The sequence below is a fragment of the Flavobacterium collinsii genome, assembly GCF_902804485.1.
Taxonomy (GTDB): Bacteria; Bacteroidota; Bacteroidia; order Flavobacteriales; family Flavobacteriaceae; genus Flavobacterium; species Flavobacterium collinsii.
The window spans coordinates 115,343-157,484 of the sequence record NZ_CADCST010000078.1 but is presented as its reverse complement, the minus strand read 5'-3'; the positions used below and the strand labels follow the sequence as shown (position 1 = coordinate 157,484).

The 42,142-nt window shown below is 35.1% G+C and carries 45 protein-coding genes and 1 tRNA gene (1 of these 46 only partly in view); 24 read left to right on the top strand and 22 right to left on the bottom strand.

Annotated elements, in window-relative coordinates; genetic code table 11:
• From FLA105534_RS10305 to FLA105534_RS10290, 4 genes are all read right to left on the bottom strand, one after another.
• The coding region (locus FLA105534_RS10305; protein ID WP_262888444.1) for a tyrosine-type recombinase/integrase at positions 1-813 on the bottom strand (813 nt) is incomplete at its 3' end.
• Between the two features lie 544 nt (positions 814-1,357).
• The gene (locus tag FLA105534_RS10300; protein WP_173966037.1) at positions 1,358-3,853 is read right to left on the bottom strand and encodes a TonB-dependent receptor; all 2,496 of its coding nucleotides are present in this window, start codon (positions 3,851-3,853) and stop codon (positions 1,358-1,360) included.
• Positions 3,843-4,799: a FecR family protein gene (locus tag FLA105534_RS10295; protein WP_173966036.1), complete on the bottom strand. Its 957-nt coding sequence runs from the start codon at positions 4,797-4,799 to the stop codon at positions 3,843-3,845. The genes FLA105534_RS10300 and FLA105534_RS10295 overlap by 11 nt, the downstream gene beginning before the upstream one ends.
• 2 nt (positions 4,800-4,801) lie before the next feature.
• Positions 4,802-5,383, bottom strand: a complete 582-nt coding sequence (locus tag FLA105534_RS10290; protein WP_173966035.1) for an RNA polymerase sigma-70 factor — start codon at positions 5,381-5,383, stop codon at positions 4,802-4,804.
• A gap of 138 nt (positions 5,384-5,521) precedes the next feature.
• Here FLA105534_RS10290 and FLA105534_RS10285 point away from each other — a divergent pair, with 138 nt between their 5' ends.
• Positions 5,522-6,112, top strand: coding sequence for an outer membrane beta-barrel protein (locus FLA105534_RS10285; protein WP_173966034.1), 591 nt, complete (start codon positions 5,522-5,524; stop codon positions 6,110-6,112).
• A gap of 745 nt (positions 6,113-6,857) precedes the next feature.
• Positions 6,858-7,070 carry a hypothetical protein gene (locus tag FLA105534_RS10280; RefSeq protein ID WP_173966033.1) on the top strand — a complete coding sequence of 71 codons (213 nt, stop codon included), beginning with the start codon at positions 6,858-6,860 and terminating at the stop codon, positions 7,068-7,070.
• A 33-nt stretch (positions 7,071-7,103) separates the two neighbouring features.
• Here FLA105534_RS10280 and FLA105534_RS10275 read toward each other — a convergent pair whose 3' ends face one another.
• The gene (locus FLA105534_RS10275) at positions 7,104-7,694 is read right to left on the bottom strand and encodes a riboflavin synthase (protein ID WP_173966032.1); all 591 of its coding nucleotides are present in this window, start codon (positions 7,692-7,694) and stop codon (positions 7,104-7,106) included.
• Between the two features lie 57 nt (positions 7,695-7,751).
• On the opposite strand from FLA105534_RS10275, the gene pdxA reads away from it, so the two are divergent.
• The 12 genes from pdxA to FLA105534_RS10215 all read left to right on the top strand — a co-directional run bounded on the left by pdxA (position 7,752) and on the right by FLA105534_RS10215 (position 16,203).
• Positions 7,752-8,801: a 4-hydroxythreonine-4-phosphate dehydrogenase PdxA gene (pdxA, locus tag FLA105534_RS10270; RefSeq protein ID WP_173966031.1), complete on the top strand. Its 1,050-nt coding sequence runs from the start codon at positions 7,752-7,754 to the stop codon at positions 8,799-8,801.
• Between the two features lie 106 nt (positions 8,802-8,907).
• On the top strand, positions 8,908-9,459 hold the full coding sequence (locus FLA105534_RS10265) for a YceD family protein (protein WP_173966030.1): 552 nt from the start codon (positions 8,908-8,910) through the stop codon (positions 9,457-9,459).
• 9 nt (positions 9,460-9,468) lie between these two features.
• Positions 9,469-9,663: a 50S ribosomal protein L32 gene (gene rpmF, locus FLA105534_RS10260; protein WP_007137315.1), complete on the top strand. Its 195-nt coding sequence runs from the start codon at positions 9,469-9,471 to the stop codon at positions 9,661-9,663.
• Between the two features lie 173 nt (positions 9,664-9,836).
• A complete protein-coding gene (locus FLA105534_RS10255) occupies positions 9,837-10,835 on the top strand; it encodes a beta-ketoacyl-ACP synthase III (protein ID WP_173966029.1) in 999 nt (332 codons plus the stop codon).
• Positions 10,836-10,858: 23 nt separating this feature from the next.
• Entirely contained in the window at positions 10,859-11,347 is a 489-nt protein-coding gene (gene accB / locus FLA105534_RS10250; RefSeq protein WP_173966028.1) for an acetyl-CoA carboxylase biotin carboxyl carrier protein, read from the top strand.
• A 107-nt stretch (positions 11,348-11,454) separates the two neighbouring features.
• Complete coding sequence (gene accC, locus FLA105534_RS10245; RefSeq protein ID WP_173966027.1) at positions 11,455-12,804, top strand: acetyl-CoA carboxylase biotin carboxylase subunit; 1,350 nt, start codon at positions 11,455-11,457, stop codon at positions 12,802-12,804.
• Positions 12,805-13,099: 295 nt separating this feature from the next.
• Positions 13,100-13,396, top strand: a complete 297-nt coding sequence (locus FLA105534_RS10240) for a hypothetical protein (protein ID WP_173966026.1) — start codon at positions 13,100-13,102, stop codon at positions 13,394-13,396.
• Between the two features lie 73 nt (positions 13,397-13,469).
• Positions 13,470-13,766 carry a hypothetical protein gene (locus FLA105534_RS10235; protein WP_173966025.1) on the top strand — a complete coding sequence of 99 codons (297 nt, stop codon included), beginning with the start codon at positions 13,470-13,472 and terminating at the stop codon, positions 13,764-13,766.
• A gap of 29 nt (positions 13,767-13,795) precedes the next feature.
• Positions 13,796-14,086, top strand: coding sequence for a hypothetical protein (locus FLA105534_RS10230; RefSeq protein WP_173966024.1), 291 nt, complete (start codon positions 13,796-13,798; stop codon positions 14,084-14,086).
• 29 nt (positions 14,087-14,115) lie between these two features.
• Positions 14,116-14,412, top strand: a complete 297-nt coding sequence (locus FLA105534_RS10225; protein ID WP_173966023.1) for a PepSY-like domain-containing protein — start codon at positions 14,116-14,118, stop codon at positions 14,410-14,412.
• Positions 14,413-14,428: 16 nt separating this feature from the next.
• On the top strand, positions 14,429-14,725 hold the full coding sequence (locus FLA105534_RS10220; protein ID WP_173966022.1) for a hypothetical protein: 297 nt from the start codon (positions 14,429-14,431) through the stop codon (positions 14,723-14,725).
• Between the two features lie 128 nt (positions 14,726-14,853).
• Positions 14,854-16,203, top strand: coding sequence for a sigma-54-dependent transcriptional regulator (locus FLA105534_RS10215; RefSeq protein ID WP_173966021.1), 1,350 nt, complete (start codon positions 14,854-14,856; stop codon positions 16,201-16,203).
• Here the strand turns inward: FLA105534_RS10215 and FLA105534_RS10210 are convergent.
• Both FLA105534_RS10210 and FLA105534_RS10205 read right to left on the bottom strand, forming a co-directional pair.
• A complete protein-coding gene (locus tag FLA105534_RS10210) occupies positions 16,200-18,641 on the bottom strand; it encodes an ATP-binding protein (RefSeq protein WP_173966020.1) in 2,442 nt (813 codons plus the stop codon). The two genes, FLA105534_RS10215 and FLA105534_RS10210, sit on opposite strands and share 4 nt — an antisense overlap.
• 177 nt (positions 18,642-18,818) lie before the next feature.
• Positions 18,819-20,720: a S9 family peptidase gene (locus FLA105534_RS10205; protein WP_173966019.1), complete on the bottom strand. Its 1,902-nt coding sequence runs from the start codon at positions 20,718-20,720 to the stop codon at positions 18,819-18,821.
• A 321-nt stretch (positions 20,721-21,041) separates the two neighbouring features.
• Here FLA105534_RS10205 and FLA105534_RS10200 point away from each other — a divergent pair, with 321 nt between their 5' ends.
• From FLA105534_RS10200 to FLA105534_RS10190, 3 genes are read left to right on the top strand one after another with little or no spacing between them, the layout of a single operon-like run.
• On the top strand, positions 21,042-22,154 hold the full coding sequence (locus FLA105534_RS10200; protein WP_173966039.1) for an NAD(P)/FAD-dependent oxidoreductase: 1,113 nt from the start codon (positions 21,042-21,044) through the stop codon (positions 22,152-22,154).
• Positions 22,154-22,924 carry a monofunctional biosynthetic peptidoglycan transglycosylase gene (gene mtgA / locus FLA105534_RS10195; protein ID WP_173966018.1) on the top strand — a complete coding sequence of 257 codons (771 nt, stop codon included), beginning with the start codon at positions 22,154-22,156 and terminating at the stop codon, positions 22,922-22,924. Before FLA105534_RS10200 ends, mtgA begins: the two co-directional genes overlap by 1 nt.
• The gene (locus FLA105534_RS10190; protein WP_173966017.1) at positions 22,914-23,870 is read left to right on the top strand and encodes a lipid A deacylase LpxR family protein; all 957 of its coding nucleotides are present in this window, start codon (positions 22,914-22,916) and stop codon (positions 23,868-23,870) included. Before mtgA ends, FLA105534_RS10190 begins: the two co-directional genes overlap by 11 nt.
• 115 nt (positions 23,871-23,985) lie before the next feature.
• Here FLA105534_RS10190 and FLA105534_RS10185 read toward each other — a convergent pair whose 3' ends face one another.
• Positions 23,986-24,366 carry a hypothetical protein gene (locus FLA105534_RS10185; protein ID WP_173966016.1) on the bottom strand — a complete coding sequence of 127 codons (381 nt, stop codon included), beginning with the start codon at positions 24,364-24,366 and terminating at the stop codon, positions 23,986-23,988.
• A 274-nt stretch (positions 24,367-24,640) separates the two neighbouring features.
• Here FLA105534_RS10185 and FLA105534_RS10180 point away from each other — a divergent pair, with 274 nt between their 5' ends.
• Entirely contained in the window at positions 24,641-24,817 is a 177-nt protein-coding gene (locus FLA105534_RS10180) for a hypothetical protein (protein WP_173966015.1), read from the top strand.
• A 58-nt stretch (positions 24,818-24,875) separates the two neighbouring features.
• Here the strand turns inward: FLA105534_RS10180 and FLA105534_RS10175 are convergent.
• A tRNA-Ala gene (locus FLA105534_RS10175) sits at positions 24,876-24,949 on the bottom strand.
• A gap of 107 nt (positions 24,950-25,056) precedes the next feature.
• Here FLA105534_RS10175 and FLA105534_RS10170 point away from each other — a divergent pair.
• The 4 genes from FLA105534_RS10170 (at position 25,057) to FLA105534_RS10155 (ending at position 27,495) form a co-directional block, all read left to right on the top strand.
• The gene (locus tag FLA105534_RS10170; RefSeq protein ID WP_173966014.1) at positions 25,057-25,821 is read left to right on the top strand and encodes an enoyl-CoA hydratase/isomerase family protein; all 765 of its coding nucleotides are present in this window, start codon (positions 25,057-25,059) and stop codon (positions 25,819-25,821) included.
• Between the two features lie 180 nt (positions 25,822-26,001).
• Positions 26,002-26,178 (top strand): hypothetical protein, encoded by a 177-nt coding sequence (locus FLA105534_RS10165; protein ID WP_173966013.1) that lies wholly within the window; start codon positions 26,002-26,004, stop codon positions 26,176-26,178.
• Between the two features lie 31 nt (positions 26,179-26,209).
• Positions 26,210-26,662 carry a 6-pyruvoyl trahydropterin synthase family protein gene (locus tag FLA105534_RS10160; RefSeq protein WP_173966012.1) on the top strand — a complete coding sequence of 151 codons (453 nt, stop codon included), beginning with the start codon at positions 26,210-26,212 and terminating at the stop codon, positions 26,660-26,662.
• A 92-nt stretch (positions 26,663-26,754) separates the two neighbouring features.
• On the top strand, positions 26,755-27,495 hold the full coding sequence (locus tag FLA105534_RS10155; RefSeq protein WP_173966011.1) for a UDP-2,3-diacylglucosamine diphosphatase: 741 nt from the start codon (positions 26,755-26,757) through the stop codon (positions 27,493-27,495).
• Between the two features lie 3 nt (positions 27,496-27,498).
• Here the strand turns inward: FLA105534_RS10155 and FLA105534_RS10150 are convergent, their stop codons facing one another.
• The 8 genes from FLA105534_RS10150 to FLA105534_RS10115 all read right to left on the bottom strand — a co-directional run bounded on the left by FLA105534_RS10150 (position 27,499) and on the right by FLA105534_RS10115 (position 35,669).
• Positions 27,499-28,713, bottom strand: coding sequence for a cytochrome c3 family protein (locus FLA105534_RS10150; RefSeq protein WP_173966010.1), 1,215 nt, complete (start codon positions 28,711-28,713; stop codon positions 27,499-27,501).
• Between the two features lie 83 nt (positions 28,714-28,796).
• Positions 28,797-29,153: a hypothetical protein gene (locus FLA105534_RS10145; RefSeq protein ID WP_173966009.1), complete on the bottom strand. Its 357-nt coding sequence runs from the start codon at positions 29,151-29,153 to the stop codon at positions 28,797-28,799.
• A gap of 122 nt (positions 29,154-29,275) precedes the next feature.
• Positions 29,276-30,190 carry an alpha/beta hydrolase gene (locus tag FLA105534_RS10140; protein WP_173966008.1) on the bottom strand — a complete coding sequence of 305 codons (915 nt, stop codon included), beginning with the start codon at positions 30,188-30,190 and terminating at the stop codon, positions 29,276-29,278.
• Complete coding sequence (locus FLA105534_RS10135) at positions 30,190-31,470, bottom strand: MFS transporter (protein WP_173966007.1); 1,281 nt, start codon at positions 31,468-31,470, stop codon at positions 30,190-30,192. Before FLA105534_RS10135 ends, FLA105534_RS10140 begins: the two co-directional genes overlap by 1 nt.
• On the bottom strand, positions 31,460-33,160 hold the full coding sequence (gene recJ / locus FLA105534_RS10130; RefSeq protein ID WP_173966006.1) for a single-stranded-DNA-specific exonuclease RecJ: 1,701 nt from the start codon (positions 33,158-33,160) through the stop codon (positions 31,460-31,462). The genes FLA105534_RS10135 and recJ overlap by 11 nt, the downstream gene beginning before the upstream one ends.
• 67 nt (positions 33,161-33,227) lie before the next feature.
• On the bottom strand, positions 33,228-33,572 hold the full coding sequence (locus tag FLA105534_RS10125; protein ID WP_089077214.1) for a HopJ type III effector protein: 345 nt from the start codon (positions 33,570-33,572) through the stop codon (positions 33,228-33,230).
• Between the two features lie 104 nt (positions 33,573-33,676).
• Positions 33,677-34,408, bottom strand: a complete 732-nt coding sequence (gene rsmI, locus FLA105534_RS10120) for a 16S rRNA (cytidine(1402)-2'-O)-methyltransferase (protein ID WP_173966005.1) — start codon at positions 34,406-34,408, stop codon at positions 33,677-33,679.
• Positions 34,409-34,535: 127 nt separating this feature from the next.
• Entirely contained in the window at positions 34,536-35,669 is a 1,134-nt protein-coding gene (locus tag FLA105534_RS10115) for a hypothetical protein (RefSeq protein WP_173966004.1), read from the bottom strand.
• Between the two features lie 236 nt (positions 35,670-35,905).
• Between FLA105534_RS10115 and FLA105534_RS10110 the strand changes: the two genes are divergently transcribed.
• Both FLA105534_RS10110 and FLA105534_RS10105 read left to right on the top strand, forming a co-directional pair.
• Positions 35,906-36,496 carry a thymidine kinase gene (locus tag FLA105534_RS10110; protein WP_099712721.1) on the top strand — a complete coding sequence of 197 codons (591 nt, stop codon included), beginning with the start codon at positions 35,906-35,908 and terminating at the stop codon, positions 36,494-36,496.
• A gap of 33 nt (positions 36,497-36,529) precedes the next feature.
• On the top strand, positions 36,530-36,958 hold the full coding sequence (locus tag FLA105534_RS10105; RefSeq protein ID WP_173966003.1) for a hypothetical protein: 429 nt from the start codon (positions 36,530-36,532) through the stop codon (positions 36,956-36,958).
• A gap of 115 nt (positions 36,959-37,073) precedes the next feature.
• Here FLA105534_RS10105 and rpoN read toward each other — a convergent pair whose 3' ends face one another.
• The 5 genes from rpoN to FLA105534_RS10080 all read right to left on the bottom strand — a co-directional run.
• Positions 37,074-38,534 (bottom strand): RNA polymerase factor sigma-54, encoded by a 1,461-nt coding sequence (gene rpoN, locus FLA105534_RS10100; protein ID WP_173966002.1) that lies wholly within the window; start codon positions 38,532-38,534, stop codon positions 37,074-37,076.
• A 94-nt stretch (positions 38,535-38,628) separates the two neighbouring features.
• Complete coding sequence (locus tag FLA105534_RS10095; RefSeq protein WP_173966001.1) at positions 38,629-39,024, bottom strand: GxxExxY protein; 396 nt, start codon at positions 39,022-39,024, stop codon at positions 38,629-38,631.
• A gap of 245 nt (positions 39,025-39,269) precedes the next feature.
• Positions 39,270-40,718, bottom strand: coding sequence for an asparagine--tRNA ligase (gene asnS, locus FLA105534_RS10090; protein ID WP_173966000.1), 1,449 nt, complete (start codon positions 40,716-40,718; stop codon positions 39,270-39,272).
• A gap of 281 nt (positions 40,719-40,999) precedes the next feature.
• The gene (locus FLA105534_RS10085) at positions 41,000-41,848 is read right to left on the bottom strand and encodes a tetratricopeptide repeat protein (protein WP_173965999.1); all 849 of its coding nucleotides are present in this window, start codon (positions 41,846-41,848) and stop codon (positions 41,000-41,002) included.
• A 38-nt stretch (positions 41,849-41,886) separates the two neighbouring features.
• Positions 41,887-42,142, bottom strand: the 3' end of a protein-coding gene (locus FLA105534_RS10080; RefSeq protein WP_173965998.1) for an efflux RND transporter permease subunit. It continues 2,111 nt past the right edge of the window; 256 of the gene's 2,367 nt are visible here — the last part of the coding sequence; its start codon lies beyond the right edge, outside the window; the stop codon is at positions 41,887-41,889.

Sequence of the window (42,142 nt, the reverse complement as noted above, 5' to 3'; positions counted from 1 at the left end):
CTTTAGAATCGTGGCAAATGAATGCCTTGCGCAATAGTAGGTGATTTTCTTTTGAATGTCTAAATCGGTAATAATTTTTTTAAGAGGTGTGTTTATATGAATTTTGAGATATTTTCTTTTTCTATTATTTATATAAATTTTGGAGTTCTGATTATTATGAACGATATTAAACAAATAGATTGAATCGACTGGTGAAGTATATTCTTCAATTTTCTGTTTCCAGAAATTATTTATGTTAAAATTTACTATTACCTCGATTTTACTTCTTTTATAGGTAATTGTTTCTTTGTATAAATCTGTTTTTTTTAATTGCATTAAATCAATGAAATTAATTCCTCTCCCATAAAAACTTAGCAAAAACATATCTCTTGCAATAATGTCATTTTTTTTTAGCAATTGTGCATTTTTCAATAATTCAAGTTCTTTTTCAGATAAATATTCTTTTTTACCGCTTTCTTTAATTTTTGATACTTTAAATTTATCAAAAGGATATATTGTTGCAGGAATGATTTCACGTTTAATAGCTTTGTTGAAAACGGCTCTTAAAGTACGAATTCTTATTCCAATTGTGCTTTGGCTGTTGTTCTTACCATTTAAAAATGATTGATATTTATAGATTGAGTCTACTGATAAATCTCTAAAAGTGATTTCTGTTCTATTGAAAAACAATTGAATCGATTTTAAGGTTTCCTTTTCAATATTGCTGGTTGACAGTTTTCCTGCATTTTTAATTTCTTCGATTAAACTTTCGTGAAAAGTAGTATAGCTTACTGGTTGCTGTTTTCCTGAATCTTTTTTGAATTTTGTTACAATGTCTTGTAAGGTGAATGGAGTATCATCTAATTCAAATTCGTGAATAATATTGTTGATATGACCCGAATATTTTTCAATCAGATCATTAATTTGCTTGTATTCTTTGTGTGATTTTTTAAGGGGTTCTGTTTCAAATGACCAATCTTCATGCTTGCATTTTTTTTTTGATTGATAAACTCGTATTTATTCTGTCTTTGATTAATACAAGATTGATAAAATACTCACCTTGTACATTTGGTGTTGCTTTTAGTGTAAATTTGTATGATACCATTATTAGAAATATTAGTTATAGTTTTGACGAATATTTGACGAACAAAAAAATACAATTAAAATAAGAAATAATGATTTATTATTATTATTTAAATTTATAACTTGTTGATAATTAGGTGTTGTAATGAAAAATAGGCTATGATAAAATTAATTAAACCTGACTCATAATCAGGTGGTCCCTGGTTCGAGCCCAGGTGGGACCACTACTAGAATAAAGCCTTTACAGCGATGTAGAGGCTTTTTTTTGTGCCTTGTTTTTCAGAGATTCCGGAAATTAGTTTAATTTTTCTTTACCCGTTCCAAAAGTATAAGTATATCCAACGTAAGGAAAATATTTAAACATTCTGACCTGTTCTAAATTAAAGGTGTCATTACTTAAACTGGTTTCAATGATAAACGGTGGAGATTGTCCTACGAGATTGTTAACTCCAAAATACAATCTGGTTTGGTTGCCGGATTTCGTTTTTTTTGTTCTTGAAACGCCAACATCTACATTGTAATTTCTCGGTAAACGGTAGTTGTTAGGTCTTGATATTTCATTGCTTTGGTTTGAATCTACTGGGTACGAGTCTTTTTTATTGCTATAGGAAAAAGAATCTGGTGCCGAGATTAAAACACCCGAACTATAATTAAACATAGTGGATAGGACCCAGGATTGATTAATATTCCAGGTAACAGCTCCTTTTATTTGATGGGTAATATCGTTTGGAGAATTAAACGTCTGACCATTATTTATTGTGGGGAATCGCAATGTCGATTTGCTCAGGGTATACGATGCCTGTACATCAAACTTTTTGAACTGCTTAGAAAATTCAAGTTCCAAGCCTCTTGAATTGCCAAACCCGATTAGAGGGGATTGTATTTTGTCCTGATATGAAACATCATAAAGGGGTTGATACATTAAAATATTGGATACTTTTTTTTCGTAAAACTGTAATCTGATGTATCCTTTGTTTAAAGTTTTTTCATAGCCTGCTTCATAAATAAAAGCCTTTTCCGGAGGTAACTGATCTGTACTTGGCATGCGTAAATCTGAGGGTAAGGCATAGGTGTTCTGGGCAATTTGATGATAAAACTGTTCCATTATGGCATAGGAGGCAAAAAGACTATTAGAAGTGTTGTATTTGTAGACCAAACTGGTACGGGGCTGAAAAGAATTATAAACCTTGTTTTTAGTTAAAAAAGTTGCATAATGAAGACCCGCTTTTATTCGAACTTTATCAGACAGCGTTATATCATTGTCCCAATAGGTTTTGAAATGTAATGACTTTATCAATTGATCACGGTCAATAGTGTTATTAGAAAAATTAGTCATATTTATTCGTAAGCCTATCGCACTATTTAGGAATGACGACCAATGGTAATTCAGGTTGTTTTCGATACCTATATCTGTAATACGAAACTTTCTGGTTCCATCCTCATCTGCATTGGCAAACTGATTATTATAGTTGCTTAGCAGTAGAACCGAATTCTGAAACAGTCTGGGATTATATACCCTGTTCCAGCGCAAAGAAAGTGTCCTGTTGGTCCAGGTAAGCTGAGGTGCTTCGGAAGAAAAGAAATTTACACGAATAAGATCTCCGCCGGTATAGGCACCAAGGTAGAGTCTGTTGGACGAGTCAATAAAATAGTTAATTTTAAAATAGGCATCATACATCCGGTATTTAAAATTAATATCCTGATCAAAAATCGCTTTGGTCAAAGCATCAATCCAGCTTCTTCTCGCACTGATCATAAAGGACATCTTGTCTTTTATGATAGGGCCCTCAATCATTGCAGAGCCCGTTAGCAAACCAATATTAGCAGCCCCATGGTAGGACTGCATGTCGCCATCTTTTGTTTTAACATCTATGACCGAGGATAGCCTTCCTTCGTAACGAGCCGGAAAGCCGCCTTTGTAAAAACTTATTTGTTTGATGGCCTGCGAATCGAAAATAGATAACAAACTCGTAAAATGATTGTAGTTGTAAATAGGAACACCATCTAATAAAACCAGATTCTGGTCAGTTGAGCCTCCTCTTACATTTAAAGAAGTGCCGTAGGTGCCTGGTTTTAAGGTAAGAAGTTTTAACGGGTCTGATTGCCCCATTAGAAAGGGAAGAGCGTTAACGTGCTGCGTATCGATTATGCTGGAAATCTCATTTAAAGGTTTTTTGGATGACTTAACTTTAACCGGAGCAAGGGATAGTCCCATTTCAAGATTGAAGTTTTTTTTAATGGTTTTGTTTACCAGTATCGTATCTGTTTGTGAAGTAAAACCGGTATAACTCGCATTTATGATGTACTTGTTTTCGGGTAATGTTAGCGTATAGTAGCCATAATCATTACAATTAACAGCAATGTTTGTGTTTAAAACTCGTACGGTAGCGTAGGGTAGTGCTTCTTTACTGTCGCCTGCATAAACAAACCCACTAATAGTAAATGGGTCAGGAGCTCGTGAAACCGTGTAGATAATTATTTTATTATCTTTCTCAAGAAATTTTACTGATTCTGTTTCAAAAAGAAGATGTAGAAGCGTTTTTAATTTATAAGTTCCTTTGTCGATCTTTATCTTTTTACCAAGATTGAGTTTGTTATTGCTTAGGGATAAATTTGCGCCTTGTGCTATTATGGTGGAAATATAAGCTCCGATACTATCATTTTCTATTTGAATAGTGATCTTTTTTTCCAGTAAGCTTGTTTTTTGTGCTTGTACAGATCCGGCACAAAAGAAAAGTACAAAATAGACTGAAGTTGTTAACCAGTTATTTATGGGAGAATTACTTTTCACACGATATGTTTTTCACCCAAATAGTATTGCCTTTTTGTGTATAACTAAGCCCAAACAATAAACGGAATTCTTCCAATATTTCTTTTATAGATTCGTTCTTGAAATTTGTGGTAACGGTGCAGGAATCAGAGATTTTGCCTTCTACCTGTATTTTAATATGATAACAATTTTCAATATCCTCAAAGGCTTTTTGAAGTGGAGTATTTTCGAAAGAAAGAGACTTTGTTTTCCAGGAGAGTAAGTTTTTATCTTCATTTTCACTTTTAATTAATCTGCTGGAAGCGTAACGAACTGCTTGCTTTTTCTCCAAAACGACTGTTTGACTGGTAGGAGTGGCGGTAACTTTGACTTTTCCTGTAATCACTGCTACCGATTTCTCTTTTTCTGTTGTTTTTACAACAAAAGAGGTTCCTAAAACTTTTACGGCTAGTGTGCCTGTATTTACAGAAAAAGGCCTACTCTCGTCGTGTTTTACTTCAAAGAAAGCTTCCCCATTTAAGCTGACAGTACGGTTGTTCCATAGAAATCTTCTATAGGTGATACTCGAGTTGTCGTTCAAAGTAACCAAAGAACCATCGCTCAATTCGATACTTTTTATCTGTCCATTAGCTGTCTGGATAGTTATCTCGGCATTCGCATACAAGAAAGCGAACGTACTTATTAAAATGAAAACGGCTGCAACTGCTGTTGCATATAGGTATTTTTTGTACAACTGAAATACGGTTGGCTTCGTGGATGATAAATTTGGTGCTATGCGGTTCCAGGCATTAGCTGTTTCAAACAACTGAGGGGAGTCTAATGGCTGACTTTCTGCAAAAAAAATCTTAAGCGAGAGGTATTCATCAGGATTGTTTTTTATCCAATTCATTAACACAGCTTCTTCCTCAGGTTTCGTTTCTCCTGAAAAATGCTTTGCTAGTAATACATTAATATCTTGGTTGTCCATGGTTAAACCTCTTTTAAATAAAACACAAATTCTTTTAAAACCCCCACTATGTAATGACTAAAATACCATATTTTAAAGAAAGCAATTAGGTTGGGATGTTGTTTGACAAACTCCCGTATATGTTTGATGGCTTTGCCCATCTGATTTTCTACTGTTTTTACTGATATTTCTAATTTCTCTGCAATTTGTTTATAGCTTAATTTTTCAATACGACTTAGTTTGAAAATTTCAAGACATTTTGGTGGAATTCCATTAAATGCTTGTTCTATAAGCTGGTTAGCATCTGATAAGGGGTTTGTTTCGGGAATTTCTTCGGCAATATCGGCAGACATTTCGTCAATGTCAAACATATAGATTTTTTTTCTCAGAATAGATATGCACCGATTCTTAACTGCTATATACAGATAATATTTAAGGCTCTTTTCAGATAGTAAATCCTTGCGGGTTTCCCATATTTTAATCATCAGTTCCTGCACCACATCTTCACTTTCGTCTCTATCCTGAAGGTATTTATAGGCATGATTGCATAAGGGCTGATAAAGCTCGCTGAACAATTGTTTAAAATGCTTTAGGTCCTCATTCATATCATAAAAAGTAGGGAGATTTTAAATTTTTATTGCAGCGTATAGGGGTATTTTGATTTTTGGCGTATTAGTAATAAGGCAGTGTAAGATATTCTTGCCACAAATTTAAATTTATTAACTATAAAGTAATTAAAACAAATGAAAAAGTCAATTATTGTATGCGTAATTTTTTTAACATTCGGTACAACTGTAGTAAAAGCACAAGAAACCGGTAAACATGAAGTAAATCTAACCTATAGCGATGGTATACCAATGACTTTTGTAGATGGTTTTTCAGATGCATTATCTTCCGCAATTCTGGGACAAAAACTAAATTCTAAGACAACATCTTCTGGGAATTTTGGCTTGGGTTATAGAAATCAAATCACCGAACGAATAAGAGTAGGTGGTGATATCGCTTTTCAGCAGGAACAAACCGAGCAAACCGATAAAAATAACAAATTTATTGGTAAGAGAACCAATCGCTATTTAATGGTAATGCCAACGTTGTCGTTTAGTTACATAAAAACAGATTGGTTGGATTTTTATGGCTCAGCTGCTGCAGGTGTTGTTCTGGAAAAATATACACAAACAGAGCCTAATAGAGCTGCCGTTAAAGACAATGCTGCTGATTTTGCTTTTCAGGTTAATCCTGCAGGTATACGTGTAGGTAAAAAACTTGGTGTGTTTGCAGAAGTCGGATTCGGATATAGAGGAATTGTAAGTGCAGGCCTAAACTATAAATTTTAAGTAATAATTTATTAGACTAAGAAAATAGATTGTTTGCAACATTCATAAATGGCTAAATAGTTTAAATATTTAGCCATTTACTTTTTAAAGAAAAATGGATCAGGTTAATAAGGTAAGATTGCTCAAAAAAAACAAATTGTACATAAATATGGGCAAGTAGAAGTATTGCCAATGGTTTCAACCATCGGGAACAAAAAGTGAACGCAATGTATAATTACAAGACAAATCCGGTGATTGAAACCATGCGTAACAATTTGCGTTAATTGCCTTTTCAATGTAAGAAAAAGTAGAATATCTGGAAAAAGCACAAAAAGATAAATAACGTTTAATCAATTTAGAAAAAACCGTTTCGCAATCCGAAACGGTTTTTTTTGCTTTAAGTTATTTTGGAGCGATAGAGGTTTTATTTGAAGTAATAGATTGTGAATCATTCAGATGGATTTTGTACTCTCAGGTGTTAAGGTTAGGTTTATTGTTGAAATCGAAGTTTGGATTTGTAGAAAGAAAAATCTAAACCACAAAAATATACGTAAGTACCGGTGAGAATTAATGTTTTCGGGGGTTTTTCCTGTGTCAGGATAAGTGTATTATTTTTGTTTTTCTTTTTTTGTTTTAAATCTTGTGTTTTTGCAAAAAACTTATACATTTGCCGAATAATTCGTTGTAAGCCCCTGTTTTTGTGCGAATTATATTAAAATAGATAAATTTAACAACCTACCGTGCTGTGTTGCAGCATGTTGAAATTATGAAGATAATCAAGACTGTTTTTTTTACATTTTGCCTGACTTTACTATCTGGTTTTAGTGCTTTGGCACAATTCATACCGCCGCCACCAGATGATGGGAATGATCCGGACATAGTACCAATAGATGATCACTTACTTTTTTTGGCAATATTTGCTGTTGTTTTAGGAATTACAATGATATATAGAAATAAAATAAAAAAAGCTTCAATGTAAATTGAAGCTTTTTTTATGAACAGGTTTTAATACTTACTTGTTTATTGCGTAAAGTCTTGAGATGTATTTTCCAACAACATCAAATTCAAGGTTTATTTTGGTTCCAACTTTGAAATTTTTAAAATTGGTGTGCTCAAAAGTATACGGAATAATCGAAACGCTAAATTCGTTTGTTTTTGAGTTTACAACCGTCAAACTCACTCCGTTAACCGTAATAGAGCCTTTTTCGATGGTAATATTGCTGAGGTTTTTGTCGTATTCAAAAGTGTAATTCCAGCTTCCGTGTGCTTCTTCAATTTTGATACAGGTTCCGGTTTGGTCAACGTGTCCCTGTACGATGTGTCCGTCCAGACGATCGCCAAGCTTCATTCCTCTTTCCAGATTTACAATATCGCCTTCTTCCCAGTCACCGATATTTGTTTTTAAAATAGTCTCATCGATAGCGGTTACAGTATAAAATGAATCTTTTATGGCTACGACTGTAAGGCAGATTCCGTTATGGGAAACGCTTTGGTCAATTTTTAATTCATTTGTAATAGATGAGTCAACTGTGATGTGAAGATTGTTTTGATCTTTTTTTATTTCGTGAATCCTTCCTAGGGTTTCTATAATTCCTGTGAACATTGTTGTTTTATTTTACTAAATTTGCACATCAAAATTAGTAATAAATAACCTGAGCTCATGAATAAAAAAGCAGAAAATATAATTGTTGGAATTTCAATTGGAGATTTAAACGGTATTGGAAGCGAAGTTATATTGAAAACATTCGAAGATTCCCGCATGTTGGAGATGTGTACGCCGGTTATTTTTGCAAACGCCAAAATACTTTCTTTTGTTAAGAAGAGTTTTACATCCTCAGTTCAGTTTCATGGTGTAGACAAGTTAGAGCAGGTTTTGCCTGGAAAAGTCAATGTTTTTAATCTTTGGAAAGAAGGGGTTGATATTAACTTGGGGAAAAACGATGAAAAAATTGGCGAATATGCTATTAAATCATTTGTTGCAGCGACCAAAGCTTTAAAAGAAGGTTTGATTGATGTTTTGGTAACGGCGCCAATTAATAAATACAATATTCAGTCAGAAGAATTTAAATTTCCGGGACATACAGATTATTTAGATCAGGAGTTGGAAGGAAATGCTTTGATGATGATGGTTCAGGATAATTTGCGAGTAGGTTTGCTAACGGATCATGTACCGTTGAGTCAAGTTTCTTCGCATTTGACAGAAGAGTTGATCGTTAGAAAAATTGAAACGATCAGAAAGTCTCTGATTCAGGATTTTAGTATTGTGAAGCCAAAGATAGCGGTTTTAGGATTGAATCCGCATAGTGGTGATGGTGGAGTGATTGGTAAAGAAGAAGATTTGATTTTGAAACCAACGCTAAAGAAGATTTTTGAAAAAGGTACGATGGTTTTTGGTCCATTTTCGGCAGATGGTTTTTTTGGAAGCGGTCAGTATGAAAAGTACGATGCAATTGTAGCGACTTATCACGATCAGGGATTGATTCCGTTTAAAACATTATCGTTTGGAAAAGGGGTGAATTATACAGCAGGTTTAAATAGGGTGAGAACCTCGCCAGATCACGGTACGGCTTATGATATTGCTGGAAAAGACATGGCTGATTTCAACTCGTTTAAAGAAGCGGTTTATCTTGCATTAGATATTTTTCGCTCGCGTAATCAGTATGAGGAGATTACTGAAAAACCTCTCAAAATAAAAGAAAAACAGTTATAAACAAAAAAAGGTGAATAAGATTATTAGTTTTATAATAATTTTATATCTTTGCACCCCAATTCAGGTATCTGAGTTTTAGATACTGATTGGTCAAATTGATGTTGAAATGAGCAAAACAAAAGATTTTTTAATTCCTTTCATAGGATTAAAACTAGGAAAACACCATTTTGAGTATCAAATAAGTAACACGTTCTTTGCGAACTTTGATTACGATGAATTTCAAAGTTCAGATATCAAAGTAGGTTTAGTTTTAGATAAGAAAAGCAACATGTTAGAGTTGGAATTCAAACACAAAGGGACCGTAAATGTGCCATGTGATCTAACAAGCGAAGATTTTGATTTGCCATTAAAGGGTAAAATGAAATTAATTGTTCGTTTTGGAGATGAATTCAATAACGATAATGAAGAGCTTCTAATCTTGCCGCATGGAGAGCATGAAATAGATGTAGCACAATACATTTATGAAATGATTGCACTTTCGGTACCGCTAAAACGAGTTCATCCAGGAGTAAAAGACGGAAGTTTGCAAACTGACGCCTTGAAGAAACTAAATGAATTGACAGTAAAAGAAGTAAAAGAAGAAAAAGAAGAGAGTAAAAAAGAAGAAGATATTGACCCGCGTTGGGACAAATTAAAGCAACTATTAACGGATAAATAATATAGTAAAATGGCACATCCTAAGAGAAAAATCTCGAAAACAAGAAGAGATAAGAGAAGAACACATTATAAAGCTACTGTAGCTCAAATCGCTACATGTCCTATTACTGGAGAAGCACATTTATACCACAGAGCTTACTGGCATGAAGGTAAAATGTATTACAGAGGGCAAGTTGTTATCGATAAATCTGTAGCGGTTGCTTAATACGTTTTTGTAAATGATACTGGAACTCTCACATAGTGAGAGTTTTTTTTGTTGGTTATAATTTTCTTTTTTTAAGAAAATATCTACAAATTAATTTCGTTTTTTTTTGTAATTTTCAAGTCTTTTAAAAATTTTTCAAATACACTGTATTTGAAACGAAATAATAGAATATAATGAATAAAATCACAGCCGCAATTACCGCTGTTGGAGCTTACGTTCCCGACTTTGTACTTTCGAACAAGGTATTGGAAACGATGGTCGAAACTAATGACGAATGGATTACTACTCGTACCGGAATTAAAGAGAGAAGGATTTTAAAAGATGCTGATAAAGGAACATCGTTTCTTGCTATAAAAGCAGCACAGGATTTAATAGCAAAAGCTAATATCGATCCGTTAGAGATTGATATGATTATAATGGCAACAGCTACAGCAGATATGCCAGTAGCCTCTACCGGAGTTTATGTTGCAACAGAAATTGGAGCTACCAATGCATTTGCTTACGATTTGCAAGCGGCATGTTCAAGTTTCTTATACGGAATGTCAACTGCTGCAGCTTATGTGCAGTCAGGAAGATACAAAAAAGTATTATTAATTGGTGCCGATAAAATGTCGTCAATTGTAGATTATACAGACAGAGCAACTTGTATTATTTTTGGTGACGGAGCGGGAGCCGTTTTATTCGAACCCAATTATGAAGGCTTAGGCTTACAAGATGAATACTTAAGAAGCGACGGTGTAGGACGCGATTTTCTTAAAATTTCTGCCGGAGGTTCTCTAACACCAACTACAGAAGAGACCGTAAAAAATAAACAGCACAATATTATTCAGGACGGAAAAACCGTTTTTAAATATGCTGTAACAAATATGGCCGATGCCAGCGAATTGATTTTGCAAAGAAACAATCTTACCAATCAAGACGTGAACTGGTTAGTACCACATCAGGCAAACAAACGTATCATCGATGCTACTGCAAGCAGAATGAATCTTGAAGAATCAAAAGTATTGATGAACATTGAAAGATATGGTAATACCACTTCAGCTACATTACCATTAGTATTAAGCGACTTTGAACACTTGCTTAAAAAAGGAGATAATATTATTTTTGCTGCGTTTGGTGGAGGATTCACTTGGGGATCTATTTACCTAAAATGGGCATACGATAAAAAATAAATCAAAACTAAAAACGAATCATTATGGATTTAAAAGAAATTCAAAACCTAATCAAATTTGTAGCAAATTCGGGAGTTGCAGAAGTAAAGTTGGAAATGGATGACGTGAAAATCACGATCAGAACAACTTTAGAAACAAATGTAACTGAAGCTACTTACGTACAACAATTGCCAGCTCAGGCTGCATTGCCACAAGCAGTTGCTCCTCAACAAACAGCTCCGGTAGTTGTAAATGTAAATGCAGAGGCGCCTGCTGCTGTTGAAGATTCTAAATTCATTACTATTAAATCTCCAATTATTGGAACTTTTTACAGAAAACCATCTCCAGACAAACCAGTATTTACTGAGGTTGGAAGCACTATCGCAAAAGGTGATGTTCTTTGTGTAATTGAAGCAATGAAATTATTCAATGAAATCGAATCAGAAGTTTCAGGTAAAATTGTAAAAATTCTTGTTGACGATATGTCTCCTGTAGAATTTGACCAACCTTTATTCTTAGTTGATCCATCATAAATAAATTTAGATTTTAGATTTTAGATTTTAGATTGATCTGACAGAATTAATACAGACATCTAAAATTATCTAATGATCAAATTGTCTAATTATCTAATTAAAATAAGATGTTTAAAAAAATATTAATTGCAAATAGAGGAGAAATTGCACTTCGTGTAATTCGTACATGTAAAGAAATGGGAATCAAAACTGTAGCAGTTTACTCTACAGCCGATGCAGAAAGTTTACATGTTAAGTTTGCTGATGAAGCGGTTTGTATTGGTCCCCCTCCAAGTAACTTATCGTATTTGAAAATGTCAAATATTATTGCTGCTGCCGAAATTACTAACGCAGACGCAATACATCCAGGATATGGTTTTCTTTCTGAGAATGCTAAATTCTCAAAAATTTGTCAGGAACACGGAATCAAATTTATTGGTGCAGCTCCTGAAATGATTGATAGAATGGGAGATAAAGCTTCTGCTAAAGCGACAATGAAAGCTGCAGGAGTTCCATGTGTACCAGGTTCTGACGGATTATTAGAATCTTTCGAACAAACACAAAAGTTAGCTAAAGAATTTGGTTACCCGGTAATGCTTAAGGCTACTGCTGGTGGTGGTGGAAAAGGAATGCGTGCTGTATGGAAAGAAGATGAATTATTGAAAGCATGGGAAAGTGCACGTCAGGAAGCTGCTGCTGCATTTGGGAATGACGGAATGTACATGGAGAAACTTATCGAAGAGCCACGTCATATCGAAATTCAGGTTGTTGGAGATTCATACGGAAAAGCATGTCACCTTTCTGAAAGAGACTGTTCGGTACAACGTCGTCACCAAAAACTAACCGAAGAAACACCTTCACCATTCATGACAGACGAATTGCGTACAGCAATGGGAGAAGCTGCTGTAAAAGCGGCAGAATTCATTAAGTACGAAGGAGCTGGAACAGTAGAGTTTTTAGTGGATAAACACAGAAACTTCTATTTCATGGAAATGAATACCCGTATTCAGGTAGAGCACCCAATTACAGAACAAGTAATTGACTACGATTTAATTCGTGAGCAAATTATGGTAGCGGCAGGAATTCCAATTTCAGGAAAAAACTACTTACCGGAATTACATGCTATCGAATGTCGTATTAATGCCGAAGATCCTTATAATGATTTTCGTCCTTCACCAGGGAAAATTACTACACTTCACATGCCAGGAGGACACGGAGTACGTTTAGATACTCACGTTTATTCTGGATATACAATTCCGCCAAACTATGATTCGATGATTGCTAAGTTAATTACAACTGCACAATCTCGTGAAGAAGCAATAAGCAAAATGCGAAGAGCTTTGGATGAATTTGTTATCGAAGGAATCAAAACCACAATACCATTCCATAGACAATTAATGGATGACCCAAGATATATTGCAGGAGATTATACTACTGCTTTTATGGATACATTTAAAATGAAACCTATAGAGGAATAAAACTGAAGGCTGTCGATTTCGACGGCCTTTTTTATTTTACCAAATGGTAAGCCCGATAGGTTTTAAGAATCTATCGGGCTTGTTTTTTAGTGAAGTAAACACTTCTGGTGTGTATTTTTTATACATGTTTTGCCCGAGTTACACACTTTTTGTAAATCTGAAATTCTGGCACAAATGGTTTAATCCCTTTAAAAATAAGGATTTAAGCGAATGTAGATACAACGTTTTCGTTACGGCATAATAATTTCATTATCTAAAGCGTAAACAACTATTAATAATTTAAAATATACACATTATGAAAAATTTATTTCTATCAGCCGCAATTGTTTTAGGAGGTTTAACATCATTCGCATCAAACGCTCCAATAGCAAGCACTATCGTTAAGACGGTTTCTGTTGCAGACGAATATACAGAAATCAAATTAGAAGAATTACCTGCTCCGATTACAGAGGCTTTGAAAAAAGCATATCCAAGTGCAGTAGTTACAAAAGCGTATAAAAACGAAAAATCAGAGTACAAACTAGACGTTACAGTAGGAGAGAAGGTAGGTAATCTTTTTGCTAATGCAGATGGAACCTGGATCAAAAAATAATTTAAAAAAGCTCTTATGTTTATTCGAGTTAAGAATACCAAAATAAAATTAAGAGTACTAAAATATACACACTATGAAAAATTTATTTCTATCAGCCGCAATCGTTTTGGGAGGTTTAACATCATTTGCTTCAACTTCACCAATATCAAATACAATCGTAAAAACAGTAGTTATCCAGGATGAGTACACTGAAATTAAAGTAGAAGAAGTTCCTGCTGCTGTAATTGAAGCTCTTAAAAAAGCGTATCCGGATGCAATACTTTCAAAAGCATACAAAAACGCAAAAACAGAGTATAAACTTGATGTTACTGTAGGTGACAAAGTAGGCTCTCTTTATGCAAATGCAGGCGGAAGCTGGATCAAAAAATAATTAATAAAGAACCATAAAAAAGGATCATTATGAAAAAGTTAATCTTATCGGCGGCTATCTTATTAGGTGGTTTGTCAATGCAGGCAGGAAATGTAACTGCGAAAAGTTCAATAGTACAAACTGCAAGCGTTCAGGACGAATATAAAGAAGTTGATGCAGTTCCGGCTGCAATTAAAACTGCTTTAGACAATGCTTATCCGGGTGTGAAACTGGATAAGGCCTATGTAAATGCAAAGAAAGAGTATAAAATAGAAATAACCGTTAGAGGTGAAAAATCTGTAGTTTATACAGATGCTTCGGGAAACATTCTTAAAAAATAACTATTAGTAACCCATAAAAACCATTTATTATGAAAAAGTTAATCTTATCAGCAGCAATTGTTCTGGGAGGTTTGTCAGTTCAGGCAGCAAGTCCGGTAATGCAAACATTAGGTGTTCAATCTGTAATTGTTCAGGATGAATACAAAGAGATTGGTGTAGATGCAGTTCCTGCAGCAGTAAAATCAACAATCGAAAAATCTTTTCCAAATACGAAACTTGAAAAAGCGTATAAAAACGAAAAAGACGAGTACAAACTGGAGATCTCAACCGGAGATAAAAAGTACACTGTATTTACAGATGCTTCCGGGAACATCCTTAAAAAATAATTAAAAAGAAAGCACTATGAAAAAGTTAATCTTATCAGCAGCAATAGTTTTAGGTAGTATGTCAATTTATGCTTATAAAGTGACCACTCCAAAATTAGAAAAAATAACTGTTTCTGTTCAGACAGAATATACAGAAGTTAGTGCAGATGCTGTACCTGCCGCTGTAAAAACAGCATTGCAAACCGCTTATCCGGGTGCTAAACTGGTGAAGGCAGCAGTAAACGAGAAAAAAGAATACAAACTTGAGATATCAGTTGGTGACCAAAAGGCTACTGTTTTTTCAGATGTCAATGGCAACTGGTTGAAGATATAATTAGGTGAATTTAGATTTATGTTTTTGGTGAAAAAGAGATTGCGATAAGCAATCTCTTTTTTTTTACATAATTTTGTGAAAAGACAATTTTATTAGTATTATTTTAGCAAAAAAGTCCTCAAAAGCAAATGCCAAAGATATTACTGATAGAAGATGATATTTCGTTCTGTAAATTATTAGAAAAATTTCTAATCAAAAAAGCGTACGATGTAACTATTGCTTTTTCGGCTGCCGAAGCCAGAATTGCGATCAAAAAAGAATCTTTCGATTTGATTTTAACAGACCTTCGTTTGCCTGATTCTGATGGTATTGGACTAATGTCAGAAATCAAAACTACTTATCCTCAAATTCCTGTAATTTTAATGACAGGCTATTCTGATGTTAATACCGCTGTTAAAGCCATAAAAAATGGCGCAGCCGATTATATTTCAAAACCCTTCAATCCCGATGAAGTTTTATTGGTGATTACAAATGCTTTAAAAACTTCGGAAACCGAAACAGAAGAAGTTCCTGTGAAGGAGAAGAAAGCAGTGAAAAAACAAATTTCTAGTGAAAACGAATTTGTAAAAGGAATTTCTGTCGCTTCAAAAAAACTGCTGGATCATATTCAATTGGTAAGCCCAACAGATATGTCGGTTTTAATTATAGGAGAAAGCGGAACAGGAAAAGAAATCATTGCTAAAAGTATTCACCAGCAAAGTTTGAGAAAAAACAATAATTTTATTGCGGTCGATTGCGGAGCCATACCAAAAGAACTGGCGGCAAGTGAATTTTTCGGACATTTAAAAGGATCTTTTACCGGAGCAATCAGCGATAAAATGGGTTATTTTGAAGCGGCCAATGGCGGAACTCTTTTTCTGGATGAAATAGGGAATCTGTCTTATGAAAACCAAATTCAATTGTTGCGTGCGCTTCAGGAACGAAAAATTAAGCCCGTTGGAAGTAATAAAGAAATAAACGTCGATATACGCATTATTACTGCTACAAACGAAGATTTGCGAGAAGCGGTAAAAAACGGCGATTTTAGAGAAGATTTATACCATAGAATCAACGAGTTTTCGATATTGTCCCCATCTTTAAAAGAGAGAGACGAAGATTTGATGGTATTTGCTGATTATTTTCTGGAAAAAGCAAATCAACAGCTGAATAAAGAGGTTATTGGTTTTTCGCCGGAAGTCGTTGCCATTTTTCAGAATTACAATTGGCCCGGAAATTTACGCGAATTACAAAATTGTGTCAAACGTTCGACATTGCTGTCTAAAGGTGAATTTATCGAAAGTGATGTGTTGCCTGTAGAGTTTTTCCAAATACAGAAAGAGGCGAACTCAGGAGGGAGTTTTTCGTTATCTGAAAATGAAAAAGAAGCCATCATTCAGGCACTGTCAAAAGCACAGAATAATAAATCTGAGGCGGCTAAATTGCTTAAAATTACGAGAAAAACGCTTTATAATAAATTAAAGCACTATAACATCGATTAAACTATTTCCTGACGTAAGGCATTAAAAAGCAGATCTGTTTTTGATTTCAAAGTATTAAAAATGCCTTTTGCCTCCGAAATGTCAAGATTCTTGCTTTCCAGAACCCTTAAAATTTCGCCTATTTCGCGTGTTTGAATTTGTTTGAACATAGGAGCCATTCGATGTGCAATCGAGTTAATTTCGTCCGTATTTTTTTCTTCAATAGCATTTTCTAAAGCGTTCAGATTTTGAGAACTATTTTCGATAAACGCTTTGAGAATTTCTTTGAGTGCTTCTTCATCATTGCCTAAAAACTCTTTTAGGGTGTCAAGAGCATACAATTCTGAAGTAATAGTCTCTTCGCTCTTGTTGATATCTGCATTTGGTAATGTGTCGTGTTCCAGAATAAGATGAATCGTCTCCAGTAGTATTTTAGGTGAATATGGTTTTTGAATTACCGTAGTAAAACCAGCTTCGGTGTAAATCGTAGCATCCAGATCAGTTCTTCCGGTTAAAGCAATTACAGGTTGGTTTTTAAAAGTCGGGTAACCGCTATTTTTTAGTTTTTCCAAGAACATAAAACCGTCCATCTCTGGCATTTGTATGTCGGTGATGATAAAATCGAAAGGGGTGCTCTCAATTGCTTCTAAAGCTTTTTGGGCGCTGTTAAAAGAAAACACCTGGTGTTTTTCCTGTCTTAAAACACCACTCGTTAAGTTCAGAAGATTGATGTCGTCGTCAAGAACAATAAACGTCTGTTTTTGGGTGTCCAGGATAATGGGTTGTTTTTCGTCGATAACCGTGTTTTGACTGGCATCGAATAATAAAGGAAGCTGAATTTGAAAAGTACTTCCTTTTCCAAAAGTGCTTTCAAGGTTTAAGGTTCCGCCCAAAATCGAAATTATTTTCTGACAGATGGATAATCCTAAACCGGTTCCGCCATATTTTTTTTCGATATTTTCATTTGCTTGTGCAAATTCTTCAAAAACTAATTTCTGATTTCCCTTTTCGATGCCAATTCCTGAATCCTGAATTGAAACAATAAAAAAGTCATTATTTTCTGTAACGTATACACTGATTTTTATAAAACCTTCTTCGGTGAATTTATAAGCATTTCCGATAATATTACTTAAAATTTGCTTTAACCTGAAAGGATCACCTACAATACGGCTATTTAGTTTGTCGTCGATATTGATAATAAGATCGATGTTTTTCTGCTTGTATACGGTTTGGATACTTTTGGCGACTTCATCTATTATTTCCGGTAATAGAAATGGTACTTTTTCAATCGTAATTTTTCCGGCTTCAATCTGAGAAAAATCCAATAAGTCCTGAACCAGTTGCGTAATGTATTCAGAAGAATTTTTAATGTTTTTGATGAAATAAGACTGCTTGGTGTTCACGTCAGAATTCCCCAGAAGTTCCGAATATCCTACGATCGTACTCAAAGGTGTCTTTAAATCGTGACTCACCGTAGAAATAAGTTGTTCACGGCTTTTCAGCAAGTTTTTTGTTTTAAAATTCGCAATCTCCAGCTTCTTTTTATAAACCTGCGATTTAGAATAATCGCTTACAATTAAAATCGAGAAAAACAGAGTCAAGACCAAACCAATAATGGCTGAAGCTGTTACAATTTCATTCACTTTTTTAAGTGACTTTTCTTTTAAAGAGTTGTTTTTTATCGAATTGATGATGATTTCCCTTTCGATAATCCGAAGTACTTTTCGGAGCTGATCTGAAATGGCAATTTCATTCTTTAATAACTTATTTTCTTCGAAATTCAGCGATTCTTTTTTCTTTTCGGCTTTCAGTTTTACATTGCTTAGCAGTTTTTTCGAATTGGCAAGAATGGAATCCGAGGCTTGTTTGCTTAAGGTGTTGGTACTATCATCGGGAATATTCTGATTGAGATAATCCACGTATTTTTGAAGTACATTTCGTTGGTAACTGCCTAACTGATTTGGGTTTTTATTGAAATCCTGAAGTTCTAATTTTCGGAGTTTAAACTCCATTTTGGTAATTTCATCGATTGCCGTATTAACTGAAACTTCATCGTCGGCTTTATTTTTTATGGTTTTTAATTGTCTGATGTTTTTTGTCTTTTCTGACAATAAATAGGTAACGCTATCTAATAGTGTTTTTTGATATTGTGTAGTAACGATCTGTTTTAAGGTATCGATTCTGGACTTCAAAGAGTCGGTTTCGGTAAGGTAGCTTTTGAAATCTTCCTCCGAATTGGTTTGAATAGTTTTCCTTGCTAAACTTTCGGTTTTGTAAACATTCGAAAACAGCTTGCTTACTTTTAGGATCTTGGTTTTTTCAAAAGCAATTTTATTTTCCAGTTTGTTGTAAACCACATTTTCAGCATACAAGAACCATCCCACGGTAACAACCAATCCCAGTAAAGCAATATAACTGAAGAGTACTTTTATCGGCATGTAACTTTTTTTACTCTCCATTTGGTAATGTTATAAGTTTTAGGAAGTTTATTGGGGAAACAACCGCAATTTATTTAAAATTTCGGTTTTATAAATATAAAATAATGCTAATGTTTTTATATAATTAAAAGATTTGAAAAACAAAATAGCCGCAGATTTTATCACCTGCGGCTATTTTTTTATTTTAAGTATTTCAATTTAAAGTGTCTCGTTCAGCCATTTAAAAAATTCACCTTGCCAAACCTGAGCATTTTGTGGATGTAAAACCCAGTGATTTTCATCAGGGAAATACACAAATCTACTTTTGATCCCTCTTAATTGAGCGGCCTGAAAAGCTTCTTGTCCTTGTCCGATTGGCACACGGAAATCTTTTCCACCCTGGAAAATTAAAATAGGTTTGTTCCAGTTTTGAACCAAAGTTGCAGGGTTAAAGACAGTATAAGATTTTTGAGCTGCAGCATTGTCTTTCTCCCAATAAGGGCCGCCAAAATCCCAGTTGTTAAAGAAAACCTCTTCGGTAGTTCCTAACATACTTACGGTATTGAAAACACCGTCGTGAGCGATAAAAGTTTTGAAACGGTTTTTGTGGATTCCTGCTAAATAAAACACAGAATATCCTCCGTAGCTTGCGCCTACACATCCTAAACGGGATTTGTCTACATAATTTTCTTTAGAGACATCATCGATTGCCGAAAGGTAGTCATCCATAACCTGTCCACCCCAATCTTTACTAATCTGCTCGTTCCATTCAACACCATGACCCGGCATTCCGCGACGGTTTGGTGCAACCACCACATAACCTTTTGCTGCCATTAAGGAGAAATTCCAACGGAAAGAATACGATTGTGTCAAGGCGCTTTGAGGCCCTCCCTGGCAGAACAATAAAGTTGGGTATTTTTTCGTAGCATCAAAATTTGGAGGTAAAATTACCCAAACCAACATTTTTTTACCATCTGTAGTAGTTACATAACGTTTTTCTGTTTTGCTAAGTGCTAATGTTTTGTAAGTTTCTGTATTTACATTTGAGATTTGTTTCCATGTATTTTTCTTTAGGTTAAAAGAATAAATTTCCGGAGCGTGATTCATATCGTTTCTGGTTACGATGATATCATCACCTGCAAAACCTACTAAGTCATTCACATCAAAATCTCCATTAGTCAATTGACGAACCTGAATTGCAATTTTGGTTAATCCCGGGAAATTAACAGAAAAAAGCTGTTTTGTACCATCAACCGGAGCTACGAAAAACACGGTTTTACCGTCTTTACTCCAGATGAAATTGTCTACAGTCCCATCCCAGTTTGCTGTAAGGTTTGTTTTGATACCTTTAAATTCAACAATAAGATCGTTTTTATCGGCTTCGTAACCGTCACGTTTCATTTGCAGCCACGTTAGATTTCCTGTTGGAGAAAACTGTGGAGCTGTATCATAACCTAAATTACCTTCGGTTCTGTTTATCGTTTTCTGAGTCTCTAAGTTGTATTCGTAAATATCCGTATTAGTAGAAATTGCATATTGAGTTCCTGCTTTTTTCTTGCATACATATAAGATGCTTTTTCCGTCAGGAGACCAGATGTAATCTTCGTCACCACCAAAAGGTTTTTGCGGAGAATCAAAGTTTTCACCTTTCAGGATGTCAATTCCGGCTGCACCTTCTTTGTTTTCTTTGTAAAAAACGTGGTTGAATTTGCCTTCATTCCAGGTATCCCAATGACGATAGTCCAATCCGTCATAAATCTGAGCATCTGATTTATCCAGTTTTGGATAAAAATCTTTACCTAAAACTTTTTCTAATTTTACCTCCTCGTTGTACACTAAAAATTTTCCGTCAGGCGAAACGTTTTTGTCGGCCAAGACTTCTTTGGTGTCTTTGATTTCGGTAGCATTTCCACCATTTACAGGAATGATGTAAAATTTTGAAGACGATTTGTTTTCTTCAATAGAAGGTGTCGAAACCTTAAAAACAACATTTTTTGCATCTTTCGAAAGTCCAAGTGCGCTTACTCGTCCTAATTTCCATAACAATTCCGGAGACATTACATTCTGTCCGATAGCGTTTAAACTCATCATTATTAAGGTTGTAAATAATACTTTTTTCATAATAAAATTCTAATTTTTCGTGGGCTAAAAATACAACAATTAAATTCCAAATTAGCTAAATTCCAAATTCCAAAAATTGTTAAAGTTTATGGTGTTGAGTTTTAAACTTTGGAGTTGATTTTATAGGCTACGAATTCACAAATTATTTTTTGATAATCTTTAAGAATAAAAATTCGTGAATTCGTGGCAAAAAAAAACTTTATAACAGCTCTTGTAGTTTGGAATTTAACGAGTTGGAATTTTAAAAATATAAATTTCTATCTTAAATTTATTTCCTAAATTGGAATTTGGATTTTAACTAATTGAAATTTATTATTAATGATGGAACTAAGTTATTGGGAGCTTAAAAATTGGTTTACAAATGTTGATTATACTATTGTTGGAAGTGGAATTGTAGGCTTACATGCTGCATTACGCTTACGCGAAAGGTTTCCGACAGCTAAAATTCTGATATTAGAAAAAGGAATGCTGCCTCAGGGCGCAAGTACCAAAAATGCCGGTTTTGCCTGTTTTGGAAGTCTCTCCGAAATTATGGAAGATCTCAAAACACATTCAGAAGAAGAGGTGATTCAGCTTATCGAAAAAAGATGGAAAGGTCTGCAGTTACTGCGGAAAAGACTCGGTGATGCCGCAATAGACTTTAAGCCTTATGGGGGATATGAACTGTTTTTAAAAGAGGATGATCTTAATTTTGAAGCCTGTATTTCGAGACTGTCTTTTGTCAACGAAATTTTAAAGCCACTTTTCAAAGCTGATGTTTTTACTAAAGAAACGGATCGGTTTGGGTTTGGGAATATTCAGAACGATTTAATTTTTAATCCGTTTGAAGCACAAATAGATACCGGAAATATGATGCAGGAACTGTTGCGACAAGCTGTTTCTGAGAATATATTGATCTTAAACCAGCAAACTCTTACCGCTTATTCTGATTTGGGAAATCAGGTTGAAGTTGTACTGGAGAATTTTAGTTTTAAATCCCAAAAAGTACTTTTTGCAACCAACGGTTTTGCAAATAAGCTAACAAAAGGTGCGGTAAAACCTGCCAGAGCACAAGTTTTAATTACGGAACCCATTGCAAACTTAGGAATAAAAGGTACTTTTCATCTGGATCGCGGGTATTATTATTTCAGAAATATTGGTGACCGGATTCTGCTGGGAGGAGGACGAAATCTCGATTTTGAAACCGAAACAACAACAGAATTTGGCCAAACTAAAATTGTACAAAATAAATTGGAAGATTTACTTAAAAATGTAATTTTACCGAATCAGGATTTCCAGATAGCCCATCGTTGGAGCGGAATCATGGGAATTGGAAATAGTAAAAACCCTGTTGTTACTCAATTGTCTGAAAACGTGTTTTGTGGCGTTCGATTAGGCGGAATGGGAGTAGCAATTGGAAGCTTAATAGGAACAGAATTAGCAGATTTAATATAATGGCAGCAACCAAAAAACCGTTACCAAAAAAAACAAACACAACTAAACCAAAGCCGGGAGCTAAAAAAGGCAATCGAACTTTTGGTGAAAAAGTAAAATGGTTTTTCATCAAATTATTTTTATGGTTCTTCGGAATCTCAATTGCCTCAGTGGTATTTTTTAAATATGTGCCCGTGCCTTTTACGCCATTAATGATCATTCGTGCGATCGAGAACAAAATGGCAGGTAAAGAAGTTTATTTTGATCATGACTGGGAGCCGATCGATAAGATCTCAATGAATCTGCAAAAAGCAGTGATAGCCAGTGAAGACGGAACGTTTTTAAAGCATAATGGTTTTGATTTCAAAGCACTGCAAAAAGCCTATAAAAGTAATGAACGCGGACGCAGAATTCGTGGAGGAAGTACCATCTCACAGCAAACTGCCAAGAATGTATTTTTATGGCAGGGCAAAAGTTATCTGCGTAAAGGACTGGAAGCTTATTTTACCGTTTTGATTGAATTGATCTGGGGTAAGGAACGTATTATGGAAGTGTACCTGAACAGCATCGAAATGGGGGATGGAGTCTACGGAGCTTATGCTGCTACCGAGCATTGGTACCGTCGCGACGCTTCGAGTCTAACGCCTATGCAGGCTGCAGGAATTGCAGCAATATTGCCAAATCCAAGAAAGTTTAAAGCAACAGGATCTTCCAGTTATATCAACCGAAGAAAAGAACGAATTGTTCGTGAAATGCGTTCGGTTGGGAAAATAAATTACAATGCGAACTAAAAAAGCCTTTTTTTTATACGGGTTGTTGATAACAGCTTTGACTTTTGGACAGACAAAAACCACAGAAATTGGGTTAATTACAGATAACGATTTATACACTTCGTCTAAAAACGATATGTATTACACCAATGGAATTGAGCTTTTCTATCGTTTTTTATCGAAAAACAACAACGAAAAAATAAGTAAAAAAATTACCGAGTTTCGTATTGGACAGTATATTTATAATCCGAGATTTATAAACGAGGCGGCGGTAACCATTAATGATCGCCCTTTTACCGGTTATCTTTTTGCTGAAGCAGGGCGAAGTTTTTTCTATAAAAGCGAATCGGTTTTAAAAACAGATTTTCAGCTCGGTTTTATGGGGCCTAATGCCATGGGAAGAGAAACTCAGGAAAGTTTCCATCATCTTATTGGGTACAAAACGGTGTATGGTTGGGAAAACCAGCTGCACAACACATTCGCTATTCAGGCGCATGTAATGTATTCGAAGAAATTATTTCTTTCGAAGCACAATAATTTTATCGATCTTCACTTTCAGTCGGAAGCAAATGTAGGGACTATTTTTACAGGTGTTTCAACAGGATTGCTGACTAGAATTGGTTTCAAAAAATTACTTCCAATTTATGATTCTAATATGCATGACGCTTCTGTAAGCGATGTACCGCAATATGATGTTCGCGAATTTTATTTCTATGCGATGCCAAGTGTCAATTACCAGTTTTATGATGCTACAATCGAAGGCAGTATGTTTAGCAATACCAGTCCGTTGACATTTGATTTGGAACCACTTCGTTTCAATGCTGAGGCGGGTATAAAATTACGCCACAATAACTTCAATATGTCGTATTCGTTTATGTACCGAGGCAGAGAATTAAAAGATCCGGATACCAATACCAATTCGGGATATTTTTACGGGTCGATTCGATTTGGGTATTTGTTGAATTAGTTTTTTTGAGTTGCGGATGTTTTTGGTTCGCAAAGACGCTAAGGCGCAAAGTTTTGTCCTTGTACTATTGTTATTAGGTGGTGCATTTTGTGTTGTTTACTTGCCTTATCTGGATTTATTGCCGGATATAGTTGCCGGGTAAATGCCCTTTTGACTCTATTGTATTATCCGTTTTTTTCAAAAAGTTAAATCTGATTAAAGAGCCCTCAAGACCCTGACCAAAATCTACAATATATAGATCATCGGTTTTCGCTATTTGCTGTGGAAATATTCGATTTGTTGATGTTTTAATCTGATTTTTACTGAAAGAATAGGTACTTCCGTTCAAATTATATTTGATATCATTTTTTGTGAAAGTTAAAGTAGCTCCGGTTGTATTATCTTTCCAGGTCCCCTGTATCCAGGAAGGAGAATGAAAAACTCCCTGTGTATCTTCGTCACTTGACGAACAAGAAGTAATAAAAATAAGGCTCAGTAGTAAAATTAAATTTCTCATTTTTTTGGTGCTTAAAAGTGGTATTGCCTAAACCTAACAAAAACAATTCCGGACTCTCTTCTTCTGATACATTTAACTTTTATTTATAGGTATAACTTCCATTTCTAGTAAAGTACCAGACTACAATCTTTTTGATAAACAATATAATATTAGGGAAGAGGGATTGTTCTTTGTCAGCAAAATTCTCCTCTCCGCATTTTATAAGGTTAAGGTTTAACCTTTTGGTAATGTTGCAAAAAATCTAAATCTTTATTTTTAACTCAAAATTAAAGTTATGGAAATCAATTGGGTAGTAATAGGAATTGTAGCAGCCGCCGTAATAGTCGTGATCGTATTTACAATCAAGAAAAATCAGAAAGAGAAAAAGAAACTGACAGACTTATTAAATAACGATTTTAAGAAAGCGGAGAAAGAAAGAGTAGATGCCGAAGATTCTGCGAATGAACGCTGAGAGATTTCTTTCTTAAATTAGAAAAACCGTATTCCAATAAAGAAATACGGTTTTTTTGTGGAGAATACCGGATTCGAACCGGTCACCTCTTGCCTGCCAGGCAAGCACTCTAGCCAAATGAGCTAATCCCCCAAAAGCGAGAGCAAATTAAGTCAATTAATTTTCAAAAAGCAAATTTCAAATCACTTCAACCGAAAATATTTTTCAAAAGTGTAACTTTACGATCAAATTTATTTTTTATGAGTGCAGAAAAACAAGACGGTTCTTTACAAACTACTTTTCATAATGCTGTTGCAACGGTTGAATTTGGACATCCGGCCAGCAATTCTTTTCCAAGACAATTATTAGATCGTTTAACTTCCGAAATTAATGCTTTAAGTGAGAACGAAACAGTTTCGGTTATTGTTTTGAAAAGTTTAGGGGCTAAAGTTTTTTGCTCCGGCGCCTCTTTTGATGAGCTGTTAGCAGTAAAAAATGAGAAGGAGGGGACACACTTTTTCTCTGGGTTTGCTCATTTGTTAAATGCGATGCGAAATTGTTCTAAAATTATTGTAGCACGCGTTCAGGGGAAAGCAGTTGGTGGTGGTGTCGGAATTATTTCTGCCTGTGATTATGTCTTAGCAACTCCTGAAAGTGCGGTTAAATTGTCGGAGTTGGCAATCGGAATTGGTCCTTTTGTAATTGAACCCGCCGTTTCGCGTAAGATTGGAAAAGCAGCAATGACCGAAATGACTTTGGCAGCACACGAATGGAAATCGGCAACATGGGCATTAGAGAACAAATTGTTTACGGAAATTCATAATGCGGAAGATTTAAATACCGCAGTGGTAAATTTTGCGCAACAATTAAGTTCTTATAATCCAGATGCTTTGTACGAAATGAAGAAAATTATTTGGGAAGGAACGGAACATTGGGAATCATTGCTTATCGAGCGTGCAGGAATAACAGGGAAATTGGTTTTATCTGATTTTAGCAGAAAAGCTTTGGAGCAGTTTAAGAAATAGGAGAAACCTCAATAGTATTAGGTTCTTTATGTGGATTCAAATTATGATATTTGTCATTGGCTGCGGTGATAGAGGAATGTAAATTTGGAAGCTGTTAAAAAATTTTGAACTACAGATTGAGAGTAATCTTTTTAGGTTTTGAAGTGTTTTTTTACGGTTGAACATAAACAATAAATCAAGATGAGAATTATTTCGTTGTTGCAACAAGTAGATGTTGCAGAGAAAATTAAGACTGCTCCGGATAGCAGTTATCAGATTGGAGTGGTGATTGGATCCTTTATTCCTTTCGTTGTTTTAATCGGAATTGCATATTGGATGTATAACAGAGCCAAAAAAAGAGGCGAGAACGGTTATTAATTTGTAAATTTGCAACCTAAAATTCAAATCGATGAGTAATATCAGAATTACAAAACAATTTAGTTTCGAAACCGGACATGCTTTATACGGTTACGACGGAAAATGCAAGAACGTTCACGGACACAGTTATAAATTATCGGTAACGGTTATTGGTTCGCCAATTACAGACCGATCGAATGTGAAATTCGGGATGGTGATTGATTTTTCGGATCTAAAGAAAATTGTAAAAGAAGAAATCGTCGATCAGTTTGATCATGCTACGGTTTTTAATGAAACAACACCACATATCGAATTGGCAAATGAACTAAAAAATCGTGGTCATCATGTTATTTTAGTGGATTACCAACCAACTAGCGAGAATATGGTCGTAGACTTTGCCGATAGAATCACGGCACGTTTGCCTAAAGAAATTTCTCTTTTCTCTTTAAAACTTCAGGAAACAGAATCGTCGTTTGCAGAGTGGTATGCTTCCGATAATTTGTAAAAAAGTAAATTGTGAGATGTAAAAAGTTAGACGTTTCACATTTTACATTTGGCATCTCACAAATCACATCTCACATCTCACAAAAAAACTAAATGAAAAAAGTATATTTCGCTTCTGATCAGCATTTTGGGGCTCCAACTGCAGAGTTGAGTTTACCGCGTGAAAAGAAATTTGTTGCATGGCTGGACGAGGTGAAAGGTGATGCCGAAGCTATTTTTTTATTGGGGGATTTGTTTGATTTTTGGTTTGAATATAAAACGGTTGTTCCAAAAGGTTTTGTTCGTATTTTAGGGAAATTGGCGGAAATTCGGGATAGCGGTGTTCCTATTTATTTTTTCGTGGGTAATCATGATTTATGGATGAATGATTATTTTGAAACCGAATTGAATATTTCGGTGTATCATGACAATAAGGAATTTACTTTTAACGGAAAAACATTTTTAATTGGTCACGGTGACGGAAAAGGGCCTGGTGATAAGGGGTACAAACGAATGAAAAAGGTATTTACAAATCCTTTTTCAAAATGGCTGTTTAGATGGCTTCATCCTGATGTTGGCGTAAGCTTGGCGCAGTATTTATCAGTCAAAAACAAATTGATTTCGGGTGATGAAGATGTGAAATTTCTGGGAGAAGAAAATGAATGGTTGGTTTTGTATGCTAAACGCAAACTGGAGACCAAACACTACAATTATTTTATTTTTGGCCATCGCCATTTACCGATGGTTATTCCGGTTGGAGAAGACTCCAAATATGCTAATTTGGGCGACTGGATTGGTTATTTTACCTACGGAGTTTTTGATGGAGAGACCTTTGAGCTTAAAAAGTTCGAATAGCAGCTATTTTTTATTACCTGGATAAATTCCGATTTTGTGTGTTCTCAAAACGTAATTTGACTTCTGTTTACTTTTTGAAAGCTGGAATGTGATGGCATTCGACATCTGTTTTGGCATATGACATGCTACACAATTATCTGCCAATAAGAGCTCAGAACTGTTTTTTAACGTTGTTGCGTTGTGTTTTAGATCCTGATGACAACTCATGCATATTTTAGAATAACTCACAAGATTTTGCGAAGCATCTGCGTGCGGATTATGACAAGTCATGCAATCCATAGTTGCACTCTTCTGGAAACATTTACTTTGAGCAAGTAAACCTAATTGATTGCCGTGTACATCAAAATGTATACTGTCATTTGAGGCATGAGTGGCTCTGAAATAATCGGTAATATTATCTCCGGGTTTAAATTGAAAACGGGATTTCATTTTTAGTTTGTCATTTCCGGAGTGACAGAGTGCACAGGCATCTAGTCTTTGTTGTCTGGTGAGATTTTTAAAAGAAACAATACTTTGGGGTTTGTTTTTTAAATCAGGAAATTCTAAATGGGTTTGAACGTGTTGTTTGGCGGGACCGTGACAACGTTCGCAGTCGATTCCGTAGACCAAAGTTTTTTTATTCAGGAAAGGCTCCGTTTCCATTGCCATACCTTTAACCTGATCCGAACTTGTGGTTACAAAACTGCCTGCAATATTTGAACTGTGGCATGCATAACAATCTTTTGGGATTTCTCTGGTAAAGTTAGCTGCGTTAGCAGGATAACCGGGACTTGTTGCCCAATTGTTTAGTGATTTGTAGTACGATATTGGCAGCTCGTAAGTAGTATGGTTTTTCCAGAATGCACTTGTTTGAGCATGTTTAGTGCCAAAAAGAATATCAAACGGATAGGCTTCGATTTCTTTTCCGTTTTTGTAAAGTACCTGGTACAGACTGTCATTTCGTTCTTCCATGACTAACGTAGTGTTTTTGTCATAAACGAAAGTGTTATGCCCATTTGTAAAATGACCCAATATGTTTTCTTTAGAAGCGGGTGAGGTTGCTTTAAAATGCGAACTGTGAAAAGCGGTTTCGTATTGCACCTTATGGCATTGAATACAGCTTTCAGAACCGGCATAATCGGTTCCTCTGGGGTCGATGTAATTGTCAGATTCGTTCTTGCAACCCGTTATAAAAAAGAGTAATGCAACAACAGAAAAAAGAATGCCTGTTTTTTTCATTGTTGTAAATATACTTTTTTTTGAATACAATCAAAATATATTTAAATAATGAAAAGATGTTGTTAAAATGTTTGGAATACTTCTTAGTTTAAGCCAACTCCGTAAACATATTCGTCTAACTCAATTCTAAATAAAGAGCCTTCCACTAAATCTTTGATTGATTTTAGTTCTTTGATAGAAACGGCTAAATCTATTGCAGCGTATGGGGTTTTAAGTAAAAATTTGTGACAAGAGTTTTTTAGTTCGCAAGCTTCGCAACAGGCATTTTCAATCATACTATCCTCAATTAAATCGCAAAAATAATTGAGTTCCTGAACCGTGAAGTAAAATCCGGTTTCTTTAAAAACCAATTGTATTTTGTCAGTGATAGTTTGGTTTTCCTTTTTCCAGTAAAAGGCAATTCCAAAATTATTGTGGTATAATTGTTCTATTTCTCTCATTACAGATCCTTTTATTTCAACAAATATAAATATTATTTATATTAATTCTAAATAAAAAAGTCTTAAAATTTCGAAAAAATAAATTGGCTATAAGTCACGTAAATTTATTACAATTTGAAGTTTTACTTAATCCATCTTTTGATATGTGAAAGAAACGATTTTTGCTGATCTACAAAAAGATAATGGGAGCAATTGTTTAGTAAGTCAAAATGATTTTCTCCTACTAAGTTTTTGATTGAGTTGATTTGAGTAGTTGAAAAGATACCATCATCTTTTCCGTAAATTGCAAAAATAGAAATTCCTTTAGCTTTTATTTTCTTTAGAGATGATCTTGTATCGATATTATTTTGCTTTTCATTTTGATAGAAAAGGAGAGGAGCATTTTTGTTTCGGATATTGGTTTTAAAAAAATCACCTTTTTCATAATTTGCGTACAACTTTTTTGATTCTTTGGTTGGATTTGGCATTTTAAAATAGTCGTTATCACTTGCTAAATCAAAGCAATGTTTTCGGTATCCGGCAGAATTTTTGTTCAGCCTTTCTACATAAGCTATTTTATTGAGGGTTTTAGAATCACCTTTGTGGCTTATCTTTAGGGAGTTTAAGATGTGATCGTATGTTTCCTGCTGTGAAAATAAAGCCCCGACGAGTACAAGTGCACTAACATTTTGAGGATATTTTTCTGTGTAAAGAGTCGCTACTAAACCTCCAAAACTATGGGCAAGAAGTGTTGCCTTTTTGATATTGTATTTTTTATAAATGCTATTTAGATCCCGGAAAGCTTCATCATAAGTAAATGTCGCGGTAGTGTCTTTAGATCTTCCTTCGCCTCTGCGATCATAGACAATTACATAAAAACCTAAATCAGCTAATTTTTGAGCAGTTGTGCCTTCAAACAATGTTGCGTTTCCGCTTGGGCCGCCATGAATAAAAATTATTGTTTTGTCCTTTTTGTTGCCATATGTTTTAATATATAGATTTTGCGCGCTCACTAAAGAGCATGTAACAAGAAAGAAAGTTAATAGCAAATGTTTCATTAGTCCATATTTTGATGATCGTCCATGTCTTTTTGAAGGTCCAAATTTCTAAACGTAGGGGATATTAGCCCGAAACCTAAAACGGTTAGGAGTGTAATACTGCCTCCAAAAATTACGGAAGTTACGGTTCCCATTAATTTGGCAGTTGCGCCACTTTCAAAGGCTCCTAGTTCGTTAGAAGACCCAACGAAGATTGAGTTTACAGCCCCCACGCGGCCACGCATATGATCCGGAGTTTTAAGCTGTAAAATGGTTTGGCGGATTACTACTGAAATTCCATCGGCAAGTCCGCTTAAAAATAAAGCAAAAACAGAGAGCCAGAAATAGGTAGAGAAGCCAAATAAAATAATAGATAATCCAAAGATAAATATGGCAATTAGAAGTTTTTTTCCGGCGTTTTTATATAAAGGTACATAGGCAGAAATGAGCATCGTTATAAAAGAACCCACCGCCGGAGCAGCTCTTAAGATACCAAAACCTTCTGAGCCAACTTTTAGAATATCCTGTGCAAAGATTGGTAATAAAGCAACGGCACCGCCAAAAAGTACCGCGATCATATCCAGAGATAAAGCCCCTAATACAATTTGGTTTCGAAATACAAACGTTAAACCTTCTGTTAAACTGTCTTTGATTGATTCTCCAATCTTTGGATTTATAATTGGCTTTTTACTGATTTGTGATAATGCAATTAAGGAAAGTATAGAGAATCCGAAAACAAGACACATTGACCAGTGAACTCCAATCCAATTGATCGAAAAACCCGCAACTGCAGGGCCTAATACGGCTCCAATTTGCCAAACAGAACTGCTCCAGGTTGCAGCATTTGGATATACTTTTTTAGGAATTATAAGTGATAAAAGAGAAAAAATAGTAGGTCCCAGAAAAGCTCTGACTAATCCCCCCAAAAAGACCAAAGCATAGATGGAATACAAAATTACATTTGAAGATAAGCCGCCAACAACTCTAGGCCAGGTAACTAAAAATAATCCAAAACTGATTACGGAGAAGCCTAAAATACATTTTACCAATAAGCCTTTTTTCTCTCTCTGATCGACTATGTGTCCCGCAAATAAGGCCATTGAAACAGCCGGTATAACTTCCATTAAACCAATAATTCCGAGGGATAATGGATTCTTAGTGATACTGTAAACTTCCCATTCGATTACAATAAACTGCATTGCCCAGGCAAAAACCATAGCAAAACGCAAGATAAGGAATACATTAAATTCTCTATAGCGCAACGCCTGGTAAGGGTCTTGCTTGTTTGGTTTAGTTTTCATTTGTTCTGATGTCTTTAAGCATAAGTTGGTTAGAAACAGTTCCGTTCCATTCGTTTTCAGCGAGTGAATAAGCCAGCTGAAACGGGGTTTGATTTTTTGCGATGTCTAATTTTTTTCCAAGTCCAAAGCCTATTGCAGCAATTCCATCCGAATTATTTTGTTTTACAAAAAGCCTCAAATGTTCCTCTTCTGCTCCTAAGGTTTTGGCGTAGCCCGTGTCCTTGATGTCTTTAGTCATAAAAACGGGCGTCATATTTAAAGGGCCAAAAGGCTCAAATTGTTTTAAAATGCGGATTAGTTTTGGAGTGATGTCGCTGAAATTTATTTCGGCATCAATTTCTATTTCAGGAGTTCGCATTTCCGGAAGGATGGTGGAAGAAACCTGTGTTTCGAAGGCTTCTTTAAAGGTTTGGTAGTTTTCTGCTTTCAGGGTCATTCCGGCAGCGTACATGTGACCTCCAAATTGTTCCAAATGTTCTGAGCAGGCATCAAGAGCGTTGTAAACGTCAAAACCTTTTACAGATCTTGCGGATGCCGCATATTTGTCACCGCTTTTGGTGAAAACTAAAGTCGGACGATAGTAAGTCTCGATTAATCTGGAAGCTACAATTCCGATAACACCTTTGTGCCAGTCTTCCTGAAAAACAACGGTAGAGAACCGGTCTTGTTCGTTGTTTTCTGAGATTTGTTGAAAAGCTTCTTTGGTTATTTTTTTATCCAGATCTTTTCGGTCTGCATTGTATTGTTCTATTTCCGATGCAAATTGTTGGGCCTGTTCAAAATTAAACTCTGTAAGTAATTCAACAGCATGATTACCATGTTTGATTCGTCCTGCGGCATTTATTCGAGGAGAAATGATAAAAACGACATCGGTTATGTCTAAAGTTTTCTTTTTTACCTGATGCACCAAAGCTTTAATTCCGGGTCTCGGATCTGAATTGATTACCTGCAAACCGTAAAAAGCCAGGATTCTGTTTTCACCGGTTATGGGTACAATATCGGCAGCAATTGCTGTTGCAACTAAATCGAGGTATGGTAAAAGATCCTGAATGGTTTCGTTCCGGTTCGTTCCTAAAGCCTGAATCAATTTAAAGCCAACACCACAACCACACAATTCATCATAAGGGTAGGAGCAGTCGTTTCTTTTTGGATCTAGAATGGCAACGGCATCGGGAAGAAATTCCCCAGGTCTGTGGTGGTCACAGATGATAAAATCTATGCTTCTTTCTTTCGCGTAAGCGATATGATCGATGGATTTTATTCCGCAGTCTAAAGCAATTATTAATGAAAATCCGTTGTCATCGGCAAAGTCAATTCCTTTAAAAGAGATTCCGTAACCTTCATCATAACGATCAGGGATATAAGTTGCAATATTGGGATAATGCGATTTCAAATAGGATGAAACCAATGAAACGGCGGTTGTTCCGTCGACATCATAATCACCAAAAACTAAAATGTTTTCCTGATTTTTAATGGCCAGTTCTATTCTGGAAACCGCTTTGTCCATGTCTTTCATTAAGAACGGATCATGCAGTTTTTCTAGTGAAGGACGAAAGAAATCCTTTGCTTCGTCAAAAGTTTCAATGCCGCGCTGAATCAAAAGCGTTGCTACAAAATCTTCCACATTTAAAGCTTGCGCCAAATGTTTGATTTTTTCTTCAGAAGGTTTTGGTTTTAAAGTCCAACGCATGGTTGATTTTAGATTTTAGATTGCTGATTTTAGATTGCTGATTTCTGAAGTCAAAAATCTTAGATAATTATTTTTGCTCTAAAGCATTTCCTTCAAACTGAATTCCGTCCCAACCTAAGTTGATGAAATTCCTAATGTTTTGATGGTTTGTTCCGTTTGGATCTCCCAAAACTTCATCAAAATAGAATGCGCCAAAACAAGCCAAAGTTTCGTCTTTAGTTAGGTTTTGCAGTTTTGCGAAAGAAAATAATTTGCAAGAACCAGAGTTTTCTCCGGCTGCATTATGTTGTGTCCCGTTTTGGAAGGCTGTTGGAGTAAAGTTGTAGTTCTCTTCGATTACGGCAATAGTCTCTGGGAATGTTATTTCGTTCGGAGTTTGTTTTACTTTTTCTAAAAAGGCTTGTATGCTCATGTTATTGTGTATTAGTTTTTTGCCACGAATTTCACTAATTGAACAGGAATTTTAATTTAAGTTCGAGCTCTAATTCGGGAAATTAGTGAAATTCGTGGCCAAAATTATTCTTCTTCTGTTTCTTCTTCATCCTTAGAAAACTTACTTTTCTTAGGTTCTTTTGTTATGGTTTTTCCAGCCACGACTACGACAATTTCGCCACGTGGTGCCGTTTTTTCAAAATGAGTCAGAACTTCTCTTGCTGTTCCGCGTACGTTTTCTTCGTGCAGTTTCGATAATTCTCTCGAAACGCAAACTTGTCTGTCCTCTCCAAAATATTGAATGAATTCAGCTAATGTTTTTACCAGTTTATGTGGTGAAACATACAAAATCATAGTTCGGGTTTCTTCGGCTAAAGTTAGAAAACGGGTCTGACGCCCTTTTTTGTCAGGGAGAAAACCTTCAAAAACAAATTTGTCATTGGGTAATCCACTGTTTACTAAGGCTGGAACAAAAGCTGTTGCTCCTGGAAGGCATTCAACTTCAATTTTATTTTCGACACAGGCACGTGTCAGTAAAAAACCGGGATCCGAAATTGCAGGAGTTCCTGCGTCAGAAATCAAAGCAATGTTCTCACCGGCTTTCAGACGTGCGATTAAATTTTCGGTCGTTTTATGCTCATTGTGCATGTGGTGACTGTGCATGTGCGTACCAATCTCAAAATGCTTTAACAATTTGCCGCTGGTACGGGTGTCTTCGGCCAAAATCAAATCGACTTCTTTCAGAATCCGGATGGCACGAAAAGTCATGTCTTCAAGATTGCCAATTGGCGTGGGAACGATATATAATTTAGACATAATTTTTCTGAATTCTAAATGGAGTTATTGGACACGAATTTCAATAATTGATACAAATTTTAAGTGTCTTTAGGAATTTTACAACCAATAAGGTTCGTGCTAATTCGTGTAATTTGTGTTTTAGTTTTTATGAAAATTTCTTTTCTACAATTCCTAAGAAACGTTCGGCATAATCATCTTTTCCGTCCCAGTTGTTATAATCCGGTTTTACCATATCTTCAATAAATTCTTTGGCTTCACCATAAGAATCAAAAGTTAATAACTGATTTAAAACACGGCTGTAATCTTCAGAACTGTTTCCGAAAAGATTTTTGGTAAAAGCAATACGGTCGTTTAAATCAATGTGGAAACCTTTTGCCAGTTTTTCATTTAATGTAACTGCTTTGGGTTCAACAGGAGTTTCTAATACCGTTGTTTCGATAGTTTTTGGTTCTTTTAACTCACTGATTGATGGTGTTGGAGTAGGAGAAACTGCTTCGAAACTGTCTACTTTTACAAAATGAGCATCAGCGTAGTTAATACCTAATATCTCTTCAAAAGAAATGTGAACAGGTTCCGGTTTTGAAGAAGTTTCCGTTTTTGGTTCTTCTTTTTTCGGTTCTTCCTCTTCTTCTACTTCTTCAAGTCTATCTAATTCAAAAGCTGGAACAAAATCTGGAATTGGTTTAAAATCACTAACAGTCCTGAATGAAAGCTCTTCTGAAGCTTCTGTTTCTTTTTCAGTTTCTGAAATTGGTTCCTCAATTTCTTCGATAACCGGTTCTTCTGTGATTTCGGAAACAGTTTCCGGAATAGTTTCAAGAATTGGTTCTGCTGCTGTTTCTTCAGGAATTTCAGCTGTTATTTCTTCAAGAATTTCAGGTTCCGGACTAGCTTCTTCTGTAGGTTCAGAAATCACTTCTTCAGGAGTTTCAGGTCCCGGATTTGTCTCTTCTTCGGGTTCAGCAGCGGTCTCTTCAGCAACTATAGGCTCTGTCGCTTCTTCAGTCACTATTTCTTCCGTTATTAGCGGAGTTTCAATTTTAATTTCTGTTGCAATTGTTTCTTCCTTTTCAAAGATAGATTCAATTTCAGAATGGATTTCACTGTGACCAATTGTTGGTTTCTGCGTATCGAAATTCTCGTCTACAAATTTTAAAACCGCTAATTTTTCATATAACTTCTGCGTTTCAAGATACAATTGATTGATATCGGATTTGTTTTTAAGTTTTAAAATTCGATGTGCAATGCTGATTAAATCGGCTTCCAATTTTTTTTTCATAACTGTTGAAATTATAGTGAATACGGTATTTTAGTATATTTTGTATTTGAATATCTTTATTCGCGATGGAAATCTGAAAGATTTTTTTTTATTTCTGTTAATAAGCGTTTGCGAATCTTCGATTTGATAAAAATTTTCTACTTTTGAAAAAGTGTAAAATCGCAATTTTTCACGTCGATTTATTACCAGTACAAAGTAATAAAAACTATTCATTTTTAAAGGTAGAAAAATACAAAATGTTTCTCGAAAATACAGTAAATCACAAAGAACAATTTGGTTGGATTGAAGTTATTTGTGGATCAATGTTTTCGGGTAAAACCGAGGAATTAATCCGCAGATTAAAACGTGCCCAATTTGCCAAACAAAGAGTCGAAATCTTTAAACCCGCTATTGATACCCGCTATCATGACGAAATGGTAGTATCTCACGATGCCAACGAAATTCGTTCTACTCCGGTTCCGGCAGCTGCCAATATCTCTATTTTAGCACAAGGATGTGATGTTATCGGTATTGACGAAGCACAATTTTTTGATGATGAAATAGTTACGGTTTGTAACGATCTGGCCAATCAGGGAATTCGTGTGATAGTTGCAGGACTTGATATGGATTTTAAAGGGAATCCTTTTGGCCCTATGCCGGCACTTATGGCAACAGCCGAATATGTAACCAAAGTTCATGCAGTCTGCACTCGTACAGGAAATCTTGCCAACTATAGTTTTCGCAAAACAGATAACGATAAGTTAGTAATGCTTGGTGAAACCGAAGAATATGAGCCGCTAAGTCGTGCTGCTTATTATAATGCGATGAAAAAGATTCAGGACAAGTAAAGTTTTTTTCTTTCTAAACAAACAAATTAAAAGATGCAGCAACCAACTAAAAAAAAGAATTCAACTATTTTAATAGTAAGTGCCATTGCTGCATTAGTGCTGGCTTTTGTTTTATATCGCTCTTTTAAAGAGCCTGTGACAGATAAAGGAATGATCGAATTGGTTGCTAAATACAATGAAAATTGTCCTTTAGTCATTCAGGAAGGAATTCGTTTGGACAATGTTACTTTGCCTAAAGATAAAGTGGTTCAGTACAATTTAACTTTGTTAAATGTTGAAAAAGAGACTGCAGAAATTGAAACAATAAAACAAAATATTGAAGCAAGTCTTCTGAGTACGGTTAAGGCAAATCCAGGGCCTAAAGCTTTTCGGGACAGTGATTTTACCCTGATCTATAATTACGATGATAAAAAAGAAAATTATTTGTTTCAGATTACCATAACGCCGAATCAGTACAAATAATTTAATACTACTGTAAACTAAACCCGACAGCTTCACAAAAGCTTGTCGGTTTTTTTTGTTTATGGGATATAAAAAAAAACTAACAGTTTTTTTAAAGTACTGTTAGGTTTGTTTGTTAGATTTTCTTTCTCATTCTTGCTACCGGAATATCTAATTGTTCGCGGTATTTTGCAATAGTTCTTCTGGCAATTGGATAGCCTTTTTCTTTTAAAATTTCAGCCAATTGATCATCAGGTAGAGGTTTCTTTTTATCTTCTTCTTCAATGGTGTTTTGAAGGATTTTTTTAATCTCTAAAGTTGATACATCTTCTCCCTGGTCATTTTTCATGGCTTCAGAGAAAAACTCTTTGATCAGTTTTGTTCCGTATGGTGTTTCAACGTATTTACTGTTGGCAACACGCGAAATGGTCGAAATATCTAAGCCAACCATATCGGCAATGTCTTTTAAGATCATTGGTTTTAGTTTGGTTTCGTCGCCATCTAAGAAATATTCTTCCTGATAATGCATAATGGCATTCATTGTAACAAAAAGGGTTTCCTGGCGCTGTCTGATTGCATCGATAAACCATTTGGCCGAATCCAGTTTTTGTTTGATAAACTGAACTGCGTCTTTTTGTGCCGACGATTTATCACGGGAATCTTTATACGTCTGCATCATTTCCTGATAATCTTTAGAAACGTGTAGGGAAGGAGCATTTCGTCCGTTTAAAGTTAATTCCAGTTCGCCATCTACAATTCTAATCGCAAAATCGGGAACTACATTCTCTGTTACCTTATTGTTTCCGGTGTAAGATCCACCCGGTTTTGGATTCAGTCTTTCGATTTCGTGAATGGCTTTTTTAAGCTGTTCGTTCGAAACTCCGTATTTCTGTAAAAGTTTGTCGTAATGTTTCTTGGTGAAAGCGTCAAACTGATTTTCGATGATATCAATCGCCAAATCGATATATTCTGTCGGTGTTTTGTGCTTTAATTGAAGTAATAAACATTCCTGTAAATCACGTGCTCCAACTCCCGAAGGTTCGAGTTCATGAATCACCTGAAGCATCTTTTCGACCATTTTCTCATCGGTATAAATACCCTGAGTAAAAGCCATATCGTCTACAATATCCGGAACGCTTCTGCGGATATACCCCATGTCGTCAATACTTCCAACAAGGAATTCAGCGATTTCGCGTTCTTCATCATTCAGAATAAAAGTATTCAGTTGATTGATTAGATCCTGGTGAAAGCTAATTGGCGAAGCAAAAGGAGTTTCGCGTTCTTCGTCTTCACTATAGTTATTCACCTGAGTTTTATAATCGGGCGTATCGTCGTCGCTTAAATATTCGTCGATATTAATGTCGTCTGCTTCGATTCTGTCACCTTCTGCATCGTCATAATCGTCGTATTCTTCATTAGCAAATTCATCGGCTTCGTATTCGTCTTCTTTACCGGCTTCCAGTGCCGGATTTTCGTTCATTTCTTCTAATAAACGTTGCTCAAAAGCTTGCGTAGGCAATTGAATTAACTTCATCAGCTGAATTTGCTGTGGAGATAATTTTTGGGATAATTTTAAATTTAAAAATTGCTTTAGCATAATAAGGCGCTATTTTTTTTAGCCACTAAGGCACTAAGGCGCAAAGTTTTTTATTTTTATTCGCCTTTTTAATTAAGGCTTTTGTTTTAATCTTTTATAATACTCTTTTTGTGTTTATAAATCTTCTAATACCACTTTTGATTAATGGTACATTGAAATTTATTAAAAAGCCTAAATCCTTATTCAGCAATTTTAATTGACTTATAATTTGCGCTTCCCAAACCGGATTCATTTGTTCAACTGCTTTTATTTCTATAATTATAGAATCTTCAACCAGTAAATCTAATCTTAATCCTTCGCTAAATTCAATTCCATCATAAAAGATTGGAATATCAACCTGGCGTTTTACATCAAGACCAGCTTTTGTGATTTCATGAGCTAAACAAACTTCATATACCCTTTCTAATAATCCAGCCCCAAGTTGTTTGTGAACTTTAAATGCCGAGTGTACAATTATTTTTCCAATTTCTTCCGTTCTTTCAGAGAGCATAATGTTTTGTTTTTGCTACGAAGACACAAAGGCTCGAAGTTAATTTTAATCAAAGACTTAAATCTTTTAAAAATAAAAATACATGATCGACTTTCTTGGTGTCTTCGTGGTATTTTTATTTTTTAATTAGCAAAATTTTTAAAAAAATTGCGTCTTTGTGCCTTCGTGGCAATCTTTGTTTATGCGCAATGACAGTATGAAAAAAAACTTAGTGTCTTAGCGTCTTCGTGGCAAAATCTTATTTCTTAGAACTCTGCATTTCCAGGGGTTCTCGGGAAAGGAATTACGTCTCTGATGTTTGTCATTCCGGTTACAAACAATACCAAACGCTCGAATCCAAGTCCGAAACCTGCGTGAGTTGCTGATCCGAATCTTCGGGTATCTAAATACCATGATAATTCTTCTTCATCAATTTCTAAAGCTTTCATTTTTTCGATCAAAACGTCGTAACGCTCTTCTCTTTCAGATCCACCAACGATTTCTCCAATTCCAGGGAAAAGGATATCCATGGCGCGAACTGTTTCTCTTCCTGGTTCAGTGTTGTCGTTCAAACGCATGTAAAACGCTTTAATATTTGCTGGGTAATCAAACAAGATTACCGGACATTTAAAGTGTTTTTCAACCAAATAACGCTCGTGTTCCGACTGTAAATCAGCTCCCCATTCGTTGATGAGGTACTGGAATTTTTTCTTTTTGTTTGGAGTAGAATCTCTCAGGATGTCAATAGCTTCTGTATAAGAAACACGTTTAAAGTTGTTCTCTAATACAAAGTTCAGTTTTTCTAACAAAGCCATTTCGCTTCTTTCTGCCTGAGGTTTTGATTTTTCTTCGTCTAAAAGTCTTCCTTCTAAAAACTTCAAATCATCTTGGCAGTGGTCTAAAGCATATTTAATGACATACTGAATAAAATCTTCAGCCAAATCCATGTTGTCATCCAAGTTATTGAAAGCAACTTCCGGCTCGATCATCCAAAACTCAGCAAGGTGACGAGAAGTATTAGAGTTTTCAGCTCTAAAAGTTGGTCCAAAAGTATAAATCTGACCCAAAGCCATCGCATACGTTTCTCCTTCTAACTGTCCTGAAACCGTTAAGTTTGTTTCTTTTTCGAAAAAATCTTCTTTATAGTTTACTTTTCCGTCTTCAGTTCTTGGCGTATTGTCAAAAGGTAAAGCGGTAACTTTAAACATTTCTCCTGCACCTTCAGCATCAGAACCGGTAATGATTGGCGTATTTACATATACAAAACCTTTTTGTTGAAAATAGTTGTGAACCGCAAACGACAATACCGAACGCACACGCATAATTGCACCAAACATATTAGTACGAACACGTAAATGTGCATTTTCGCGCAAGAAATCTAAACTAGGTTTGTTTTTTGGTTGTATCGGGAATTTTTCGGCATCAGAATCTCCTAAGATTTCCAATTTATTCACCTGAATTTCATATTTCTGACCAGCACCTTTACTTTCGATCAAAGTTCCAATTACAGAAACCGCAGCACCGGTCGTAATTCTTTTTAAAGTTTCGTCAGGTGTATTTTCAAAATCAACAACACATTGTATATTATTAATGGTAGAACCGTCATTAAGCGCGATGAACTGATTATTTCTAAAAGTTCTCACCCATCCTTTTGCATTAACCTCCTGAAGCGTCGTCGTACTGTTTAATAAGTCTTTAACTTTTGTGTGTTTCATTTTATATATACTATTGAAATTAAATTATTTGTTGTGTAATAACTGCAAATATAAACGATAATAATTAAAATTAGAAGCTGTTTCCTGCTATCCGCTATATCTTTTTCTTCCTAAAGAAGTCAGAAAAAGGATACCGCTGCTATCAGGGCTAGGGCAATCGTTTTTATAAAGTCAGTTATTCTCTTTTTTGCCATTCCCAGGAAAGAGGAATCGCACTAGTAAGTCTGTAAAGAAATTCGCTAATCGTTGTCGGACTTCTCGTGGAATTATTTTTTCTTCAATTAAGAAGAAAAAACTAATTGATCTTTTATTTCCTTCGGAATTTGATCTTTCTCTTTTATTTTTTCATAGATACCTAATGCCTTCTTTTTCATTTTTTCATCTTTCTTTTCTTCGGAGACTTTTAAAAGTGACAGAGAATAATAAACCTTGAAATTAAAGTCTTTTTTATAAGAAGAATAAACTTTGTCAAAGTTTTCCAAGGCCTCATTATGCTTATTGTTCATTGAAAGTAAAATTGCCTGTAAGAAAATCACATCATCCTTTAATTTTTGATTTACATTTTTGTATTTTTCAATGGCAATATTTATATTTTCTAATCCTTTTTCGTGATCTCCAAGAATTGGTGAAGTAATTGCGAATCCGTAATAACCCTCAGGGTTTTCAGGAAATAGCTTTATTATTTCAGTATATTTTTTTCTGGCAATTTTGACGGTTTTTTCATTGCCATATCTTAAACATTCAGCGGCTAAATTTGTTTTAAACTCAAGCGATTTATTATACGAGCTATCTGCTGCTATATACAAGCGCAATGCATTCTTGTCTCCTAATAGTCTTAATGTATATCCGGTAAAAAACAAAGCGTCACAAAATGTTGTGTCTTTCTTATATGCATCAAAAAAAACTTTTGACGTAATCTTAAGATATTTTTTATCTAAAGATCTATTTAGATAAAGAGTTTCAATTCCGAGATTAAAAAGTCTGATTGATTCAGAATTCTCAGATTTGCAGTATAAATTTTTTCCCTCAAAATAATTTTGAGAAGACATTAAGTTTAGATTCGCAACATAATTTTGAGAGAATGTTGAGTTGATATTCAATATAAGAATTAACAGGATTATCTTTTTCATACTTTTGAGTGACTTTTGTTAGTGTACTTTATGAAACCTTACTTTTCCAATCCCTCCATTTCCTCTTTCTTAGCCTTCTTTTTCTCGAAAGTCAAGACCAAGGCCGGTAGAACCAATAAGTTAGCAAACATTGCAAAGGCCAATGTACAGGAAATTAAACCTCCTAGTGCAATGGTTCCGCTGAAGCTTGAAAGCGTGAAAGTAGCAAATCCAAGAATCAAAACTACCGAAGTGTAAAAAGTACTGATTCCGGTTTCTCTTAAAGCACTGAAAACTGATTTTTTTACCTTTCCG

What these genes read in the sequence shown, in the direction of transcription:
- FLA105534_RS10295 (WP_173966036.1), bottom strand. Translation starts at nt 4,799, where the DNA reads ATGGACAACCAAGATATTAATGTATTACTAGCAAAGCATTTTTCAGGA.
- FLA105534_RS10290 (WP_173966035.1), bottom strand. Translation starts at nt 5,383, where the DNA reads ATGAATGAGGACCTAAAGCATTTTAAACAATTGTTCAGCGAGCTTTAT.
- FLA105534_RS10285 (WP_173966034.1), top strand. Translation starts at nt 5,522, where the DNA reads ATGAAAAAGTCAATTATTGTATGCGTAATTTTTTTAACATTCGGTACA.
- FLA105534_RS10280 (WP_173966033.1), top strand. Translation starts at nt 6,858, where the DNA reads ATGAAGATAATCAAGACTGTTTTTTTTACATTTTGCCTGACTTTACTA.
- FLA105534_RS10275 (WP_173966032.1), bottom strand. Translation starts at nt 7,694, where the DNA reads ATGTTCACAGGAATTATAGAAACCCTAGGAAGGATTCACGAAATAAAA.
- pdxA (WP_173966031.1), top strand. Translation starts at nt 7,752, where the DNA reads ATGAATAAAAAAGCAGAAAATATAATTGTTGGAATTTCAATTGGAGAT.
- FLA105534_RS10265 (WP_173966030.1), top strand. Translation starts at nt 8,908, where the DNA reads ATGAGCAAAACAAAAGATTTTTTAATTCCTTTCATAGGATTAAAACTA.
- rpmF (WP_007137315.1), top strand. Translation starts at nt 9,469, where the DNA reads ATGGCACATCCTAAGAGAAAAATCTCGAAAACAAGAAGAGATAAGAGA.
- FLA105534_RS10255 (WP_173966029.1), top strand. Translation starts at nt 9,837, where the DNA reads ATGAATAAAATCACAGCCGCAATTACCGCTGTTGGAGCTTACGTTCCC.
- accB (WP_173966028.1), top strand. Translation starts at nt 10,859, where the DNA reads ATGGATTTAAAAGAAATTCAAAACCTAATCAAATTTGTAGCAAATTCG.
- accC (WP_173966027.1), top strand. Translation starts at nt 11,455, where the DNA reads ATGTTTAAAAAAATATTAATTGCAAATAGAGGAGAAATTGCACTTCGT.
- FLA105534_RS10240 (WP_173966026.1), top strand. Translation starts at nt 13,100, where the DNA reads ATGAAAAATTTATTTCTATCAGCCGCAATTGTTTTAGGAGGTTTAACA.
- FLA105534_RS10235 (WP_173966025.1), top strand. Translation starts at nt 13,470, where the DNA reads ATGAAAAATTTATTTCTATCAGCCGCAATCGTTTTGGGAGGTTTAACA.
- FLA105534_RS10230 (WP_173966024.1), top strand. Translation starts at nt 13,796, where the DNA reads ATGAAAAAGTTAATCTTATCGGCGGCTATCTTATTAGGTGGTTTGTCA.
- FLA105534_RS10225 (WP_173966023.1), top strand. Translation starts at nt 14,116, where the DNA reads ATGAAAAAGTTAATCTTATCAGCAGCAATTGTTCTGGGAGGTTTGTCA.
- FLA105534_RS10220 (WP_173966022.1), top strand. Translation starts at nt 14,429, where the DNA reads ATGAAAAAGTTAATCTTATCAGCAGCAATAGTTTTAGGTAGTATGTCA.
- FLA105534_RS10215 (WP_173966021.1), top strand. Translation starts at nt 14,854, where the DNA reads ATGCCAAAGATATTACTGATAGAAGATGATATTTCGTTCTGTAAATTA.
- FLA105534_RS10210 (WP_173966020.1), bottom strand. Translation starts at nt 18,641, where the DNA reads ATGGAGAGTAAAAAAAGTTACATGCCGATAAAAGTACTCTTCAGTTAT.
- FLA105534_RS10205 (WP_173966019.1), bottom strand. Translation starts at nt 20,720, where the DNA reads ATGAAAAAAGTATTATTTACAACCTTAATAATGATGAGTTTAAACGCT.
- FLA105534_RS10200 (WP_173966039.1), top strand. Translation starts at nt 21,042, where the DNA reads ATGGAACTAAGTTATTGGGAGCTTAAAAATTGGTTTACAAATGTTGAT.
- mtgA (WP_173966018.1), top strand. Translation starts at nt 22,154, where the DNA reads ATGGCAGCAACCAAAAAACCGTTACCAAAAAAAACAAACACAACTAAA.
- FLA105534_RS10190 (WP_173966017.1), top strand. Translation starts at nt 22,914, where the DNA reads ATGCGAACTAAAAAAGCCTTTTTTTTATACGGGTTGTTGATAACAGCT.
- FLA105534_RS10185 (WP_173966016.1), bottom strand. Translation starts at nt 24,366, where the DNA reads ATGAGAAATTTAATTTTACTACTGAGCCTTATTTTTATTACTTCTTGT.
- FLA105534_RS10180 (WP_173966015.1), top strand. Translation starts at nt 24,641, where the DNA reads ATGGAAATCAATTGGGTAGTAATAGGAATTGTAGCAGCCGCCGTAATA.
- FLA105534_RS10170 (WP_173966014.1), top strand. Translation starts at nt 25,057, where the DNA reads ATGAGTGCAGAAAAACAAGACGGTTCTTTACAAACTACTTTTCATAAT.
- FLA105534_RS10165 (WP_173966013.1), top strand. Translation starts at nt 26,002, where the DNA reads ATGAGAATTATTTCGTTGTTGCAACAAGTAGATGTTGCAGAGAAAATT.
- FLA105534_RS10160 (WP_173966012.1), top strand. Translation starts at nt 26,210, where the DNA reads ATGAGTAATATCAGAATTACAAAACAATTTAGTTTCGAAACCGGACAT.
- FLA105534_RS10155 (WP_173966011.1), top strand. Translation starts at nt 26,755, where the DNA reads ATGAAAAAAGTATATTTCGCTTCTGATCAGCATTTTGGGGCTCCAACT.
- FLA105534_RS10150 (WP_173966010.1), bottom strand. Translation starts at nt 28,713, where the DNA reads ATGAAAAAAACAGGCATTCTTTTTTCTGTTGTTGCATTACTCTTTTTT.
- FLA105534_RS10145 (WP_173966009.1), bottom strand. Translation starts at nt 29,153, where the DNA reads ATGAGAGAAATAGAACAATTATACCACAATAATTTTGGAATTGCCTTT.
- FLA105534_RS10140 (WP_173966008.1), bottom strand. Translation starts at nt 30,190, where the DNA reads ATGAAACATTTGCTATTAACTTTCTTTCTTGTTACATGCTCTTTAGTG.
- FLA105534_RS10135 (WP_173966007.1), bottom strand. Translation starts at nt 31,470, where the DNA reads ATGAAAACTAAACCAAACAAGCAAGACCCTTACCAGGCGTTGCGCTAT.
- recJ (WP_173966006.1), bottom strand. Translation starts at nt 33,160, where the DNA reads ATGCGTTGGACTTTAAAACCAAAACCTTCTGAAGAAAAAATCAAACAT.
- FLA105534_RS10125 (WP_089077214.1), bottom strand. Translation starts at nt 33,572, where the DNA reads ATGAGCATACAAGCCTTTTTAGAAAAAGTAAAACAAACTCCGAACGAA.
- rsmI (WP_173966005.1), bottom strand. Translation starts at nt 34,408, where the DNA reads ATGTCTAAATTATATATCGTTCCCACGCCAATTGGCAATCTTGAAGAC.
- FLA105534_RS10115 (WP_173966004.1), bottom strand. Translation starts at nt 35,669, where the DNA reads ATGAAAAAAAAATTGGAAGCCGATTTAATCAGCATTGCACATCGAATT.
- FLA105534_RS10110 (WP_099712721.1), top strand. Translation starts at nt 35,906, where the DNA reads ATGTTTCTCGAAAATACAGTAAATCACAAAGAACAATTTGGTTGGATT.
- FLA105534_RS10105 (WP_173966003.1), top strand. Translation starts at nt 36,530, where the DNA reads ATGCAGCAACCAACTAAAAAAAAGAATTCAACTATTTTAATAGTAAGT.
- rpoN (WP_173966002.1), bottom strand. Translation starts at nt 38,534, where the DNA reads ATGCTAAAGCAATTTTTAAATTTAAAATTATCCCAAAAATTATCTCCA.
- FLA105534_RS10095 (WP_173966001.1), bottom strand. Translation starts at nt 39,024, where the DNA reads ATGCTCTCTGAAAGAACGGAAGAAATTGGAAAAATAATTGTACACTCG.
- asnS (WP_173966000.1), bottom strand. Translation starts at nt 40,718, where the DNA reads ATGAAACACACAAAAGTTAAAGACTTATTAAACAGTACGACGACGCTT.
- FLA105534_RS10085 (WP_173965999.1), bottom strand. Translation starts at nt 41,848, where the DNA reads ATGAAAAAGATAATCCTGTTAATTCTTATATTGAATATCAACTCAACA.